Raw genomic sequence first — 57,097 nt, 5'->3', positions numbered from 1 at the left:
CCCAAACCGTTACAAACCCCCAAACCAGGACATACCCGGCCTCATCTCGCCGTCACCCCCCCGCGATCTTGCAGTTGGCGCCCCGGTGATGCCGGATTCGCCCCGTTACGGGAGGACCGTAAGTGCAAGATCGCGTGGGGGTGACGGCGAGATGAGGCCGGGTATGTCCTGGTTTGGGGGTTTGTAACGGTTTGGGGTTAACGGGTCATTGTGGGGGTTGGAGAGTTTTCTACCCACATATCGTGACCAGTTGCGATTCGTGCTCGTTGCCCAAGACGTGGGGGTTGCACTCAGAGACGCAGGGCGGTCGGTGACCAGCTGGTGCCGACGCCACACCATCGGCGGTGACGGAGCGGTGGCAGCCGTCCGTCGCGGACTGCGGCAGGGCGAGCCGGGAACGCTCAGCCGCGAACAGGAACTCGAACTCATCGACGTGCTCCGGGGCGTCCACCCCGACGAGTTCGGCCTCGACGAGGAGCTCTGGACACGGCAGAGCCTGACCGCCCTCATCGAGCGCCGGTTCGGGCTGGCGATGGACGCCGGCACCGTCGGGGCGTACCTCCGGGCCTGGGGTCTCGGGCCGCGCGAGCCGCGCGAGCGGGCCTGCGGCCTGTGCGTCGGCGCGGTCGAGCGCTGGGTACGCAGCGCATACCCGGCGATCACGCGGGCGGCCCAGGAGCACGCCGCGGAGGTCTACTGGATCGGCCGGGTACGCCTGCGCGGCACCATGCCCGCCGCCGACGTGGTCTCGGCGGTCTCCTCGCGAGGGCGGGTGCGGTTCATGGTCACCACGCCGTCGGTGGACCCGCCGCTGCCCCGTGACTTCGTGCTGCGGCTCAGTGGCGCCGAGGAGCGCACCGTGCACCTGATCGTGGACGGCTCCTGGCCGCGCAACGAGTGGCCCCGCCGGCTGCCCCGCCGGGTCGTGCTGCACCCGCTGCCGAGCTGCGGTCGCGCCGTCGCCGCGGCCTGATCCGACGAAGATCGACTGGCGGGGGTACCGATTCGGTGATCCGGGAGGGGGTTTGCTACTCTTCTCGGGTCGCTGAGCCCCCGTAGCTCAGGGGATAGAGCACCGCCCTCCGGAGGCGGGAGCGCAGGTTCGAATCCTGCCGGGGGCACACTTGCTAAGAAAGCTCTGACCAGCACGAAGAGGCCCCTAACCAGGGAAAACCCGGCCAGGGGCCTTCATCATGTGCCCGGCCATGTCCGGCCGTCACCGGCCGGTGGCGGACATCTGTGCCAAATGCGTGCCACGGAACGCCGGCGCCCTCAGCCGTGCCCGAGCGCCCTCTCGATGCGCTGCCGGAGAGCCGCGTCACCGCCGACAGCACCCTCAACCGACACGCTCACCCTGCGGGCGGATGACGATGGAGTGTCCTTCGTGCTGCACAACCGGGCAGCCGGCAACGTAGCCGTGGCTGGGGGAATGCTGCACATCATGCCGGCGGGGGTTTTCCAGCCGTCGAGCGTCCTACCTGCGGCCTTAGCGGCCGACTTCGACCTGTGGCGCAACATGATGCGGGAGTACAGCGAGGAATTTCTCGGCACGGCCGAGCACGGTGGTGACGGTGAGCCGGCGGATTACACCGCCGAGCCGCTGGCAAGCTTCCAACGCGAATACGCGGCGGGTGGGATACGAGTCTTCTGCCTCGGCGTCGCGCTCGACGCGCTCACTCTCTGGGGCGAAATCTTGACCGTAGCGGTGTTCGATGGCCCCACCTATGACCGCTTATTCGCCGACATGGTCAGCGCCAACGACGAGGGAACCGTGGTGAAGACCGGGCGGGTGCGGCCCACATCGGCACTGCCATTCACCCGCCACACCATCGACGAACTGACCGCCAGCGGGCGGCTAGCTCCGGCGGCGGCCGGCTGCATTCAGCTCGCGTGGGAGCACCGCCGCACGATCCTGGGGAGAGGCTGACGTGCACGTACTGGTTACCGGTGGCCTCGGATTTCTCGGCCACGCCGTCGCCCGTGACCTGCTCACCGCTGGACACCGGGTCACCGTCATGAGCCGGGGCCGCAGGGACCGCAACCCACCCGCCGATGTCGCGATCGTGACGGGAGACATCCGAGACCGCGCCCGGGTTGCCCAAATCGTAAAGGAAGGCGGATACGAGGGAGTTGTTCATCTGGCTGCGTTGACCAGCGGCCGGGACTCGTTCGCCGACCCGCTGAGCTACTTCGACGTCAACGAGACCGGCACCCTGAACCTGCTCATGGCTCTCGACACCGCGCGGACGGCCACCGACCCCGTCGCCTTGGTTTTCACCTCCACCAACATCGTCTACGGATCGCAGCGCCAAGGCGCGCTCTCCGAAGACCTGCCCCCGCACCCCGAGAGCCCATACGCGGCTTCGAAGGTCGCCGCCGAGCACATGGTCGCTGCCTATGCAGCGACAGGGGCAATCGGGGCGATCACCGTTCGGCCCTTCAACGTCGCCGGAGCGGCTGACGGGGTCACCGACACCGACCGCGCACGGATTATCCCGAACGTCTTTCGTGCGATCACCGGCCAGCTCGACCACGTCACCCTAAACGGCGACGGATCAGCAGTCCGGGACTTCGTCCATGTCGCCGACGTCGCGGCTGCCATCCGGAAGGGCCTGGCCGCCTGCACCCCCGGCGCCTGTCCGACCATCAACCTCGGCTCTGGCACCGGAACGAGCATGGCCACCGTGGTGGCCACCGCTGCGCAGATCACCGGGCATCCGGTCACCGTCCACCGGCAGCCACCCAAGCCCGAGCCGCCAAGCCTCATCGCCGATATCAGCCGCGCTCACGCCGTCCTTGGTTGGACCCCTACGAGGTCCAGCCTGAGCGACATTCTCATCGATGCCTGGAAAGCATGGCCCAACAGCTAATTCCCTCTCTTATGCAGCATCACGACGATCGGCAATCTTCTACCTGGCGGCGCACCTGCTCGCCGGGCACACCTCGATGGCAGCATGCTAATCCAGATCTTAATGCCGCCGCGCCCGCCACATCGTGTGCTCTCGTGAAATCGCCGCCTCCGCATCACTTACCAACTGAGACATCTGAAGTTCTGAAGTTACCCTTGGGGTCACTGATGCAATGGCAGCAAGCTCCTGACTCGCCAAAGCATAGGCAGTAGCCAGCACGTCGTGTTGCCGGGTTTGCGTCCAGGCCGCGCAGGCTGCAATCGCGGCGGCAGCTATCCCTAGCAAGTCAGCCGTCGTGATCCCGGCAGCCCGAGACACCGCAAAGACAACACCCGCTACTTCCAATACGAGTAGAGCAACGGACCAACGCGTCGCTTGCCTACGGTTCCATTGGGATCGATCAGCGTACCACGACCTCTGCTTTTGGAGGCGGTATTTCGAGTAGGCCTCTAGGCGTGCCGCGAGAGGAGAAGCGCGCAAAGCCAGCATCTCCTCAGTGATTTGTTGGCCAGACGCTGACGGGGCCGCCAGCCCGGCCGAGCCGAGGTCGCTGGACATGCCCAGCAGGCGGCCCGCGAAATCCTCTACACATTCAAGTTCGCCCCGAGATCTGGGGAAAGGCTCTGCCGCAACCGCGAAGCGCCACGATAGAGATTTGATGGATTCGGACATTGCCCTTCCGGCATACCATCGCTGACTCGGGCGGTTCGCGAGCAGAAATGCTTCGATGGTGGAAGCCACGGCGAAAGAGCACGCAGCAATAGCTGCCGACAAAGCCAACTCGCCGAGTTTCCAGCCTACCGCCCCCATCACCGCGGCCACCAATAACAGGGCCAGCCTTAGGGCGACCAATCTGATGAATACGTACTGGCCCCGCTGCGACTCTCGCGAAACTGCACGCTGAAGGGGCGGAAGGTGTTCCGGTTCGAGCATAGTTACCGACCTTCTAGCCAAATTGATAACCTCGTCCCCAATTTGGGGGATTTGACGTGTTCTAGGTGAGCAATTAATCGCTCCCCTCGAACTACTGTTCGAGCTTTCTCCGAACGGACGTTCGAACTATTGCGTCACTAATGTCGGCTCCTTGTCAGTAGGCCCCGTGCAGCTCCTCCGCGCCTGTTGATCAAGGCTGCTCGAAGCTACCATCTGGCAATGACATCGGTCGAGGACGGGGCACTAATTTCTGAAGCCGCAGCCTCCAAGGGTTCAGCGGCTGCTGCAAAAAATTCCGACACCGACAGGCGGAGACGCCGCACGCGACCGATTCCTCCAAACACATTTGACGATGCACTCACCCTCGGATTGGCTATTCAGGAGCATGCCGCTGGGCAGAAGGTTCGCCGTCTCACCCTGTTTGAAAATATGAAGCGAGAGGCCGACAGCACCGCAAGTCGAAATTTGGTTACCGGTTCATTCCAGTATGGAATAACTCTCGGGAGCTATAAGGCAGAGTATCTGGAGTTGACGCCTGACGGGGCGAAGGCCACGTCGCCAGACTCGTCTCCTTCCGAGCGGTTTGAGGCACAGTTCAAATTGGCGATCGAGAAGAACGACACCTTCCGAAAGCTGTACGAGAATTTTTGTGGAAGTCGCCTTCCCACCGTTTCCGTGCTTAGGGACTATGCGCACAGCCAAGGAATTGATCAGGACTTCCTGAATGAATGCGTCGAGACGTTCATCGTCAATGCAAAGTTTTTGGGACTGCTCCGGACGATCGCTGGGGCCGAGCGACTGCTAACGAAAAACCATTTACTTGATGAACTAGCAAGCCAAAGCGCACTCGCCGTACCGAAACGTTCGGCGCTAGTGATCGAGGGGACGATCAGCTCAGAGTCGACCCAAGTAGCTGCGGTGGTAGATGTGCAGGTGCGCGAGTCGATGTCTGACACGTGCTTCTACATTGCACCAATCGGGCAAGCTGATTCAGAGGAGCGACGACACTCCGATCTCTTTATGGGCTCACTTGTTGAGCCGGCTCTTCAGGAGTTCGGGATGCGGCTCGTGCGTGCCGACAAGATCACCGACCCCGGCCTGATTTCTAAGCAGGTCATCGAATACATCGTTCAAGCACCGCTTGTAATCGCGGACCTCTCGTTCCATAACCCCAACGTCTTCTACGAACTCGCACTGCGCCATGCCGTCCGAAAGCCGATTGTTCAGTTGAGCCGCCTCGCGGATCGCCTGCCTTTTGACGTTCGCGAATTCCGCACTGTGCAGATCGATACAACTTCTATTTACACGCTCGTACCTAAGCTAGATACCTACCGCAGCGAAATTGCTTCCCAGATTAGGATGACCATGGAGTCGGACGACCATGCGGAAAACCCCCTTACAATCTTTTACCCCGGGTTCTGGTCGTCGAATGATCAGTGATTCATTCCACTTCGAAATAGTCTTCAACCTGGTCGATGGCACGCTCCCGCCGGATACAGATAGAAATTAACGTAACCCAGGGGATCGGCTACTCGGCTCGCTGGGGCCGTCACAGTGTCAGCTCCCGCCAGCGACAGCGCCACCGTGGTCCGCCGGACGTCGCTGTGCCGAATACGTGCCAAAGTTGACCCGGGGCCCATCGGCTCAGCACGCATTCGCCCAGGCCAACGGCGTGATACAGCCGGATGAGGCGCATCCCTCCGGAGGCGGGAGCGCAGGTTCGAATCCTGCCGGGGGCACCTCACAGAAGACCTTCACGAGCCCGACAGCCACCCTGGCTGCCGGGCTCGTTCCGTTTCCGGGCGAGCCGGCCTCCTTGACCGCCGAGCCACTGCTTTACTACGTTACTAGTAAAGCAGTGAGGAGCACCGTGTTCGTCTTCCGGCTCGACACCCACTCCGGCGTGCCGCCGTACCTGCAACTCGTCCAGCAGGTCCGCCAGGCGGTGCTGCTGGGCTTCCTCCAGCCCGGTGACCGCCTCCCGCTCATCCGCGAGGTGGTCGAGGACCTGGCGATCAATCCGAACACCGTCGCCAAGGCGTACCGGCAGATGGAGCAGGAGAACCTGGTCACCGGCCGGCCCGGCCAGGGCACGTTCGTCAACGAGCAGCAGTCGGCCGCCATGTCGGCGTCGACGTACACGTCGCTGCGCCGCGGGCTCGCGACCTGGTTGCGCCGCGCCTACGCGGCCGGCCTCGACGAGCAGGCGGTCGACGCGCTCTTCACCTCCGTCCACCAGCAGACCAGGAACGAGGACGTGGCGTGACAGCGACCGAGTTGGCGCTGCGCACCGACGGTGTGGGCAAGCGGTACCGGAAGGGCTGGGCGCTGCGCGACTGCACCCTGGCCCTGCCGGCGGGCGGCGTGATCGCCCTGGTCGGGCCGAACGGCGCGGGCAAGACCACGCTGCTGCGCCTGGTCGTCGGGTTGCTGGCACCGAGCACCGGCACGGTGGAGGTCCTCGGCCGCGACGTCACTGCGAGCACCCCGCAGACTCTGTCCCGGGTCGGGTTCCTGGCCCAGGACCACCCGCTGTACAAGCGCTTCACCGTCGCCGAGATGCTCCGCTTCGGCCGGGCCTGCAACCTGCGGTTCGACCAGGGGCTGGCCGAGCGCCGGCTGGCGAAGCTGGGCATCCCGCTCGACCGCAGGGCCGGTTCGCTCTCCGGCGGGCAGCAGGCCCAGGTCGCGTTGGCTCTGGCCCTGGCGAAGCGGCCGGACCTGCTCGTCCTCGACGAGCCGGTGGCCAGCCTCGACCCGCTGGCCCGGCACGAGTTCCTCCAGGTCCTCATGGGCGCGGTGGCCGACGGCGGGGTGACAGTCCTGTTCTCCTCCCACGTCGTGCACGAGCTGGAGCGCGTCTGCGACCACCTGGTCGTGCTCAACCAGGGCCGGGTCACGCTCGCCGGCGACATCGACACCCTCCTCGCCGAGCACCGGCTGCTCGTCGGCCCGCGCACGGCCAACGACCTCGACCGGGCCGCCGCCGTCGTGGAGGCCGTCCACAGCGACCGGCACACGACCCTGCTGGTACGCGACGGCGGGATCCCGGCCGCGCCCGGGTGGCAGGCCCAGCCGGTCGCGTTGGAGGAGCTGGTGCTGGCGTACCTGCGCCGGCCGTCCGAGCCGAGCGCCGGTGATCCCTCGGAGGTGGCGGCGTGACGTGGTTGATCTGGCGCCAGCACCGGACCGAGGTCTGCGTCCTGGGCCTGCTCGTCGGCGCGTTCGGCATCGCCCTGCTCGTGCTCGGGACGCAGGCCCACGACCTGTTTCCCGGCGGTCCCGCCCGCTGTGCGGGAGAGGCCGGTGTCGGCGAGGCCTGCGCGGCCTCCTTCCGCCGCCTCGACGACGAGTACGGGTACGTCGAGAACCTCCTGGCGGCCTTCTATCTGATGCCCGTCGTCATCGGTGCGTTCCTCGGTGCGCCGCTGCTCGCGCGCGAGCTGGAGGAGGGCACCTGGCAGCTCGCCTGGACCCAGGCCGTGCCGCGGATGCGCTGGCTTGCGGCCAAGCTCGTGGCCCTGGCCGGCGTCACGGTCGTGCTCACCGGGATGTTCACCGCGGTGCTCACCTGGTTCCGTCAGCCTTTCGACGCGTGGGAGGGGCGGTTCCAGTACGACGCCTTCGACCTGGAGGGACTTGTTCCGGTGGCGTACGCGCTGTTCGCGTTCGGCGTGGCCACCGCGGCGGGGGCGATTCTGCGGCGCAGCCTGCCCGCGTTCGGCGTCGCGTTCGGGGCGTTCCTCGCCGCCCGGATGTCGGTGGCGCTGCTGGCCCGTCCCGCGTACGCCACGCCGCTCACGGCCATGGAGCCGGTCCCCGCCGGCGGCCCGACGGACCAGGCGGGGCACCGGTTCGTGCCCGGCGTCGCCGACTGGGTGATCGAACGCGGCTACGCGGACGCCACCGGGCACAGGCTGAGCAGCGTCGAGTACTACGAGCTGGAGGACGCCGCCAACCGGGCCGGCGCCAACGTCAACCAGTTCCTGCACGCGCGGGGCATCCAGCAGTTCGGGGTCTACCACCCGGCCGACCGGTTCTGGACGTTCCAGCTCATCGAGGCGGCAGTGTTCGTCGCCGTCGCGGCGATCCTGGTCGGTGTGGTGGTGTGGCGGGTCCGACGCCGGATGCTCTAGATACCGAGCGGGCGAACCGCTTTCACCTTTGTCCCTCGATTCGGGGATGGGCAGGTCGTGAGCTGGCTAACCTCGCGGTGAACGGGTCGAACCTCAGCACCTGCGAAGGTGAGCCAGTTGCCCGAGACGCCGTTGACCAACCGCCCCAAGATGCACACGGGCGTTCCCTCCTCGCTGACGACCACGCAACGGTGGGTCCTGCGCGGCGTCGCCGTCGCCGACGCCCCCTGCGGCCTGTGGTTCCTCGAAGCGGTGGCCACGCGCACCGGCACCACACCGGACGAGCCGGTCGACGCGACGGTGGAGGAGCTGATCTCGCGCGGATTTCTCGTCGACACCGCCGCCGGCCTGCGGCTGGCCTCGATCGCTCTGCGCGACGACGTCCTGCGGGACACCCCGCCGTCGGTACGCCAGGCGCTGCGCGAGGCGGCAGCCGAGGTGCTCGCCGACGCCGGGCGCCCGGCCCAGGCCGCCCGGCAGCTCCTCCGGGTGCTCCCGGCGGTGAGCCGGTCCGCCCGGGCGCTCGCCGCCCGGCTGGCGGCCGACCCGGCGGTCGGTCCGAGCCTCGCCGCGGATCTGCTGCTTGCCACACCCGTGCCCGGCCCGGCCGACGAGCGCCTGGCCTGGCTGGTCGACGTCGCCGACAACCTCTATCTGGCCGGCCGGGTGGACGAGACGCTGCGGATGCTGCATCGGGAGGTCGCGGTCGATCGATACGGGCCACGCCAGCGGGCGATGCTGCTCGGGCGGCTCGGCGCCTACTACGCGACGCAGCGTCCCTCGCTGTCCCTGACGTACCTCGGGCAGGCGCTCAACCAGGAGCTGGACGCCGCCGGGCGGAGCTGGACGCTCACCATGCTGGCGTCGCAGGCGGCCCGGTTCGGGCACCCCGACGCCGCCGGGCTGGTGGCGGCGGCGGAGCGGGCCCACGAGCGCAGCCCCTCCCCCGGCGGCGGTATCCGGCTGGCCCTGGCGCACGCGTCCCGGGCCACCGCCACCGGCGACCTGCCCCGCGCCGCGCGGATCCTGCGGGAGGTGGACGCGGGCGAGCCCGCCGCCCGCACCCAGGCGATCTTCCTGCGCGTCGACCGGGTGGCGAACCAGATCGCGCTCGGCCGGTACGTCGACGCGGCGACCGCGCTCGACAGCGTGACCACGGAGATCGACACGCTCGGTGCGGTGGCGCAGCCGCTGGTGACCGCGCTGGACTGCGTCCTGCGGCTGACCACCGGTGAGCTGGCCGAGGCCGAGGTCCGGGCCCGTCTCGCGCTGACCGAACGTGGTGGCGCCCTGCCGGCGCAGGCCCGGGTGGACCTGCTCGCCACGGTCGTGGAGGTGCTGCTGCGCCGGGGTGAGGTGGCCGCGGCCCGGGATCTGCTGGCAGACGAACGCCCCGCAGTGGGTTGGCCGGACGACATGCAGTGGTTCCGGCTCGGCTGCGCCGCCGCGGGCGATCCGGAGCCGGGCCGGCACGCCGCGCTGCTGGGCGCCGCCTTCGCCATGCCGGACCGCTCGGTGGCTCCGCTGCTGCTGGTGCCGCACCACGGCCCGCGACTGGTACGCGCGGCCCTGGCGCTCGGTGACCGGCAGCGGGCCGAGATCCTCGCCGACCACCTGAAGCGGGCCGCCGGCATGACGAACAACGCGCTCTGGCGCGGGGTGGCGCACCAGGCCGACGGGCTGCTGACCGGCGATCCGGCGGCGCTGCGCGCGGCGGTGCGGCTGCTGCGCACCACCTCCGCCCGGCCGGCCCTGGCCGACGCGCTGCACGACCTGGCGCGGTCGCCCGGGCTGCCGCCGGCCGAGACGTTCGACCTGCTGGCCGAGGCCGACGCGATGTACACCCGGATGGGTGCCGGCGGGACACAGGAGCACGACGGCCCGGCGGGCGACGAGGCCTGCCGTCCGGCCGTGGCCGCGCTGACGCCCGCCGAGATACGGGTGGCCGAACTGCTCGCGGTCGGCATGACGAAGCAGGAGGCGGCCCGGGACCTGTTCGTCTCGTTCCACACCGTCGACACCCACCTGCGCTCGATCTACGCGAAGCTCGGTGTCCACAACCGGGTGGAGCTGGCGCTGGTCTGGGAGTCCCGGGAGGGCAGCTGAGCGCGGACGCCACGACCCTGTGGCGTCCGCGCTCAGCACCGCGTCCTCAGTGCCGTTGCAGCGGGCTCTTCGTCTTCGGAAGCGCCTCGATCAGCTCGCGTGGCGCGTTGATCGTGTCCGCGACCACCTCCGGCGGGACGTTCGCCAACCACTGCGCGAGTGACACGTCCTCGAACTTCGCGGTCCGGAACAGCTCCAGGTAGACGAAGGGCTTGTCGCCGATGTTCTCGATGTAGTGGCCCATCGAGATCGGCACGTAGCCGACGTCTCCGGTCTCCATGTTGAAGGTGCGCGCGGTGCCGTGGTTGGCGAAGACGCCCATGCGTCCCTTGCCCGAGATCACGTACTGCATCTCCGCACCGTTCGGGTGCCAGTGCAGTTCCCGCAACGCGCCGGGCTCGATCTCCACCATGGCGACGGTGGTGGTGATGGCCGCGGCGAAGTTGCTCGAGTCGGCGATGCGTACGCTGCCGCCCTCGAACTTCTCCGGCGTCTGCGCGAGGAGGCTGTGCTTGAACGTCCGGGGCACGTCGCCGGTGGGGCTGAAGACCCGGTCCTCGGCCAGCGGCGGCGGGCTCTGGCCCGGGAAGATGTAGCGTTCCGACTCGGCCGGGAAGTTGGCCATCTGCTGCATCGTCCAGCCGAAGTTCTTGGCGATGACCTCCCTCGGCACGTGCGAGAAGAAGTCGGTCACCTGGAACGTCGCGTCCTCGGAGTAGCAGCCGTCGTCGAAGACGAGCAGGAACTCCACGCCCTCGTCGTGCGCCTGGATGTGGTGCGGGATGCCGGCCGGGAAGTACCAGAGGTCACCGGCCTTGACGTCCTCCAGGAAGTTGCGGCCCTCCTGGTCCACGGCGGCGATCCGGCAGCTGCCGGTGAGGACGAAGGCCCACTCGGACTGGATGTGCCAGTGCAGTTCCCGGTACGCCCCGGGGTTGAGCTTCATGTTCACGATCGCCAGGTCGTGGGCGATCGGCAGGAGACGGTTGGTGACCTCCCGGGTCCAGCCGCCGCTCTCCTGCCGGGTGTGCGCCAGCGAGAACGGGAACACCAGGTTGGGCATGAGCCCGTTGTCTGTCGACGGCGGATTGACCAGGTCGGGGTGTGACTGGTCGATCGCGGGATTCCGCGGGACCGTGCCGACCATCTGGTGGTCCTTGGGCGATGATCCCATTCCGGCACGGTCATTGGATCGGGGCATGACGGATTTCCTTCCGGGTGTGGACCGCCGATTCGGCGGCCCGGGACGGGACGAACAACGCCCGCAGGTGTTCCGGGCTCTGAAAGGCCACCGCGAGCGGAATCGCGACACAGAGGAACAGCGACGCCGCGATGCTCCACACCGGAGCATCCGTGGCGACTCCGGCGACGGCCAGCGCCGCGATCGAATAGAACGTGACGCGGATTCTGGCGACGGGGAGCACGAACATGCGCTCGGCCTCCTTCGGCTTCGAGTCTCGCCGTCGAGACGCAATTGCGATGCTGCCGAAGCGGATCCCCCCGGTGAATAACGCGATCGCGCCATTCACCGGAACGGACGGGAAACCCCTTTCCCGGCACTTCCGCGCATCGCGCGCCGCACCGGTTTCACGGGTGCGACCGGGGGTAGGGAGGGCGATGTCCAACAACACGGAGGATCGCTGGCGGGTGGGGGAATACGACTTCCACGTACCGTTTCTGGCACTTGCGCTCGCCACCGGCCTCGCCGGTGTGGTCGACGCATTCTCGTTCCTCAAGTACAAGGTGTTCGTGGGTATTCAGACCGGCAACGTGGCGTTCGTCGGAATGGGGGCCGCCGATCACTTTCCGCCCTGGCCGGCCGCGGTGGCGTCGCTTGTCGCGTTCGGCCTCGGCGGCCTGCTCGGCGCCGGGATCCGCCGCCTGCGCCCGGCCGGCCCGCTCACCCCGCCGGGCATGGAACTGCTCGCCATGCTGGCGCTGCTCGTGCTCTGGGGCCTGGTGGACCGGTCCCTCGACTCGGGGCGCGACTCGCTGACCGAGCGCACGATCCTGACCGCGCTGCTGGCGTTCCCGGTCGGCATCCTCGGCGGGTTGATCGTCCGCACCTTCGGCGTGCAGACCGCCACGTCGTACCAGACCGGCACCGTGCTGCGCACCACGAAGGGCATCGCCGACTGGGTGTTCGAGCCGGAGGGCCGCAGCGCGGCCGGGCGGCTCGCCGCGACCGGCCTGCTCTGCCTGGTCAGCTACGCGATCGGCGGGTTCGTCGGCGCGGCCACCGAGACCCGCCCGATCTGGACGATGATCGTCACCTGGGCCCTGGCCGTGGTGCTGATCGCGCTCACCTGGGGCAAGCGCCCACCGGCCACCGCGACGCGGCGTCGCTGACAGACCAAATCACCGAAGGCCCCCGACCAGCATGGTCGAGGGCCTTCGGTGATTGGGGCTCACCCGCGTCCCCGATCATCGAGGGCCGGTCCGTCCCCTCGGGCTTACGCCGACTGCCGGGCCACGCCCGGATCCCGGTTCGCTTGTGCCTGTACCAGTTGCCCGCGCTTGTTGTTGGGCAGCCACCGGTGCGAGCCGGGCTTGCGGGCCTCGTTCGTGAGATGGCCGACGCCGAACTTGTAGGTGAGCGCCTTGAGTCTCCCGCCGAGCCGGCCGCCGATGAACAGTCTCATCGCGGTGTCGTCCCGGCCGGCGAGCTGGTAGATGCCGGCCTGCGGCCCGAGGCCGACGCACATCGCGTTGAAGAAGACGCTGGCCGGCTCAGGCCGGAGGCCTGCCATCCGCCGCAGCAACGTGTCGGCGGCGTGCGCGCCGAGGCAGCCCGCGGTGTACGCGCTCATCCGATAGGGCACGCCGGAGGGTGCGGTCGAGTCTCCGGCCGCGACGATGCGGTCGTCGTCGATGCTGGTCAGTGTCTCGTCGGTGAGCAGCCGCCCGATGCTGTCGGTCCGCAGTCCGCTGCGCACGGCCAGATCCGGCACGCCGAAGCCCGCTGCCCAGACGGTGATCGCACTCGGCAGAACGCGATCGTCACGCAGCCGCACGGCATCACGCGTGACAGCGGTGACCTCGGTGCCGGGTCCGTCGAGAACCGTCACACCGAGCCTGGCGAGTGACCTGGCGGCCGCGCGCCGCGCGCGTGGATGCAGGTACGCGCCGAGCGTACCGCCGCAGACCAGACTCACCCGGTGGCCGCGTCCGGCGAGTTCGGCGGCGGTCTCGATGCCGGTCGGCCCCGCTCCGACGACCGTGACCGCGGCCCCCGCCGGGCTTTCGCCGATGATCGAGCGCAGCCGCTGCGCCGCCTCGATGGTGGCCATCGGATAGGCGAACTCGGCCATTCCGGAAACGGGCGGCTCGGCGCTCGCGCTGCCCACCGCGTAGACGAGATAGTCGTAGCCGAGTGCGCCGATCTCCGCGAGAACCACGCGGCGCTCGGTCGCGTCGATCACCGTGACCGCGTCCTGAACCAACTGAACACGCTCGTGCAGGACCTCCCGGTAGTCCACCACCGCCTCGTGCGATCCGGCGACCAGATGGTGCAGCCGCGGCCGGACGACGAAGTCCGGTCGTGGGTTCACCACTGTCACGCTGACGTCGTCGCGCTGCATCAGCCGGTTGGCCGCCATGACACCGGCGAAACCACCGCCGATCACTACCACCCTGGTGTACCCGGTCATGCCTGAACTCCTTCCGCTGACGGTTCGCACCCAAGACACCGGCCGGGCGCACCGTGTGACAGAAGTGGCTCAGGTCACCGGTCAGTCGTGGAAGGAATCGGCGCTGGTCCGCCCAGGGCTCACCCGGCCTCGCGGCGGGCCTTGGCGCGGCGTTTGCCCTCGTGCATCGCCTGGACCCGGGCCACCGGGATGGTCCGCCCCTGCTCGACCAGCTCCACCGGCAGCCGCTGCGGCGCGGGCAGCGCCTCCGCCCAGGGATCCCGGTCGCCCAGCAGCGCGGGCACGGTCCGCACGGTGAAGTCGGCCGGGCTCGCGCTCTCCAGGTCGGCCCAGCCCACCGGGTACGAGACCGGTGCGCCGGGCCGGATCCGAGGGCTGTAGGCGGCCACCACTGTCGCCCCGTACGCCCGGGTGGAGTCGACGAAGACGCGGCCGCCGCGGTCGGCGACGACGAACGCGGTGGTCGCGGCCGCCGGGTCGAGCCGTTCGGTCCGGGCGGCGAGCGCCCGGGTCGCGGCGGCGGCCTCCTGCGCCGTGGTGGCCGGGTCGACCGGCACGATCACGTGCAGCCCCTTCGCCCCGCTCGTCTTCACCGCCCCGGCCAGACCGGCGTCGGAGAGCGCCTGCCGCACCAGCAGCGCGACCCGCACCACGGCGCCGAACGCCTCCCCCTCCGGCGGGTCGAGGTCGAGCACCAGGTGGGACGGGTGCTCGGGCGCGCCGGTACGGGCCAGCGTCGGGTGGTACTCCACCGCCCGCTGGTTGGCGAACCAGAGCAGCGTCCGGCGGTCGTCGCAGAGGGCGTACGAGATCCGCCGGTGCGACGCCTCCGCCCACACCTCGGTGCGGCGCACCCAGTCGGGCGTGTACTTCGGCAGGTTCTTCTGCATGAACGGCTCCTGGCCGGGCCGCACCCGCAGCACCGACAGCGGCCGGTCCCGCAGTTCCGGCAGGATCCGGCCACTCACCGCGTCGAGATAGTCGACCAGGTCGCGTTTGGTCGCCCCGGCGCCGTCGAACAGCGGCTGGTCGAGGTTGGTCAGCGACACTCCGGCACGGGTCTCGTCAGCGGCGCCCATCGGACCACCATCCCGGGCCGGGCCCGGCTCGGCAACCCCGACACGGTGCCCGGCGCACCTCGCCGTCGCGCACCTGGGACGATCGGGGCGTGGGTGAGGCAGAGGCGGACCGGTGCGGTCCCGGCGCGGCGGAGCAGGCCAGCGCGTGCACCGTACGGGAGGCGCTGGACCGGGTCGGCGGCAAGTGGGCCATCGGCATCCTGATCGCCGCCTCGGCCGGTCCGATCCGCTTCACCGAGCTGGAGCGCCGGGTGGAGGGGATCAGCCGCCGGATGCTCACGCTGACGCTGCGCAACCTGGAGCGGGACGGGCTGCTGGACCGGCACGTGCATCCCACGGTGCCGCCGAAGGTGGAGTACACCGCGACGCCGATGGCCCGCGAGCTGTACGAGTCGCTGGTGGCGCTGACGAGCTGGGCGGAGCGGCACCGCGAGGCGATCAGCGAGGCGCGGGCGGCGTACGACAGCGCGCACGGGCGGCCGCCCGCCTGACTCAGCCCGCCACCCGCTCCGCCCAGTCGACGTGGTGGCCGAACAGCCATGCCTGCGCCGCGCCGCCGTTGCGCGCCAGGTACCGGGCGGCGAGCGGCATGCCCAGGTCTCGGACCACGCGCCCGACCGGGCCGGCGACCTTCGTGGTGCTGGTCCGCCGTCCCTGCGCGACCACCCGTTCCACCCGTTCGCGGCGCAACCGCTCGTACGCCCGGAACGCCGCCGGCACGTCGGGCAGGTCGCGCAGGCAGCGGGCGAGCTGGACGGCGTCCTCGAAGGCCATCGCCGCGCCCTGCCCGGAGGAGGGGGCGGCGGTGTGCGCCGCGTCGCCGATCACGATCATGCGGTCGCGGTGCCAGACCGGCACCGACGGCAGGTCGTACGTCGGCCAGCCGTACTCGATCCGCGCGGTGTGGTCGAGGATTCTCGTCGCCGGCCCCGGGTCGTCGGCGAGCAACGCGCGCAGCCGGGAGCGGGCCTCGTCCGGGCCGATCGCGGCGAGTTGCTCCCGGCTCGGCTCGGCCGGCTGCGGCGGGTTGGCGAACCACCAGACGTCGTCCTCCCCCACCACGATCCAGCAGAAGAAGCAGCGGCGGCCGAACATCATCTGCATCACGCCGCGCTCGTCGGGCAGGCGCAGCCCGCGGGCGAAGCCACCGGCGTTCAGCAGCGGCACGTAGCGGGGCTCGGGTGCGGCCGGGTCGATCAGCGTGCGGACCCGGGAGCGCAGCCCGTCGGCGCCGATCAGCAGATCGCCGTGGGCGGTCCGGCCGTCGGCGAAGCGGGCGGTCACGCCGCCGCCCGCGGCCACCGCGTCGGTCAGCCGCGCGCCGTGGACGAACTCGACGCCCCGGCGCAGCGCCTCGTCGCGCAGCGCCCGGTAGAGCTCGGAGCGACCGACCGTACGGCTGCCGGCCGCGTCGAACTCCGCGAGCCTGCGCCCCCTGTGGTTGCGCATGGCCATCCGGGGTGTCGGGTGCCCGAGCCCGGCCACCAGGGTGTCGAGGTCGATCGCGCGCAGCGCGTCCAGCCCGTTCACCGAGAGCGTCAGGAACGCGCCCACCCCGACGGCGTCGCGCGGGTACGCCTCGTACACCGACGCGTCGATGCCGGCGCGCCGCAGCGCCATGGCGGCGACCGGGCCGGCCAGGCCGGCGCCGACGACAACAGCTTTAGTCATTCCATGACTATACATAGAATGACTATGCGTCGACAGGGGCCACCTAGGGTGTGTGCATGACGGTTCGTCGCTCGCCGCTGGCGATGATGGTGCTGGCCCTCCTGGTCGAGGAGCCGATGCACGCGTACCGGATGCAGCAGCTCATCCGGGAGCGGGAGAAGCACGACGTGGTGAACGTGGCGCAGCGCAACAGCATCTACCAGACCATCGAACGCCTGCGCCGCGACGAGCTGATCCGGGTCGCCGAGACCACGCGCGAGGAGGGGCGGCCGGAACGCACCGTCTACGCGCTCACCCCGGCCGGGCGGCGCACGCTCGACGGGTGGCTCGCCGACGCGCTCGCCACTCCGGCCCGGGAGTTCCCGGAGTTCCCCGCCGCCCTGTCGTTCCTGCCCATCCTGCCGCCCGGGGAGGCCGCCCGGCGGCTCGACCAGCGGGCCGGCGTCATCGAGGCGCGGCTGCGCGAGCGGGAGGCGGCGCTGAGCGCGGTGGACCTGCCCCGGCTCTTCCTGGTCGAGGACGAGTACCAACTGGCGGTGCTCCGCGCCGAACTGGACTGGGTGCGCGAGCTCGTCGCCGACCTGCGCTCGGGTGCGCTGACCTGGTCCGGGGAATGGCTGGCCGACTGGACCGGAACACCAGGCTGACCTGGGGAAACAGGCCGTTGTGGCGAAGGCCACGCTGCGGATCTGACCGATCGGTCAGCACCTGACCGATCGGTCAGGCATGCTGGAGGACATGGCGCGACCCACCACCGCCACCCACGACGAGCTGCTGGCCGCGGCCGCTCGCCGGTTCGCCGTCACCGGGTACAAGGGCACCTCTCTGCAGGACATCGCCCGCGACGTCGGCTGCTCCAAGGCGACGGTGCTCTACCACTTCGCCAGCAAGGACGCCCTGCTCTGCGAGCTGATGGCCCCGGCCATCACGATGCTGGAGGAGCTGGACGCCCGCATCGCCGCGCACACCGGCGCCGAGGCCCGGCGCGCCGCCGCGGACGGCTTCGTCGACCTGGCGGTCCGCTTCCGCCGGGAGATCGCGCTGCTCCGGGGAGAGTTCCCCGACCTGCTCCAGCAGCCCGCGTTCGCCCACATCCAGCAGATCTCCGAACGACTCGTCGCCGCGTTCGCCGGCTTCTCCGACCGTCCGGAGGCACGCGTCGCGGCGCTCGTCGTGCTCGCCGGCATCGCCGAGACCTGCGGCGAGTTCCTGGACATCCCCGACGAACAGCTGCGACCCGCGCTGCTCGCCGTGGCGTACCGCGCGCTCGAAGTCACCACCTGATCCGTTCCTGCGAGGACAAGGAAGGTCCATGGCGACCCTGCTGTACCGGCTCGGCCGGGCATCCCTGCGCCGGCGACGACTCGTCGCCGTCGTCTGGCTCGTCGTACTCGTCGGCCTCGGCCTGGCCGCGGCCACGCTGAGAGGCCCGACGGCGAGCAACTTCACCATGCCGGGCACCGAGTCGCAGAAGGCGATCGACCTGCTCGCCGACCGCTTCCCGGCGGCCAGCGGCGCCACCGGCACGATCGCGATCAAGGCGCCGCAGGACGGCGCGCTGACCACGCCCGCCGGTCAGGCGGTGGTCACGCAGGTCACGCAGGAGGCGGCCACGCTGCCCGGCGTGGTCGGCGCGGTCGACCCGTACCAGGCGCAGGCGCTCACCCCGGACGGCCGGTACGCGCTGATCCAGGTGCAGTTCGCCGGCGGTGCGGACGACGTCACCGACGAGCAGCGCGACGCGTACGAGAAGGTCGGCGCGCAGGCCGAGGCGCAGGGCTGGCAGATCGCCCCCGGCGGCGAGGTGCTCAACGCCGAGCCGGAGGTCGGCTCCACCGAGGCGATCGGCGTGCTGGTCGCGGCGATCGTCCTGGTGATCACGTTCGGCTCGCTCGTGGCGGCCGGCATGACCATGCTGAACGCGCTGATCGGCGTCGGTGTCGGCATGGCCGGTCTGTTCGCGCTCAGCGGCGCGGTCGAGCTGACCAGCACCGCGCCGATCCTGGCGCTGATGCTCGGCCTCGCGGTCGGCATCGACTACTCGCTGTTCATCACCTCCCGGCACCGGCAGAACCTGCTCGACGGGCTCTCCCCGGAGGAGGCGGTCGGCCGCGCGGTCGGCACCGCCGGCTCGGCAGTGGTCTTCGCCGGCGCCACGGTGGTGGTGGCGCTCGCCGGCCTGGCCGTGGTGGGCATCCCGTTCCTCACCGTGATGGGCCTGGCCGCCGCCGGCACCGTCACGATCGCCGTGCTGGTGGCGATCACGCTGGCCCCGGCGCTGCTCGGCTTCGCCGGCCACAAGGTGCTGCCGCGCAAGCTGCGTGACCGCAAGGCGGTCGAGGACCCGACCACCGGCTCGGAGGACCGCTCCGGCTTCGGCTTCCGCTGGGCGCGGTGGGTGACCAAGCTGCGCATCCCGGTGATCCTCGTCGGGCTGCTCGGCCTCGGCCTGCTCGCGATCCCGGCCCAGGACATGCGCCTGGCGCTGCCGGACGCCTCCGCCGCCGCCGAGGGCACCCCCGCCCGGGTCAGCAGCGACCTGATCCGCGAGGGCTTCGGCCCCGGCTTCACCGGCCGGCTCGCGGTCGTGGTGACCGCCGACTCGCCGCAGGCCACCCAGGCCGCCATCCCGCAGGTGACCGCGCTGGTCCAGAAGACCGACGGGGTGCTGGCGGTGGCGCCGCCGCAGGTCGACCCGTCGGGGCGTACCGCGCTGATCGGGGTGATCCCGAAGACCGGGCCGACCGACGAGGCCACCGAGACGGTGGTGCACGACATCCGTAAGCAGGTCTCGGGCATCCAGAACGCCGACGTGCTGCTCACCGGCGTCACCGCGGTCGGCATCGACGTGTCGGAGAAGCTGTCCGACGCGCTGCCGGTCTACCTGCTGCTGGTGGTGGGCCTGTCGATCCTGCTGCTGATGCTGGTGTTCCGGTCGATCCTGGTGCCGGTCAAGGCGGCGCTGGGCTTCCTGCTCACCGTGGCGGCCACGTTCGGCATCACCGTCGCGGTGTTCCAGCAGGGCCACCTGGCCGACCTGGTCGGCCTGGACACGCCGGCACCGCTGGTCAGCTTCCTGCCGATCCTGCTCATCGGCATCCTGTTCGGCCTGGCCATGGACTACGAGGTCTTCCTGGTCTCCCGGATGCGCGAGGACTTCGTGCACGGCGACACCGCGCAGCAGGCCACCATCAACGGCATGGGGCACGGCGCCCGGGTGGTCACCGCCGCCGCGCTCATCATGATCTCGGTGTTCGGCGGCTTCGTCTTCCTGGAGGACCCGATCATCAAGTCGATGGGCTTCGCGCTCGCCATCGGTGTCGCCATCGACGCGTTCGTGGTCCGGATGACGATCGTGCCGGCGGTGATGTCGCTGCTGAACAACGCCGCCTGGTGGCTGCCGCGCTGGCTGAACAAGATCCTGCCCAACGTGGACGTCGAGGGCGAGGGCCTGCGCGCCCACCTCGCCGAGAAGCAGCACGCGAACGTGTGATCCGCACGGGTGGGGCCCTACGGGGCCCCACCCGTCACACACCAGCCGGATACGTCTCCATCTCACCGGGTGTGACGCAAGCCGGCAGCGGATGCAGCGCCGTCGTCTCGTCGCACCAGATGAACGCGTCGTAGCGCTCACCCAGCCGGGTCGGCACGTAGTTGCCCCAGGACTCGAAGCTCGGGTAGTACACCACCCCGATGGCCCGGTGGTCCGCCTCGCCGGTCACCCACTCCGGCTGGTCGTCGCCGCCGAAGACCAGCACCGCCCGGTCCGGCATCAGCTCGTGCAGCCGATGCTCCACCGAACCCTCCCGGGCCGGCGGCACCACCATCTTCTCGGCCGGTGAGCCCCAGCGCGGCGCGGCGATCACGCTGCCGTGCCAGCTGCCGAACCCGATCAGCGCCACCGCGTCCGGGCCGTGCCGTTCCCGGCCGAGCTGCCCGATGTTGACCATGCCGTCCGCCGCCATGTCGGTGGCCCGGGCGTCGCCGACGTGCGTGTTGTGCGCCCACACGATGCCCCGCGAGCCCGGCCCGTACCGGTCGAGCAGCCGGTCGAGCGTGTCGGCCATGTGGACGTCGCGGACGTTCCACGACTCGGGGCCGCCGCCGACCATGGCCCGGTAGTACCGTTCCGCGCCGGCCACCACCTCCGCGTTCTGCCAGGCCGAGAAGCGGTCCGGGCCGTCCGCGGTGGCCTGTTCCCGGGTACGCGCCAGCAGCCGGACCACCTCCTCCTCGCACCGGGCGGAGACGAACCGGCTGGCCATCCCGTACTCCTCGGGCCGCTTGCCGTACGGCTCGAAGCAGCGGTACGCCTCCTGGGCCGCCTCCAGCGAGGCCGGGTCCTCCTCACCGAGGTAGTCGAAGATGGCCTGCATCGACTCCCAGAGGGAATACACGTCCAGCCCGTGGAAGCCGGCCCGCTCCCCCTCGGGGCGTTCCAGGTTCCACGCCCGCAGCCAGCGGCAGAAGCGGGCCACCTCGGCGTTCGCCCACATCCAGGTGGGCCAGCGTTCGAACCGTTCCAGCGCGACGAGCGGATCGGCCGGCCCGTCCGGCGCGCCGACCACCGACCGGTGCACCCGGTCGCAGTCCGGCCAGTCCCCCTCCACCGCCACGAAGTCGAACCCCTGTTCGGCGATGAGCCGCCGGGTCAACTGTTCCCGCAGCCGGTAGTAGTCGTAGCTGCCGTGCGTCGCCTCGCCGATCATCACCACCCGGGCGTCCCGCACGCGGTCCAGCAAGGGGTCGAAGTCGCTCGGCGCGCCGAGCCGCTGTACCAGCATGTCCGCGGCTACCCGGGGCCCGCCGGGACAAACCGCCGCCGCGGCCCGGCGACGGGCATGCCGCCGGGCCCAGCGGGTAGCCGGGCGGCATGACCGTCACCGGCGCGCAGTTGCAGGAGTTCCTGGCCGGACTGGACTACCCGGTCTCCCGGGAGGACCTGGTCCGCTGGGGCCAGGAGAACGGCGCCAGCACCGAGACGCTCCAGCGGCTGCGCACGCTGCCGGCCGAGGAGTTCGACACCCCGGCCGAACTGGTCGAGGCGCTCGTCACGCTCGCCGGTTGAGCGGCGCGTGCAGCAGCCGGAACAGCACCAGCCACTGTTCCGGCCAGACCAGCCCGACCGGGGTGTCCGGCGCGATCCGCGCGGCCCGCAACGCGCCGTCGACCCGCGGCCTGGGGTGGCCCGCGCGCAGCGAGGCGGCGAGCGAGCCGCCGACTCCGCCGAAGCCCAGCTCCACCATCCGCCGGTACGCGGGCAGCGCCGCCGGCGCCACGAGTGGCGTCGTCCGGCGCTCCAGCCGCAGGATGCCCCCGTCCACGCCCGGCACCGGCCGGAACGCGGTCCGGGGCACCCGCCCGGCCAGCCGCCAGTGGTACTCGGGCCAGGTGAGCACGGTGAGCCGGCTCCACCGGCCGTGGTCGCCGGCGCGCTTGCGGGCGTAGTCGAGCTGGGTGAGCAGCGTCGCGGTACGCAACCCTGGTGCGGCCAGGCACCAGCGGACCACCGCGGCGGTGAGCGACCAGGGAATGTTGCCCGCCACCGAGAACGGGCCGGCGGGCGGGGACGCGGTCAGGAAGTCGGCCGCCCGTACCTCGACGTTCGGCAGCGGAGCGCAGGCCGCTGTCAGCTCGGGCAGCACGGCCGGGTCGACCTCGTACGCGATCAGCCGCCCGCACCGCGCGGCGAGCGGCCGGGTCAGCCGGCCGCGACCGGCGCCGACCTCCAACAGCAGGTCGTCCGGGCCGGACCGGACCGCGCGGACCATCCGCGCGACGGCGGCCGGGTCGGCGAGGAAGTTCTGGGACAGTACGCGACGGGACCGGTCGCGTGCGGTGTTTCGGCGGGGCGCCACGGGTTCGTCCTGTCTGTCGCCGGACGGCGACGGGTACGGACCGCTGCGCGGGTGTCCCCCGCCGTCGAGGCGGCGTGGGGCGGATCGGGCGGGCGGTCCGAGCGGATCGGGACTCGGACGACCCTGGGGAGTGGCCGGGACGCGGCGCATGCCGGAGACAGCCACCTCGGCGAGGTGGCATGGTCGAACCACGGGTGCCGCCACCTCGGCGAGGTGGCACGACCGGCGCCCCTCGGGGCGGGTCGGGAACCGGCGGTCAGGTCAGACGCGGGCGGCGTACCGGCCGGCCAGGGCCGGGCGCCGGAACCGCGGACGGGCGTCCAGGAGGAGCCCACACGCGGCCGGCGCGACGGCCACACGGATCAGGGCATGCGTGAACATGCCGCCACGCTAACGCCCGGGTCCGGCCCGGGCGACCGGTTTTCTCCCGCTCGGCGGTGCGCCGGCCGACGCCCGTTGATCTATCCTTTGTGGAATGTACAAATATGCCGGGGCCCAGATGGAACCGACCTACGCCGACTTCGGCTCCGAACCGCCGCGTACCGGGAATGTCACGATCACCGGTGTCGAGCGGTCCTCGGCTGCCGGCGACCACCTGGCAATCGGCGCCGGCGGATCGGTCGAGCTGGAGTTCGACGTGCCTGACCCGGTCGTCGTCCAGGAGGCCTGTGTCGCCCTGCGGGCGCTCACGTCGATGTTCTCCCGCGAGCCCGGATACGCCCCGCTCACCGTTCGCCTCAACGGCAGACCGCTGGCCGACCGGATGCGGATCCCGAATGGTGGTGGCCTGCCGCAGCGTCTGGTCTTCGCGGTCCCCGCCGAGGACCTGGTCGCCGGCCGGAACACGTTGCGGATCGACAGCGGCGCCGACGCCCGCAGCATGCTGTGGTTGTACCGGGTGACGATCGATCCGATGCACGCGCACGACCAGGCGGGCCTGGCGCTGGCACGGCAGGCGATCGCCGAGCCCGTGCTGCGGTACGCGACCGCCGCCGGGGAGGTCACCATTCTCATCGACCGCGGTGAACAAGCCCTCCTCGACCAGGTGGCGTGGGCGGACACGTCCGGCGCGGAGTACGCGATCACGTTCGAGCAGCAGCACACCGCCTTCTACGGCTGGCGCCGGCAGCCGGGTCAGCGGCCGAGGGAGTTCCGCGGCCGGCTCGCCGGGCGCGGCTCCAGGGCCGAGCAGGCCCGGCGGTTCACCACGGAGGAGGGCTGGAGCGGTGGGTGGCACCGATCCGGGGACCTGCTCGTCGCGGTGGGTGTGCCCGGGCACGCGGTCACCAGGATGAGCTGGCGCCACGGCAGCGGCAACAACGGCACCGTCGCTTTCGCCGACGACGGATTCCTGGGCACGTACCAGCGCACCGGGGAAGGACCCATCGGCTACCGCGGCCGTCCCGGCTCGTGACCGTCCCTTCCTTACAGGTCGACGGTGCGTCCCTGCGCCCGGGCGGTCTGCGCGGCGTCCAGCACCGCCACCACCTCGCGGCCGAACCGCACGTCGCAGCGGTGGTCGCGGGTGCCCGCGTCGACCTCCTCCAGCAACTGGTCGAGCGCGGCGCCGAACGCCTGGAGCGCGCTGCCGTCGCCGGGCGGCACGGTCTCGGTGCCGTTCTCGCCGAAGAAGACGAAGTCCCGGGTGACCGCCTCGGACGGCGCGTCCAGGGTGAGCGAGAGCGAGCTGGTCGCGCCGCCGTCGTGGGTGAGCAGCAGGTGCACCAGGCCGCTCGGGCCGTCCATCGCGGCGACCCGGGTGACCCGGCCGAGCACGGGCAGGATCAGGGACAAGGCGTGCGGGCCGATGTCCCACAGCGCGCCGCGCTCCCGCCGCCAGGTCGAGTCGCCGTACGGGTTCCCGGGCTGGAAGATCGAGGCGAACATGGTGGCGCGGGCGTGCTGCCAGCCGCCGGCCGCCGCGGTCGAGGCGAGGAAGCCGGTGACGTTCGGGTGGAAGCGCTGGGTGAAGAAGACCACCGAGGCCACCCCGGACGCCTGCGCCGCGGCGACCACCCGGTCGGCGTCGGCCAGGTCGAGCGCCAGCGGCTTGTCCAGCAGGAGGTGCCGCCCGGCGGTGGCGGCCCGGACGGCGATGTCGGCCTGCACGTCCGGCGGGAGCGCCACGGCGACCGCGTCGCAGGCGTCGATGAGCGCGTCGACGTCGGTGAAGGCCGGTACGCCGTGCCGGGTGGCCAGTTCCTCGGCCTTCGCGGGGTTGCGCCCCCACACGCCGGCGAGCTGGGCCCGCGGGTGCGCCTCGATGGCCGCGGCGTGCGTCTGCGCCGCCCAGTAACCCGTGCCGAACAACCCGATCCGCACCCCGACCCCCTGCCGTCGACGTCGCCACCGGCGTACGCCGGGACCGTGATCCACGCTAGTCCCCCGACCCGTCCGGCGCGCCACGACCCGGCGGGCGAGCCGCTACTACACGGATTAGTAGGCTGTGCCGGTGAACGACACCGTGTCGACGACCAGTGCGGCGGCCGCCTCCGCCTCCCCGGTGGACGGGCCGCTCGCCACGGTCGCGATCGTGATCTCGCTGGCGGTCGCCGTCTGGGCCCTGGTGGCGGCGGTACGCCACCGGCCGCCGGACCGGATCCAGTTCGTCGGCCTGGCCGTGCTGGAGGTGGCGCTGCTCGCCCTCACCGTGACGGCGCTCGTCGCGCTCGGCGGCGGGGACCGGCCGGGCGAGCCGGGCGCGTTCTTCGGCTACCTGGCGACGCTGGTCTGCCTGCCGCCGCTGGCCTGGGTGCTGGCCCGGATGGAGCCGACCCGCTGGGGCTCGGGCATCGTGTGCGCGATCTGTTTGGTCACGCCCGTGGTGGCGGTACGGCTCCAGCAGACCTGGGAGGCCCTCGGTGGCTGAGACCACGACCGAGCAGCGCGCCACCAACCGGGGGCCGGGCCGGTTGCTGATCGCCGTCTACATCGTCTTCGCCATCGCCGCGACCTCGCGGGCCGGGCTGCAGATCGCCACGAAGTTCGACGAGGCGCCGGTGGCGTACCTGCTCTCCGCGCTCGCCGCGCTGATCTACATCGTGGCGGCGGTCGGGCTGGCCCGGGCCGGGCACGCCGGCCGCCGGATCGCGCTCGCGTGCTGCACCGTCGAGCTCGTCGGGGTGCTCGGGGTGGGCGTGCTGAGCATCGCCGACAAGGAGCTGTTCCCGGACGAGACGGTCTGGTCCGACTTCGGCAGCGGCTACGGCTACGTACCGCTGGTGCTGCCGGTGCTCGGCCTGTTCTGGCTCTGGCGCACCCGGCGCGACCCCGCCTGAGCGGGCCCGCGCCGGGTGAGGGCCGGTCAGTCCTTCGGACCGCCGGCGACGTAGATGACCTGGCCGGAGACGAAGGACGCGCCCTCGCCGACCAGGAACGAGATGGTGTGCGCGACGTCCTCCGGACGGCCGGGACGGCGTACCGGGATCTCGGCGGCGGCGTGCTTCTGGAGGTCGTCGAAGTCGACCTTCATCCGCGCCGCGGTCGCCGCGGTCATGTCGGTGACGATGAAGCCCGGTGCGACCGCGTTGACCGTCACGCCGAACGGGCCCAGCTCGATCGCCAGCGTCTTGGTGAAGCCCTGGAGGCCGGCCTTGGCGGCCGAGTAGTTCGCCTGGCCCCGGTTGCCGAGCGCGGAGGTGCTGGACAGGTTGACGATCCGGCCCCACTTCGCCTCGACCATGTGCTTCTGCGCGGCCTGGCTGAACAGGAACGCCCCGCGCAGGTGCACGCCCATGACCGTGTCCCAGTCGCCCTCGGTCATCTTGAACAGCAGGTTGTCGCGCAGCACACCGGCGTTGTTGACCAGCACGGTCGGTGCGCCAAGTTCGGCGGCGATCCGTTCGACGGCGGCCTCGACCTGGGCCCGGTCGGACACGTCGGCGCCGACGCCGAGCGCCCGGCCGCCGGCCGAGCCGATGGCGTCCACCGTCTCCTTGGTGGCGGACTCGTCGATGTCGACCACGGCGACGGCCATGCCGTCGGCGGCCAGCCGGCGGGCGGTCGCCGCCCCGATGCCGCGCGCGGCTCCGGTCACGATGGCGACGCGGGGCTCCTCCGACATGCTTACCTCCCGGTAACTTGTGGCTCGATCGAAGGAGCTTAACCCGCCGGTACGCCGCCCCCTACCGCTCGTGGCCCCGGCAGAGCCGGATCCACCGGTAGCCGTACCCGCCGAGCTTGAGCCGGTCGAGCTTGCCCACGTCCTCGTAGTTGCGGTCGCTCAGCACGTCGATCGGCAGGTCCGCCTCCGGGGCCAGCGTGCTCAGGTCGACCTCGACGTCGGAGGTGCCGAGGTTGTGCAGGAACACCATGGTCCCGGTACGCCCGTCGGCGCGGTGCGCGAGCACGCCCGGCGGCATCGGCACGTCGATGTGGGTGGTGCTGCCCGAGCCGGTCTCCGGCGCCTCCCGCAGCGTCCGGATCATCCGCTCGAACCAGCCGAGCAGCGAACGCGGGTCCTTGCGCTGGGCGGTGACGTTGACCTTCTGGTAGCCGTACTCGCCCTTGTCGATCACCGGGCGGACCAGTTTCTCCGGCTCGGCCGTGGAGAAGCCGGCGTTGTCCGCGTACGACCACTGCATCGGGGTACGGATCGCGTCGCGCCCGTCCAGCGACAGGTTCTCCCCCATCCCGATCTCCTCGCCGTAGCGCAGCACCGGCGTGCCGCGCAGCGAGAACTGCAACGAGTACGCCAGCTCCATGTGCCGGCGGTCGTTGCCGAGCATGGGTGCGAGACGACGGCGGATGCCCCGGCCGTAGAGCTGCATGTTCTCGTCCGGACCGAACTCCGCCAGCACGTCGTTGCGCTGGTCGGCGGTGAGCCGGGACAGGTCGATCTCGTCGTGGTTGCGCAGGAACGTCGCCCACTGGCCGCCGGTGGGCAGCTTCGGGGTGTCGCGCAACGCCTCGATGATCACCTCCGGGTCCTCCCGGGCCAGGGCGAGCATCAGCCGGCCGTTGAGCATGAAGTCGAAGAGCATGTGGATCCGGTTGCCCGAGCCGCTGCCGTCGCCGAAGTAGACGGGCAGCTCGTCCGGCTCGACGTTCGCCTCGGCCAGCAGGACCGAGTCGCCGCGCCGCCACTGCACGTGCTGGCGCAGGTCGGTGAGGAAGTCGAAGTCCTTCGGTGAGTTCGGGTTGCCCGGCTCGGTGCGCTCGATGATGAACGGCACCGCGTCCATCCGGAAGCCGGAGACGCCGAGCTGGAGCCAGAACGAGGTGATCTTCTTGATCTCCGCCCGGACCTGCGGGTTCTCGATGTTCAGGTCCGGCTGGAACTTGTAGAAGCGGTGGTAGTACCACGCCTTGGCGGTCCGGTCGTAGGTCCACGTCTCGTGCTGCTCGCCCGGGAAGACCATTCCCTGGTGGCGGTCGGCGGGCTCGTGGTCGGCCCAGACGTACCAGTCCCGGTACGGCGAGTCGGGCGAGGACCGGGCGGACTGGAACCACGGGTGCTGGTCCGAGGTGTGGTTGACCACCAGGTCGATGATCACTCGGATGCCCCGGTTGCTCGCCTGGTGCAGCAGCTCGGCGAAGTCGCCGAGCGTGCCCAGGCGCGGGTCCACGTTGTAGAAGTCGGTCGCGTCGTACCCGTCGTCCTCGTTGGGCGAGGGGTGGATCGGGTTCAGCCACAGGCAGGTGACCCCGAGCCGGGCCAGGTAGTCGAGCCGGCCGATCAGCCCCTGGAAGTCACCCACCCCGTCGCCGTCGGAGTCCGCGTACGTGTCGACGTCGAGGCAGTAGACGACCGCCTCCTGATACCACCTGTCACCCATGCGGCTACTACTTCTCCGAAGGCGCACGGCGGCAAACCCGGTACGGTGCCGGGATGGACGAGGAGGCGTACGACTGGTCCGCGGGCACCTGGCTGAACCCGCCCGAGCGGGCCGAGCCGGCCGGCGGCGGCCTGCTGGTCGAGCCGCGCGGCGGCAGCGACTTCTGGCGGCGCACCAGCTACGGCTTCGTGCACGACGACGGCTCGGCGCTGCTCGCGCCGTTCGGCGTGGACAGCGCCGTCGAGGTGTCGTTCCGGCTCGACTACTCGGTCCAGTTCGACCAGGCCGGCGTGCTGGTGCGGGTGGACGAGCGGCGGTGGACCAAGGCCGGGGTCGAGGTGAGCGACGGTTCGCCGCAGGTGGGTGCCGTGGTCACCGACGAGTTCTCCGACTGGTCGGTGGCGCCGGTGCCGGACTGGTCGGGCCGGGAGGTGACGGTCCGGGTGAGCCGGGCCGGCGACGCGCTCACCGTGCGGGCCCGGTGCGAGGACGAGCCGTGGCGGCTGGTCCGGGTCGCCCCGCTCGATCCGGCGGCGCAGGCCTCGGCCGGGCCGTACTGCTGCTCGCCCAGCCGGGGTGGCCTGGTGGTCCGCTTCACCGGCTGGCGGCGGGGTCCCGCGGACGCCGCGCTGCACCCGGAGGGCTGAGTCACAGGTGTGACGGCCACCGGTCCGGGTAACACCTTCGGATCTCCCGGCTCTCGCGTGGAAGGACCGCCATGGCCCTGGCCCAGGACGTCGACCCGAACCAGTTCACCGGGCTGACCGGCTGGGTGGCGAGCGTGATCGACTCGTTCGGCGCGGTCGGTGTGGCGCTGCTGGTGGCGCTGGAGAGCATCATCCCGCCGATCCCGAGCGAGATCGTGCTGGCGATGGCCGGCTACCTGTCCGCCGAGGGCCGGTTCAACGTGGTGCTGATCGTGGTCGCTGCGACTGTCGGCTCGCTGCTCGGCGCGCTGGTGCTCTACTGGCTCGGCGCGGCGCTCGGCGAGGAGCGGCTCAAGCGCTGGCTGGACCACATCCCGCTGGTCGACCTGGAGGATCTGGAGAAGGCCGACCGCTGGTTCGAGCGGCACGGCCGGTGGGCGGTGCTGATCGGCCGGGTGGTGCCGGTGGTGCGCAGCCTGGTCTCGATCCCGGCCGGCGCCAACCGGATGCCGCTGGGCGAGTTCATCCTGCTCACCACGCTCGGCAGCGGGGTGTGGAACGCCCTGATCGTCGGCGCCGGCTACGTCCTCGGGTCGCGGTGGGAGAACGTCGACAGGTACAGCCAGTGGTTCAACTACGCGATCTTCGCCGTCTTCGGTTTCATGATCGTGAGCTGGGCGGTGAAGAAGGTGCGCCGGCGGCGCGCCCGGCAGTCGGTGACCACCGGGCGCTGACCGCCGCGCGGGCTCAGAAGCCCGCTGTGATGCCGGTGAACTCCCAGGTGTTCTGCGCGATGCCGGAGCAGTTGGCGACCACGCCGCCGCCGGGGCAGGGCCGGTCCCGGTTGACCGACCAGAACGTGAACCGGGCCAGGCCGCGGGCCTTGGCCCAGTCGCGGATCTGCGTCCAGGTGGCCGGCGAGGTCAGTTCCTGCTGGTCGGAGAGGCCGTTCATGCCGGACAGGCCCATGTGCGCGTACGCGGTGGCGTCGGACCAGCCGAACGCGTTCTTCAGCGCGTTCTTCAGGCCCTCGGCCGCGTTCACGGTGCTCTGGTACATGTTCGCGCCGCCGCCGAAGTCGAACGGCATGATCGTGAACACGTCGATCCCGGCGCCCTTGGCCGCGGCCTGGTTGATCAGCCGGGTGCCGTAGTACGACGGCCCGGTGGTCGAGGTGCCGAACGTGATGATCGTCTTGATGCCCGGGTTGTTCTGCTTGACGATCTTCAGGGCGTCCAGGATGCGGTCCTGCACCACCTCGTTCTCGAACTCGTCGCTGTTCTCGATGTCGATGTCGATCGCCTTCAGCCCGTACGCGTTGATGACCTGCTGGTACGCGCCGGCCAGCGCGGCGGCGGTCGAGCAGTTCGGGCCGAGCTTGTTGCCGCTCCAGCCGCCGAAGGACGGGATGACGTCGCCGCCGGCCGCCTTGATCGCGGCGATGGTGGCGGCGTGCGTGCCCCCGGTCAGCGGGCCGTTGCCGTCCCAGGCCGGGGTGCAGCCGCCGCCGGAGAGCACGAACGCGATGGTGAACCACTTGATCCCGGTCGCACCCATCACGGTGGCGGGCGCGGGCGGGTCGCCCCAGCCCGGGTAGAGGTAGGGCGCCGCGGCCATCGCGCCACTGCCGCCACCGGTGCAGCCGCTGGTGGTCGCCGCGACGGCCGCCGACTTCGCCGACTCGCCGGTCCCGTTGTACGCGGCCACGGTGTAGCTGTGCCCGCTGCACGCGGCCAGCCCGGAGACGGTGGCCGAGGTGCCGGTGACGGTGGCCCTCACCGTGCTGCCCTCGTACACCCGGTAGCCGGTGACGGTGCCGGAGACCGCGTTCCAGGCGAGCGAGACCGACGACGCGGTGGTGCCGGTGACCCGCAGCCCGCCCGGCGTGGCCGGTGCGCCCGGGTTGCCGGGGTTGCCGCCGCCGGTGCAGGAGGCGCCGTTGACAGTGCAGTTCACCGGGTCGCCGGTGCCGCTGACGACGAAGCCGAAGCTGGTGCTGGCGCCCGGGGCGAGCGCGCCGTTCCAGGACTGGTTGACGGCGGTGACGTGCTGGCCGGAGGTGGTGAGGCGGGCGTCCCAGAACGAGCCGAGCGTGCTGCCGGACGGAAGGTCGAACTGGACGTTCCACGAGGAGATCGCGGCGGAGCTGTCGTTGGTGACGGTGAACCGTGCCTCGTACCCGCTGCTCCAGCTGGAGGTGCGGACGAAGGCGGCGGTGGCGGCGGAGGCGGGTGGTGCGGCGAGCAGGGCACCGGCGACCACGGCGGTGGTCAGCGCGGCGGCGAGCGTCGCCAGGCGGGGGCGGAGTCTCACGGCGTCCTCCAGGGGACGGGCGGGGTGGAGAGGGATTCACAACCGTCGACGTGCGCCTATTATTAGGAGTGTTAACTGTTTCTGTCCAGCACCGGTTCGGCGCGGCCCGGTACGTCCGGGCCGCGCCCCGGCCGCGCCTCAGCGGCGGAAGGTGAACCAGTTGACGTTGACGAAGTCCGACGGCTGGCCACTGCTGAACGTCAGGTAGACGGTGTGCCGCCCGGTCACCGCGCTGACGTTGCCCGGCACCGAGCGCCACGTCTGCCAGCCGCCGGTGTTGCCGACCGCGAAACTGCCGATCGGCGGCGCGGTCGGGCTGTCCACCCGGACCTCCACCAGCCCGCTCACCCCGGACGCCGCGCCGGACGCGACCCGGGCCACGAAGTCGCGCGGCGGCGTGGCGCCGAAGTCGACGTTGTCGTAGCGGGCCCAGTCGCCGTTGGCGAGCCAGCCGATGTCCTGCCCGCCCTCGGAACACGTCTCCACCTGCACGCCGTTCTGCGCGTTGAACGACTCGGCCTGGATCGTCGCGTACGCGTCCCGCACCCCGCCCGGCGGGGGCGTGGTCGGCGTGGGCGACGGGTTGCTCCCGCCACCCCGGGTGTAGACGGCCACGTAGTCGACGAGCATCGACCGGCCGGACACGGTCGAGGCGGTGGGCGTCGCCGAGCCGGCCACGCCGTCCGGGAAGCCGCCGCCCATCGCCACGTTGAGCAGCAGGAAGTAGCCGGCGTGGTTGGTCATCTGACTCCAGTACGGCTCACCGATCTGGTTCTGCCCGACGGTGTGGAAGAGCTGGCCGTCGACGTACCAGCGCAGCTGCTGCGGGCTCACCGAGGCGTCCCACTCGAACCGGTAGGTGTGGAACGCCGACTGGCAGGTGCTGCCCGGGCAGGCCCGGGACGCGCCGATGCCGTTGAACTCCCCGCACGGGCCGCCCGGCGCGACACCGCAGTGCAGCACGCCCCAGACCGAGTTGATCCCGTTGACGTTCTCCATCACGTCGAACTCGCCGATGCCCGGCCAGTTCTGGTAGTTGCCCCGGTACGGCGAGCCGAGCGCCCAGAACGCCGGCCAGTACCCGGACGCCGCCGCGCCTGTCACGTTCGGCATCTGGATCCGGCCCTCCAGGGCCAGCACGCCACCCGACGGCGCCTTGAAGTTCGAACGCACCGTCTCGATCCGGGCCGAGGTCCAGCGGCCGGCCGAGTCCCGCAGCGGCGTGATGCGCAGGTTGCCCGAGCCGTCGTGGGCCAGGTTGGCGGTGCTGGAGGTGTAGGTCTGGATCTCGCCGGTGCCCCAGTTGGCCGGGCCGCCCGGGTAGCTGGTGCCGGTGTCGATGATCCAGTTGGCGGACGAGGGCAGGGTGCCGGCGGAGCCGGTGAAGTCGTCGCTCCACACCAGGCTCCAGCCGGACGGCGTCGGGGGCACCGCCGCCTGGGCGGTCATCGAGACGCCCGCGAGGGCTGTGGTGAGCGCGAGGACGCCGGCGGCCAGGGCGAGCCGGCGGCGCGGTCGGGGCACGGTGGCGGAGGCGGCCGGAGCCGCCGGGATCGGGTTCATGCGGGGTGCCTCTCTGCGGGGACGGGACCGGGAGAGCGCTCTCTGAGAGCGATTTCTACGCGCCCGCCCCCGCACTTGTCAACGCTTGTCGATGGCCGCCGCCGGCTGCGGCCGCCGCAGCACCACCTGCTCCAGCGCCGTCCACGCCGTCGTGGTGACCAGATAGAGCACCGCCGCCAGCGGCACCACGAGCGCGACGAGCACGGTGCCGTACGGCAGCAGCGGCAGCAGCCGCCCGAGCACCGCCGCGCCCGGCCCCTCGGTCGGGGCACCGGCCACGGTGCCGGTGGCGGCCGCCGCCCGGCGCATCCGCCGCGAGGACCACCAGGCAAGCGCGAGCAGCACGGCCAGCAGCACCCCGAACACCAGCGGCACCGGGCCGGCCAGCCCGTCGCCGAGGTGCCACCCCAGCGGTACGCCGGCGAGCCGCTCCCCCAGCAACTCCGGCGCCCCGTCCCCGGTCGCGAACACGCGGTACATGACCAGGAAGAACGGCGCCTGCAACAGGGCCGGCAGGCAGCCCGCGACCGGGCTGGCCCCGGCGTTGCGGTAGAGCGCGAACACCTCACTCTGGAGGCGGGCCGGATCGTCGGCGTACCGACGCTGGAGTTCCCGTACCTCGGGGGCGAGCGCCGTGCGACGCCGCTCCCCGCGTACCTGGGCCACCGTCAGCGGCGAGATCAGGAGCCGGACGGCGACTGTGAACAGGACGATGGCGGCGGCCGTCGCGGCGCCGCCGGTGAGCGGGGCGAGCACGTCGGCGAGCCAGGTGACGACGGTGGCCGCGGCCGAGGCCGCGGAGTGCAGCGGTGCGAAGGCGAGCATGGGTGGACCCCTCGATGGCGATTCCGGGTGTCCCGGGCGGCGACGTGCCGCGCGGCGGGACGGATGACGACGGAATCGGCCGCGAAAGCCGGGGATGGAGGCCCGCCGACGCGGGCCGGGAGGTGGCTACGCGGCCGAGGGGTGCAGGCCGGGTGCGCGGGGGCGCGGACGTCCCGGCGCGTCCGGGTCGACCTGCCGGGGCACCCCGCGACGGCGGGCGCGGGCCCGTAGTGCGGCGGCGAACCGGGTGCCGGGCGGCGTGGGCAGCGCGCGGACCCGCAGCGCGAGCAGGGTGGCGAGCAGCAGCGCGGCGACCACCGCCGCACCGGCGAGCAGCCCGGCCGGCCGGTCGGCGAACAGGGCGAGGGCGTAGGCCCACGCCCCCGTCAGCACCGCCAGCATCCCCGCCACGGGACCACCCTAGCCCGCGTTGTCACGCCCTACCGGCCCATGCGCGAACGCATCCGGCCGACCCGAACGGGCGAACCGGCGCCGACACGCCCACCGGCACGTTTCCCGAAACGGACACGGTGGGTAACAGGCCCTCGACCACGCGGCACGGTGCCGTGAGCGGTCCGGAGAGACGGTGGTGACGATGAGTGGCTCAGTGGCGGAGCGGGAGCGGAGCGCCGAACCGGGCGGAACCGACCTGCTGACAGTCGGCGTCGAGGAGGAGTTCCTGCTCGCCGACCCGCACACCGGCACCGCCGTACCCGCCGTCGACCTGGTGATGGAGCAGGTGCCGGCCGAGCTGCGAGGTCAGGTGGAACGCGAGTTCCAGACCAGCCAGATCGAGATCGGCAGCCCGCCCGGGCTGGACCTGTCCTCGATCCGGCACTCGCTGTCGATGCTGCGGACCGAGCTGGCCGACGCGGCCGAGCGGGCGGGCGTACGGCTGCTGGCGATCGGCACCGGTCCGGTCGACGGTCCGGTGCCGCCGGTGGTGGACAAGCCGCGCTTCGACCGGATGATCGAGCGGTTCCGGCTGCTGGTGCCCGGTCCCGGCAACAACGGCATGCACGTGCACGTCGGCATCCCCGACCCGGACACCGGCGTGCAGGTACTCAACCACGTCCGGCCGTGGCTGCCGATCCTGCAGGCGGTCACCGCGAACTCCCCGTTCGCCCGGGGCGAGGACACCGGGTACGCGAGCTGGCGCTCGGTGGAGTGGGAACGCTGGCCGTCGGTCGCGCCCACGCCGTTCCTGGAGTCGCACGAGCACTACGAGCGGCTGATCCGGCAGCTCATCGCCAGCGGGGTGATGCTGGACGAGGGGATGCTCTACTGGTACGCCCGGCTCTCCGCCAAGTACCCCACCGTGGAGATCCGCATCGGCGACGTCTGCCCGTCCGTGGACGACGCGGTGCTGGTGGCGGCGCTGGTCCGCGCGCTCGTCGCCACCGCGCTCACCGAAATCGCCGCCGGCCGTCCGGCGGTCAACACCGACCACCACCTGCTGGTGGCTGCGCACTGGCGTGCGGCCCACGACGGGCTCGAGGGCGAGGGCGTCGACCTCACCGACGGTGAGCTGCGGCCGGCCTGGGAGCTGCTGGACCGGCTGGTCGACCGGCTGCGCCCGGAACTGGAACGGCACGGCGACCTGGACCGGGTGACCGATCTGCTCGGCGGGCTGCGCCGGCACGGCAGCGGCGCGGCGCGGCAGCGGGCGGTGTTCGCGCGTACCGGGAGCCTCGTCGACGTGGTCGCGGACGTGGCGCGGCAGACCCGTGGCTGAGCGGCCGCACGGCCGCGGCCCGGCGTGACAGGATGGGCGACGTGGCCGAGCGCATGATCGTCATCGGCGGCGACGCCGCCGGCATGTCGGCGGCGTCGCAGGCGCGGCGCCGCCGCGACCGGTCCGAGCTGGAGATCGTCGCGTTCGAGCGTGGGCACTTCACCTCCTACTCGGCCTGCGGTATCCCCTACTGGGTCAGCGGCGTGGTGCAGGAGCGGGACGAGTTGATCGCCCGCGATCCGAAGACCTTCCGCGACGAGTTCGGCATCGAGGTCCGCACCCGGCACGAGGTCACCGCCATCGACCTGGACCGCCGCGAGGTGGTCGCGCGGGACCTGGACGGCGGTGGCGAGGTCCGCGCCGGTTTCGACACCCTGGTGTACGCCACCGGCGCGTCCCCGGTGCAGCCGGACTGGGCGCGCGACGACGTGTCGGGCGTGTTCGGCGTGCAGACGCTGGACGACGGGGCGGCCCTGATCGACTGGCTCGAACGCGAGCCCCGGCCCCGGCACGCGGTGGTGGTCGGCGGCGGCTACGTCGGCGTCGAGATGGCCGAGGCGCTCGTGCAGCGCGGGCTGACGGTCCAGCTGGTGGAGCAGGCCGACCAGCCGATGTCCACTGTGGATCCGGACATGGGCGAGCTGGTGGCCGAGGCGATGCGGGCCACCGGGATCGGCGTCCGCACCGGCCTCGAGGTCACCGGCCTCCAGGAGCGCGACGGCCGGATCTCCGCGGTGGTCACCGACGAGGGGCCGATCCCGGCCGACGTCGTGGTGCTGGGCCTCGGGGTACGCCCCAACACCGCGCTCGCCGAGGCCGCCGGCCTGTCGATCGGTCCCTCCGGCGCGGTCCGTACCGACCGCCGCATGCGGGTGCCGGGCGTGTCCGGCGTCTGGGCGGCGGGCGACTGCGTGGAGTCCCTGCACCGGGTCAGCGGCATGCCCGTGCACATTCCGCTCGGCACGCACGCCAACAAGCAGGGCCGGGTCGCGGGCATCAACATCGGCGGCGGGTACGCCACCTTCCCCGGCGTCATCGGCACCGCCGTCACCAAGGTCTGCGAGCTGGAGGTGGGCCGTACCGGGCTGCGCGAGCGGGACGCGCGGGAGGCCGGCTTCGAGTTCGTCACCGTGCTGGCCCAGTCGACGAACCGGGCCGGCTACTACCCGGGCTCGCGGCCGATGACCGTCAAGCTGATCGCCGAGCGGCCCAGCGGGCGGCTGCTCGGGGCGCAGATCGTCGGTTGGTCCGAGGCGGCCAAGCGGATCGACGCGCTGGCCGTGGCGCTGTGGAACGGCATGACGGTGGACGAGATGACAGCGCTCGACCTGGGCTACGCGCCGCCGTACGCCCCGGTCTGGGATCCGATGCTGATCGCGGCCCGCAAGGCCGTCGACGCGCTCGCCGCCGGCGGCAGATGAGAAGTGTCGGTGGCCGGCGTTAGCGTGTGCGCGCCCTCGCGTTGCCGGTCCGGCACTTCCCCTCGGAGGTAACCCCCATGTCGCAGGAGACGACCTACCTCGAACTGTCCGAAGTGGACGGTGGAGCACACAAGTTCTACGAGGTGGTGGTCGACGACACCGCGATGACAGTGCGCTACGGGCGGATCGGCGACCAGGGCCAGGTGAAGACGAGCACCTACCCGGACAACACCCGCGCCCGCGCCGCCGCCGCGAAGAAGATCGGCGAGAAGGTCCGCAAGGGGTACGCCCCCGCGGTGCCCGGCGTACGCCAGAAGCGGACGGTGTCGCGCCGCCAGATCGTCAGCACCCGCTCGACCGCCCGCACCGCCCCGGTCCTGTGGCGGTACGCCTCGGGCGCGCCCGCCTTCGGCATCTTCGTCGACGACAGGCACTGCATGGTCGGCAACGAGCACGGCGTGATCACCACGCTCGACCACCACGCCCGGCTGGTCAACCAGGTCCGGCTCCCCGACGGGGTGAAGTGCATCGTCGCCGACGACGCCTGGGTCTACGCCGGTTGCGACGACGGCAACGTCTACGACCTGTCCGGCAAGGTGCCGCGCGCTGCGTACGCGATCGCGCCCGAGATCGACATCTACTGGCTGGACATCCACGACGGCGTGCTGGGCGTGTCCGACCGCGACGGCGGCATCTCGGCGATCGACCACGAGGACGAGTTCCTCTGGCGCCGGCCGGGGCGGGGCCGGTCGGCGTGGATGGTGCGTTGCGACGCCGACGCGCTCTACCACGGCCACTCGCAGGGGGTCACCGGCTACGACTGGCGCACCGGGCGCGAGCTGTGGCACACCGGCACCGGCGCGGTGCTGTTCGGCTGGCAGGAGCGGGACGCCGTCTTCGCCGGCACGGGCACCCGCGAGGTGGTGCGCCTGCGCAAGGACGGCCGGGCCGAGCAGGTCTACCGCTGCGACTCGGCGGTCTTCTCCTGCGCCACCGCCGAGGGCGGCCGGTACGTGTTCGCCGGCGACAGCGCCTCCTCGATCTACTGCTTCGACCAGGCCGGCAACCGGCTGTGGAAGCTCGGCACCGGCTGCGGCTCGGCGTACTCGATGCAGTACCACGACAACCGGCTCTACGTGGTCACCACGAGCGGCTACCTGGCCTGCATCGACGCGAGCGAGGCGGCGATCCGGGCGGCCGAGGCGGGCAGCGTGCCCGAAGTCGTCGACGTCAAGGCGCCGGCCCGGATGCCCGAGACGGCCGCCTGGACCTCGGTCGAGGTGACCACCGACGATCGCGACGGCGTGCTGGTGCAGTGCGTCGAGCAGGGCGGCCGGCTGCGCGTCCACGTCCTCGCCGACGGCTACCGGCGCGACTGGTCGGTGCAGTTCCCCAAGGGCATCCGCGAGCCGGGCGCGCGCTACCTGGTCACCGAGGTCCGCGAGTCCGGCCGGGGCGGCTTCTACCGCGCGTACGGGGACATCCGCCGGCTGCGCTGACGAGACACCGGCCGGGCCGGGCCTGCGGATCGTCGTCGCACCGGTCAGGATGTCCCGATGCGGTGCGACATTCCCGAAGGGCTGCGCTGGGTCGAGCGGACCGAGGCCGGCCGGGCGTGGCTCGCGGAGCTGCCCGGCCGGCTGGCCCACTGCGTCGCGCGGTGGGAGCTGACACCGGGTCCACCGTTCGCGTACGCGTTCGCCTCGCTGGCGCTGCCCGCGACGCTTCCGGACGGCACCCGTGCGGTGCTGAAGCTCCAGTACCCGGACGACGACAGCGTCCACGAGGCCACCGCGCTGGCGCACTGGGACGGGCGGGGCGCGATCCGGCTGCTCGCCCACGACGCCGACCGGCGCGCGCTGCTCGTCGAGCGGTGCGACCCCGGTACGCCGCTGCACTCGCTGGCGGCCAACGCGGCGCTCGACGTCGCGATCGGCCTGCTACCGGGGCTCGCGGTGCCGGCCGGTGCGCCGTTCACGCCGCTGGCCGAGGAGGCGGCCGGCTGGGCGGAGCGGATGCCTGGTAACTGGCGACGGGCCGGCCGCCCGTACGAGCGGCGCCTGCTCGACGCCGCGCTCGGGCTCCTCACCGACCTGGTGCCGAGCCAGGGCGAGCAGGTGCTCGTGAACCAGGACCTGCACGCCGGCAACATCCTGGCCGCCGGGCGCGAGCCGTGGCTGGTGATCGACCCGAAGCCGCTGGTCGGCGAGCGGGAGTTCGCGGTGGTGCCGCTCGTGCGCGGCGCGGAGCTGGGCCACTCCCCGGCGGCGGTGCGGCACCGGCTCGACCGGCTCAGCACCGAGCTGGGCCTGGACCGGGAACGGGTACGCGGCTGGGCGATCGGGCAGACGGTGGCCTGGAGCATCGGCGGCGACCAGGTCTTCCCCGGCAACGTCGAGGCGGCCCGCTGGCTGCTCGACGAGATGTGACTCAGCCCGCCTGGCAGGTCGGGCACCAGTAGAGGTTGCGCCCCGCGAGCACGCCCCGGCCGACCGCCGTGCCGCAGACGTGGCAGGGCGCGCCGGGGCGGCGGTAGACGTACACCTCGCCGCCGTGCCGGTCCACGCGCGGCGCGCGGCCGGTCACCTCCGGCAGGTCGGCGTCGCGCACGGTGTCGATCCGGCCCCGCTCGACCGCGCGGGTCATCAGCGTCACCAGGTCCGCCCAGAGTTCGGCCCAGCCGGCCGGCGTCAGCTCCCGCCCCGGCAGCAGCGGTGGCAGGCCGGCCCGGAACAGCGCCTCGGTCACGAAGATCAGGCCGGTGCCGGCCACCACCGACTGGTCGAGCAGCAGCGCGGCCAGCGGGGTGGGGCTGCGGCGGATCCGCGCGTACGCCCGGTCCGGGTCGGCGTCGGCGCGCAGCGGGTCCGGCCCGAGCCGGTCCCGCAGCGCCCCCACCTCGGGCGGGGTCAGCAGCTCGCAGGCGGTCGGGCCGCGCAGTTCCAGCCAGTGCCGGTCGCTGTGCAGCCGCAGCCGCACCTGCCCGACCGGGGCCGGCGGCTCCCCCGGCCCGTCGGCGAACTTGCCGTACAGGCCGAGGTGTACGTGCAACGTCAGCTCGCCCGCGTAGTGGTGCAGCAGGTGCTTGCCGTACGCCTCGGTGCCGTCCAGGACGGTGCCGCTCAGGCGGGCCGCGCCCTCGGCGAAGCGCCCCTGCGGGCTGTCGGCGTGCACCTTGTCGCCCGCGAACAGCTCGGCGTGCCGGGCGGCGAGGCGGTGGATGGAGTGTCCCTCTGGCACGACCGCCAAGCGTAGTCAGCAGAGCGCGCCACCGGCGACTGCGGGCCGTGGGACGACGTTGAATCGATGTTCGTCGACTGAAAGACTGGCGGCCGTAGTGCTCGGGAGCCAGCGCGAGCCGCTCGATCTCGCCGGAGGGACAAGCGCGGGGTGATGCGCCACCCCGGTGCCGGGCAGTCCTCTCCGGCACTCCGCCGTGCCGCCGCGGCGGCGACATCGCGGTCCACCACCACTCCGGCGCCGACCGCCCCCCGGCGCCCCCAGCTCGGGAGAGACAGATGCTCCGTACGCTCGGCGCGGCACTGGCCGCCGCCCTCGCCCTGACCGGCCTGGCCGCCTCGGCCGGTGCCGACCGGTCGCCCGCCACCACCACGATGACGCCCGCCACCGCGGCGACGCCCACCCCGACACCCACGTTCGCGTGCCCCCCGGCGCTGCCGGTCACCGGCCAGGTGACGGGCGCCACCACCACCAGCGTCACCATCACCTACTGGATGGTGCTCAGCCCGCCCTGCGGCTACGACCCGCCGCTCCTCGTCAGCCTCTTCACCAGCCGCGAGGACGCCACCGGGTGGCGCGACCCGGTGGCCGAGGCCGTCACCGGGCCGCAACGATCCGGGACGGTGACCATCGGCGGCCTGACCCCGGGCACCGAGTACTGGTTCCGGTTCGGCGACACCAAGGGCACGCGGGATCCGTACGTGATCGGCGGACCGGCACGCACGCTGTCGCTCTGCTCCGCGACGGCCACGATCGACAGCAGGTGGGGCGGCGGCTTCGTCGCCACCGTGACAGTGCGCAACGACGGCACCGAGCCGGTCCCGGGCTGGCTCGTCTCGTGGCGGTGGTCCGGTGACGAGCGCATCCAGTCGGTCTGGGGCGGCGTGGCCGAGGGCGCCGGCCAGGACGTCGCGGTCCGCAACGCCTCCTGGAACGGGTCGCTGGCGCCGGGCGCTTCGACGACGTTCGGCCTGCTCGTGGCGGCAAGCGCGACGCCCGCCGCCATCACGCCGGTCTGCGGGCGGTGACCGGCATGCGATGGACGGCGCGGCACGACCGGACGCCAGGAGGTGGCCGCCTCCTGGCGGCGGCGCTGGCGCTCGCGGTGGCGCTGGCGGCACCCGTGGTGGGACCGGCAGCGGGCGCGCTCGCGGCGCCGGTGACGGTCACCAACGGCACCCAGTTCACCGACACCAACGGCGCCGTGGTGCACGCCCACGGCGGCGGCGTGCTCAAGGTCGGCGACTACTACTACTGGTTCGGCGAGAACCGCAACCCGGACAACACGTTCCGGGCGGTGTCGGTCTACCGCTCCACTGATCTGCGCACCTGGGAGTTCCGCAACAACGTGCTCACCCAGTCGTCGGCCGCCGAGCTGCGGGTCGCCAACATCGAGCGGCCGAAGGTCGTCTACAACGCCGGCACCGGCCGGTTCGTGATGTGGATGCACAAGGAGAACGGGTCGGACTACAACGAGGCGCGGGCCGCCGTCGCCTCGTCGGCCACTGTGGACGGCGACTACACCTACCACGGCAGCTTCCGCCCGCTCGGACAGCACATGTCCCGCGACATCACGCTCTACAACGACAACGGCACCGCGTACATGATCTCGGCCGCCGACGACAACTACGACCTGCACATCTACCGGCTCACCTCGGACTACCTGAACGTCGCCGCTCTGGTGGGCAACTTCTGGGACGGTGCGCACCGCGAGGCGCCGGCGATGTTCAAGCGGGGCGGCACCTACTTCCTGCTGACCTCGGGGGCCACGGGCTGGAGCCCGAACCAGGCCCGGTACGCCACCGCGCCGAGCATCTCGGGACCGTGGAGCGGCTGGACCGACGTGGGCAGCGGCACCACGTTCAACTCCCAGCCCGCCTTCGTGCTGCCGGTCCAGGGCACGTCCGGCACCAGCTACCTCTACCTGGGTGACCGGTGGGCGGGCGCCTGGGGCGGCCCGGCCAACGACTCCCAGTACGTGTGGCTGCCGATCAGCTTCCCGACCGCCACCAGCATGAGCCTGACCTGGTACCCGTCCGTCACCGTCGACACGGCGGCGGGCACGGTCACCGGCAACTCGCCCGCGTACTACCGCGTCACCGCCCGGCACAGCGGCCGGGTGCTCGACGTGATCAACGGCTCCACGGCGAACAACGCCGAGGTCAAGCAGTGGGGGTGGAACGGCGGCGGAAACCAGAGGTGGGAGTTCCAGGACGCCGGCGGCGGCTGGTTCCGCCTCGTCAACGCCGCGAGCGGCAAGTGCCTCGACGTCGCGAACGCGTCCACCGCCGACGGCGCCAACATCATCCAGTACACCTGCGGCAGCGGCGCCAACCAGCAGTGGCAGTGGGCCGCGCTCGGCGACTGGTTCCAGCTGCGGGCCCGGCACAGCGGGAAGTGCCTGGACGTGGTGAACGCCGGCACCGGCGACGGCGCGGACGTCCAGCAGTACACCTGCGGTGCGGGCACCAACCAGCAGTGGTCACGCACCGTGTCCTGACCGGCGGCGATCTCCGCACGCTCCGATGCCGACCGCCGGAGCGTGCGGAGCGGGCCACGGGTGTCGATTTCGGCACACCTGGGTACTTCCTGCATGTCATGCGCGGCCTCCGCGCCTGGATCAGGAGGTGCCATCGTGAAGATCTTGTCCCGCCGGAACTCTTCGGCGACCAGTACCGATACCAACGGCGACGGCGTGGTCGACGAGCGCGACCGGACCGCCGAGCAGCCGGCCGACCGCCCCGTGGTCACCGACCGCGACGAGGAGCGGACCACGTACCGCAGCGCGGCTGCCGCGACCGACGACGAGCGCGCCCGGGACGCGGCGGCCGGCCGGGACGCGCGCGACCTCGACGCGACCACGACCACCGACGGCCGGAGGACGGCCGCGGCGACCGACGCCCCGAACACGGCGGCCGACGACGAGCGGGACGCGGAGGCGCGGCGACGGGCGGCGGACCGGGCTGCGGCGGCGCGTGCGGTCACCGGCCGCCGGGCCGACACCGACACGCGGACCGCTCCGGTGACCGACGCCCGGACGGTCGGCGCGACGCCCGCCGCCGAGCGCACCGCCGACCTGGACCGCGACGGCCGTCCGGACCACACCGACCTGGACCGGGACGGCCGTACCGACCTCGACCGGGACGGCCGGCCCGACGGTACGGACGCCGACCGCGACGGCCGGGTGGACCGGCCGGAGCCGTACACCACCAAGCGTCCCCGGGCCAGCCTGCTCGCCACGCTCGGCCTGATCGTCTCCGTGGTCGGGGCGCTGTTCGTGCTCTCCGGCACGCTCGCCGGGTACGGCATCGGCGTCGGTGCGGTCGGTGCCGTGCTGGCGGTGCTGGGCCTGATCGCCACCCGTCGTCGGCACGTGGCGGGCAAGACCGACGCGCTGATCGGCGTCACGGTCGGCCTGGCCGCCGTGGTGCTCGGCATCGTGGCGATGACCGGCCAGTTCGACTGGCCGACCACCGACGGCGACTGGGTGGGCCGCTTCCGCGAGTGGCTCGACTCACAGTTTGGCAACTGGTTCTGACGGGCACTGTCCCGATCGCCGACGCAGGGCGTCGGCAGCCTGATCAGCTCCGGTGGTTCACCGGCCGGGCAACACCTCTTTCGGGGGCGGCGGTTCGCCGCCCCCGAAGTGTGTCCGGCGTCGACGCAATGATCGCTCGCAGCTGACCGATTCAACGCAACGATTCGCTGCTCAACGCAACTTCTCGCGGTGGATGTCGTCTACCCGGGCCGCATAACGTTGGACCACGGCGCCAGCCCGTGGGCCGACCGTGGCCGGGCGCGCCCGACACTGGGAGCACGACATGACGATGGACGCCATCCGCCAGCGCTTTTTGATGTGCCGGCCGACGTACTTCGCCGTCGACTACGCGATCAACCCGTGGATGGACCCCACCGCCCCGGTCGACGCCGACCTGGCGATCCGGCAGTGGGAGCAGCTTCGGCGCACGTACCTGGACCTGGGCCACGAGGTCGACCTGATCGAGCCGGTCGCCGGCCTGCCGGACATGGTCTTCGCCGCGAACGGCGGCACCGTGATCGACGGCAGGGCCATGGCGGTGCAGTTCCGCGACCCGCAGCGCGCCGACGAGGCGCCCGCGTACCGGGCCTGGTTCGAGGGCGCCGGCTTCGAGATGTACGACCCGAAGCACGTGAACGAGGGCGAGGGCGACGTCCTGCTGGCCGGCGACCACCTGCTCGCCGGCACCGGGTTCCGCACCGCGCACGCGTCGCACGCGCAGCTCCAGGAGATCTTCGGCTACCCGGTGATCACCATGCAGCTGGTGGACCCCCGCTTCTACCACCTGGACACCGCGCTGACGGTGCTCGACGAGCGCACCGTGGCGTACCTGCCGGAGGCGTTCTCCCCCGGCAGCCGGGCGGTGCTGCGCCGGCTGTTCCCGGACGCGATCCACGCCACCATGGCCGACGCCGAGGTGCTGGGCCTGAACGCGGTGAGCGACGGGCGGCACGTGGTGCTGCCCGCGCAGGCCACCGACCTGGCCGCGAAGCTGCGCGACCGGGGCTACGAGACCATCGGGATCGACCTGTCCGAGCTGCGCAAGGCCGGCGGCGGACCGAAGTGCTGCACGTTGCGACTCCGTCAGGGAAAGGCGAGCAAGTGATCATCGACGACATGCTGCGGACTCCGTCCGCGGTCCGGGACGCGGAGCGTCACACGGCGCACAACTACCACCCGCTGCCCGTGGTGATCTCGTCGGCCGAGGGCGCCTGGCTGACCGACGTGGACGGCCGCCGCTACCTGGACTGCCTGGCGGGATACTCGGCGCTGAACTTCGGCCACCGGCACCCAAAGCTGATCGAGGCCGCGCACGCGCAGCTCGACCGGCTCACGCTGACCAGCCGCGCGTTCGTCCACGACCAGTTCGCCGACTTCTGCCGCGAGCTGGCCGCGCTCTGCGGCAAGGACCTGGTGCTGCCGATGAACACCGGCGCCGAGGCGGTGGAGACCGGCATCAAGGTCGCCCGCAAGTGGGGTTACCAGGTCAAGGGCGTCACGCCGGGCCAGGCCAACATCGTGGTGGCGGAGGGCAACTTCCACGGCCGTACGACCACCATCGTCAGCTTCTCCACCGACGAGGACGCGCGCGCCGACTTCGGGCCGTACACCCCGGGTTTCACTGTGGTCCCCTACGGCGACCTGGCCGCGCTGACCGAGGCGATCGACGAGAACACGGTGGCCGCGCTGCTGGAACCGATCCAGGGTGAGCAGGGCGTCGTGGTGCCGCCGGAGGGCTACCTGCCGGGTGTGCGCCGCGTCTGCACCGAGCGCAACGTGCTTTTCGTCGCCGACGAGATCCAGTCGGGCCTGGGGCGTACCGGCGCGACGTTCGCGTGCGAGCACGAGGGCGTCGAGCCGGACATGTACCTGCTGGGCAAGGCGCTCGGCGGCGGCATCGTGCCGGTGTCGGCGGTGGCCGCGAACCGCGACGTGCTGGGTGTGCTCCAGCCGGGCCAGCACGGCTCGACGTTCGGCGGCAACCCGCTGGCCTGCGCGGTCGCGACCGAGGTGGTCCGGCTGCTCGCCACCGGCGAGTTCCAGCGCCGCTCGGCCGAGCTGGGCGAGCGGCTGCACGCCGGGCTGCGCGGCCTGATCGGCAAGGGCCTGGTGGCGGTACGCGGTCGCGGACTGTGGGCCGGGCTGGACATCGACCCGGCGCTGATGACCGGCCGGCAGGCGTGCGAGCTGCTGATGGAGCGGGGTGTGCTGGCGAAGGACACCCACGGCTCGACCATCCGGCTCGCCCCGCCGCTGGTGATCACCGAAGAGGAGATCGACCACGCGGTGGCGCAGCTCGCCGCCGTCCTGGCCGGCTGAGGCCGTACGCGACGAGGCTCACTCCGTACGCGAGAAGGCGCCGGGACCGCGACGGTCCCGGCGCCTTCGCACGTGCCCGTCACTGACGCGGCAGCCGCATCGCCATGGTCGGCGCCTCGGCCATCACCGAGTTCGGGGTGTACTTCGCGTCGCTGCTCATGTCGTCGGCGCGGCCCACCTGCACGCCCGGGTACAGCTCGATCAGGTCGCCCTCGGCGAGCACCCGGGACTGCTGCGGCGCCAGCGCGAGCCGCTCGTGCTCCGCCATCGAGCCACCGGGGCGTACGCCGGAGCCGTTGGTGCTGGTGTCGGTGACCACCACCTCGCCCACCCGCAACTCCAGCCGGATGTGGCTGCGGCTGATCCAGCGCCGGGCCTCGTCGTTGAGCCACTGGCCGAGCGTCACCCCGCCCGGCCCGTCCGGTGCCCGGCCGACCGCCACCGGCTCGGTCTCGGTGAGCGCGAACCTCTTGCGGACCAGACCGCCGATGCGCACGGCGAGCACAGCGGTACGCGGGCGCGGGCCGGCGTCGGAGAGCCGCGCGCCGTGCCGGGGGCAGGTCGGCGCGCCGGTACGCAGGGTGGGCGGCGGCTGCTCGGCCGGCACCCGGTCCACGGCGGCCAGGTCGGCGAAGGCGCCACCGCCCCCGCCGCCGCCGAACAGCGCGCAGCCCGGCTCGGGGCACCGCCACTTCCGGGAGAGCACCTTGACCCCGGCCGGCGATCGGCTGCCGGTGGCCGGGTCCTGGCCGCCGCCGACGTGCGCGATGAAGACCGGCCCGCCGGCGCCGGGCACCGGGGCGAGCACCCGGCCCGCCTGCCCGATCCACGGGTACCGCCCGACGAGCCCGTCCAGCCGCGCCCGGGTGAGCACCGGCAGGCCGAGCAGGTCGGCCACCTCCAGCATCCGGTCACCGGGCTGGTCGAGCACCTCCACCAGGCCGTCGTCGGCCCACCGGCGCACCACCATCCGCTCGTTGGAGGTCAGGTCGGCGTCGGACAGCAGCGCCCGGTGCACGATCGCGTAGACCGGGACGCTGTCCTCGCCGATCTGCCGGGACAGCGCGTCGATCACCATGCCGAGCCGCAGCAGGCTGGCCGGACGGCCGCCGTCCAGGTTCTGCCAGCGGATGACCTCGGCCAGGTCGACCACTGCCCGGGCCAGCGACGGGTCGGTGCAGACCCGACCCTCGATGGCGTCGAGCACCTTGCTGATCTCGAATCTCATGCCGCAGCTCCGCACGATGTCGTCCCGTGACGCGGCCGGGGCCGGTCGGCCCGCCGCGCCGCGCGCCACCACCGTGACGCGCCCTCCACCAAGCGACGACCCTACCGGCCACCCCCGCCGGCAGCCTCGCGGCGCACTCCCGAAAAGGGGCGCACGCCACCCGGCGGGCGCCGTTACATTGATCGTCCGGCCCCGGTGGGGGCCCTTTTTGCGGAGGAACATCACTGATGACGAAACGACGGCTGGCGACCACGGGGGTCGCGCTCGTCGCGGTGCTCGGCCTCGGTCTGACCGGGTGCGGCGACCGGACCGGAGCGGACGCGCCAGCCGAACGGGCCGCCGCGCCGGGCTCCGCGAGCCCGGCGACGACGCCGCGTGACGAACTGACCGCCGCCATCGAGAAGCTCAACGAGCAGACGCTGCGGGTCAAGCTGGACTCGGCCATGCTCAGCGCGCACGGTGTGACCGATCCGCGGGCCCGCACCATGCAGACCACCCTGACGATGGCCGCGTTCGGTGAGGTGCGCATGCTGGTCATCGGCGCCGACACCTGGGTCAAGTTCGACGGCGAGCTGGGCGAGCAGTTCGGCGGTTCCCGGAAGTGGCTGCGCATGGACACCGGCAACGGCGTGATGCCGGTGGACGACCCGGGCGGGGTGAAGAAGCTGCTCGCGGCAGTGGTCGACGTCCGCCGCTCAGGTGACCGCTCGTACGCCGGGACGCTCGACTACACGCGCAGCGGCGCCAACGGGAAGGCCCTCGCGGCGGCGGGCGACAAGGCGAAGGCCCTGCCGTTCACCGCGACGGTGGACGAACAGGGGCGCCTCAGCACTTTCACGATGGACATGACGCCCATCGACGCGTCGCTCGGCCAGATGTCGGTCACCTACTCCGAGTTCGGCACGCCGGTGCGGTTGAGCCCGCCCGCGGCCGGTGCGGCGGAGGAGGCGCCGGCGGAGATCGCCGCGGCCTTCTCGGGCACCCGGTCCTGACCTGACGCCGGGCGGAGGCGCCCCCACTCGCCCCCGCCCGGCTCGTGCCGCTCAGGCCGTGCGCAGCGGCCGGCCCACGTCGTGCAGGTGCGCCAGCGCCTGCCGGTACGACTCGAACAGCCCGGTCTCGGCGTACGGGACGCCCTGCTCGGCGCAGTACGCCATGACCAGCGGCCGGGCGCGGCGCAGGTTGCCGCGCGGCATGTTCGGGAACAGGTGGTGCTCGATCTGGTAGTTGAGCCCGCCCAGCGCCAGGTCGACGAACCGGCCGCCGCGGACGTTGCGCGAGGTCAGCACCTGCTTGCGCAGGTAGTCCAGCTCGTCGTCGGCGGTGGGCATCGGCATGCCCTTGTGGTTCGGGGCGAACGAGCAGCCCATGTAGAGCCCCCAGAGTCCCTGGTGCACGGCGACGAACAGCAGCGCCTTGGCCGGGGACATGACCGCGAACAGCAGACCGAGGTAACCGGCGGCGTGCGCGGCGAGCAGCAGCGCCTCCACGGCCCGGTGCCGCATCGGCACCCGCCACCGGCCGTCCGGCTCCCGGCCGACCAGCGCCTGCACGCTCGCCACGTGCAGCGCCAGCCCTTCCAGCAGGAGCAGCGGGAAGAACAGCCACGCCTGGCGCCGGGCCATCCACCGGCTCAGGCCGCGCGTCGCCGTCGCCTGCTCGTACGTCCAGACCAGCGCGCCCGCGCCGACGTCCGGGTCCTCGTCGGTGTGGTTCGGGTTGGCGTGGTGCCGGTTGTGCTTGTCCACCCACCAGCCGTAGCTGAGCCCGACCGCCAGGTTGCCGGCGACCAGTCCGGCCGCCTCGCTCGGCCCGCGCCGACGGAACATCTGCCGGTGCCCGGCGTCGTGGCCGAGGAACGCCACCTGCGTGGTCGCCACCGCCATCACCACCGCCAGCGGCACCTGCCACCACGAGTCACCGACGAGCGCCACCACTACCCAGCCGGCCACGAACGCGCCGAGCGTGAGCGCGATCCGCAGCGCGTACCGGCCGGGCCGCCGCTCGAGCAGTCCCGCCTCGGCGATCCGGCGGGACAACCGCGCGTAGTCGCTGCCCCGCCGTGCCGCGGGTTCCGTCGACGTGGAAGAAGTCATGTCGCCCCCGATGCCGCGAGCCACGCTCTCGTACGCGACTCTCCGTCACCAATTCTGGCGACAGTCGTCGCCCTAGGTAATCCCGCAGGCCCCCGGCTGCGGGGTGGTGCTGTCCCTACCTCTCCAGGCCGGAGCGACGCAAACATCCTCATCACACCGCAGCGGACGCTCGCGCCAGTGGGCGCACCCCATCTGACCAGCTAATATGTACGTAAAGACGAGGGTCATTCATCCGAACGGACAGGGTGTCGGCCACACGGTATCGACAGACGGGAGACAGCGCGATGCGTGGATTGACGGACAAGGTGGTGTTGGTGACGGGTGGCGGCTTCAGCCCGGACCAGGTCGGCTCCGGACTCGGCATGTCCATGTGCGTCGAGCTGGCCGCCGAGGGCGCGAAGGTCGTCGTGTCCGACCTCTCCCTGGAGCGCGCCGAGGCGACCGTCACGCGCGTCAAGGAAGCCGGCGGCGACGCGGTCGCGGTGGCGGCCGACGTCACCGACGAGGACTCGGTACGCGCCATGGTGAGTGCCGCCCTCGACGCGTACGGCCGCATCGACGTGCTGGTGAACAACGCGGGCGTGTTCGGCGCGTACGTGCCGCTGCTGGAGATCGAGAACAGCCAGTGGGACCGCGTCATGGAGGTCGACCTGAAGGGCGTCTTCCTCGCGACCAAGGCCACGCTGCCGCACATGCTGGAGCGCGGCAAGGGTGTCGTGATCAACGTGTCGTCGGCGTCCGGCGTGGTCGCCAGCGAGGTCGGCGCGGAGTACACCACCGCCAAGCACGGCGTCATCGGGCTCACCAAGCAGATCGCCTACGACTACGGCCACCAGGGCATCCGCGCGGTCGGCATCGGCCCCGGCGTGATCAAGACCGCCGCCTTCGAGGGCGCGGAGATCACCAGCGACTTCCCGTTCTACGACCTGACCATGCAGGCGCCCGCCGGCCGGTACGGCGAGCCGCACGAGATCGCCCGCGCGGTCTGCTTCCTCGCCAGCGACGACGCGTCCTTCATCCACGGCCACACCATCCCGGTCGACGGTGGTTCGCCGATCAGGTGAGGCGCACCGGTTCATCCGGGCCGGGAATCCAACAACCTTCGATTCCCTGCGGGCAATAATTGCCGTCGATCAATTTTGGCGCGGCGAAGCCCTCTCACCACTGTGGGTGAGAGGGCTTCGCCGCGTGGGTCAGCCGAGCCGGGCGACGGCGTCGCGCAGCCGGACCAGGTCGCGCCGGCGCCGCTCGTAGGTGGCGGCCAGCCCGATCAGCAGCAGCCCGCCGAGGGCCAGGAAGATCCAGCGGGGCAGCAGGTCCCAGCCTCGGCCCAGCTCGTGCAGCGCCAGTGGCACCAGCGTGGCCGCGCCCAGCACCACCGGCGCCTGCCAGCGCCGGGCCGACCCGGCGAACACCACTGCCACTGCCGCCGCGCCGAGCGCCAGCCGCCGCCACGGCTGCGGCTCACCGAGGACCAGCACCGACACGAGGCTCGGCAGCAACGCCGCGCCGAGCCCGGGGCCGAGCGCCAGCCAGCTGGTCAGCCCGGGCCGGCGCCGCAGCGCCAGCACCCCGGCGCCCAGGGCGAGCGCCGCCGCCGGCAGCGTGTACGCCTCCAGCACGACCACCCCGCGCGCTGCGAGCACCAGCCAGCCGCCGATCAGCTCGCTGCCCGCCGCGACCGCGGCCAGCACCCGGCGCCCGTCCGGCGACTCGCCCCGGCGCAGCACCCGGACCGCGACGGCCACGCCCCACAGCACGCAGACCGCCGCCGCGTGCCGCAACGAGCCGCCCGCGAGCAGCAGCGCGAGCAGCGCCACGGCCTGCGCCGCAGCCTCCAGCGCCCACGCGCCGGCCCGCCCTGCGCCGACGCCGCCCGGGCCGCCCGATCGGACCACGCGCAGCAGTGGCGCCGCGTGCAGCGTCACGGCCGCGACGGCGAGGACCGCGAAGGCTCCGGTACGCAGCGGCTGCCCGGCCGTGAGCGACGCGACGACAGCGAACCCGGTGGCCGCCGCGACGGCGCCCAGCCACCCCACGATCCGGACCACCGCCGGCCGTCCGGCCACCCCGGTCACCGCACCGGCCACCACCAGCACACCGAGCGCGGCGAGCGTCCCGGCGCGGGTGGCGAGCAGGCCGCCGAACCCGGGAACGGCCAGCACCACGCCCAGCGGCACGAGCACCGCCCGGTGCGCACCGGTGAGCGCGGCGGCCAGCAGCGCGGCCAGCCCGATCCCGAACGCCGTCGCCGGCACCACCGGCCAGGGCGCGCCGGCCGCCTCCGCCAGCACGGGCAGCGCCACCGCGCCGAACGGCGACGCGGCGAGCCACCACGCGACGCGGCGATCCGTCGCGGCGTACGCCCCGGCGGCGGCACCCAGGAGCAGCAGCACCAGCCCGGCGCGGGCGGTCCCGGCAGACGCCGTCGCGGCGGCGGGCACCCCGGACCCGGGCCGCACCGGCAGGTTCGCGAGCACCAGCAGCACGGTCCGCGCGCCGGCCAGCAGAGCCAGCCCGGCAAGCGCGGCACCCACCGCACGCGGGGCGACCGCCGGCCGGGAGCCGCCCCCGGCGGCGAGCGCCAGCAGGACCCCCGCCGCGGCGTACGGCGCCACCGGTTCCCCGCCCGGCGCGACGAGCGGCACGAGGCCGACCCCGGCGAGCGCCACGGCGAGCCCCGTCGAGGCGTACCCGCTCAGATCGGTCCACAGGCGACGGACCCCGAGCACGACGACGACCGGCACCACGACGGCGGCGGTGGCGCCCCGCAGTTGCCACCAGAGTGGCGCGCCCAGGCCGAGCAGCGCGACGGCCACCGCCGCCGGTACGGCGACCAGCGCCACCGCGAGGGCGACACCGCCCACAACCGGCTGCGCGTCCAGCCCGCGCCGGCCCAGCCCGGCCGCCGTCACGCCGAGCAGCGTCGTCACGGCGAGCACCGCCACCGCCCCGGCGGGCGCGGCGAAGCCGACCAGCAGCGCGTGCCCGAGCAGCACCGCACCGGCCGAGGCGGCGACCGGGACGGCCACCCGGCCCGGGCGCGGCCGGGCCACCGCCGCCAGCAGCAGCGCGGTGGCCGTCGCGAGGTCCACGACCAGCACCAGCGGCCACGGCGTCGCCGTCACGGCCGGCGCGGCGAGGGCAACCAGCCCGGCGGCGGCCACGCCGACGATCGGCCGGACGGCCCGGGGCGTCAGCAGCGCGACCGCCCCGGCGGTCAGCAGCAGGGCCACCGGAAGCTGCCAGCCCCAGGACGGGACCGGCACGTCCCGACCGCCCTGCCAGGCCGGGAAGCCGGCACTCGCGGTGGCCGCGCCGACCAGGCCGGTGAGCACGACCGCGACCTGGCCCAGCGCGGCGGCCACCGCGAGCGCGCCCACGAGCGGGCCGGTCCGGACCGACGCCGGCAGCACCCGGGCCGCACCGGCGAGCGCCGCCACCACCAGGCCGGCGGCGAGCAGCAGCAGACCGGCACGCAGCTCGCCGACCGGCCGGACCAGCGCGACCGCGAGCACCGGCACCAGCAGCCCGGTGGTCGTCGCGCGACAGAGGCGGCCACCGGCGGCGAGCGCGCCGGCGACCAGGGCCAGCGCCACCACCAGCAGCGGGCCGCCGGCCAGCAGCGGGGTACCCGCCGCGCGGCCGAGCGCCAGCGGCACCAGCGCGCAGCCGGCCGCCAGGACCAGCGCCACGCCGTGCCCGGTCCAGCCCAGCACCCGCCCGGCCACCAGCGCCGCGCGCGTGCCGGAGGTACGGCGGCGCAACGCGACCACCACCGCGAGATCGCCGAGCGCCACGGCGGTCAGCACCAGCGCCCAGCCGGCAGCAGTCGGCCGGAACGCCGCAGCGGCCAGCGGCAGCACCGGCTGCGCGAGCAGCCACGCCGCGAACCAGGGTGCGGTGAGGCGGCTGACCAGGGCGTACCCGGCCGCAACCGCCGCACCGATCGCCGTCACCAGCGCCGCGTACCGGCTGCCGGGCAGGCCGGTCACCCCGAACAGGTCCACCGACCAGGCGGCGTACCCGTCGAGGACCACCAGGAGCAGCGCCACCGAGGCGAGCGTCTCGGCGGTGCCGCGCAGCCCGCGAGCCCGGGCGACGAGCGGCGCGACCAGGGCGAGCGCGGTGACGGCGAGCAGGATCAGCGCCCGGCCGGCCACCCCGAACGTGGCCCACGCGACGGCGGTGAACACCACGGCGGCGGTGCCGAGCAGCAGTCCACCGAGGACGAACAGCAGGCCCTGGACCGCACGGGTGGAGGTTTCCGCGCCGCCGGGGCGTACCGCGGGGGTGGGTGGAACCGGCCGCGGCGGCGTCGGCGCCGGGGGCGGCGCGGGACCGGCGGCGCGCGGCGCGGGAATCTCCTGCCGGATCCGGGCGGCCACCGCCGCCCGCCGCTGCCGGGCCGTGACCAGCCGGCCGGACAGATCCTGGTACGCGAGCCGGGCCGCCTCGACGCGCGGCGTCAGCTCGGTGATCTCCCGGTCCAGCCGGACCACCTCGGCGGCGGGCGGGTAGGGCGGACGGCCGCAGGCGCGGCATCCGGCGACGAGGTCGGCCGGGGCGCCGCAACCGGGGCAGGGGTAGCCGGTGTTCTCCACCTCGCCAGCTTCGTCAACGGCGGGGCGGACGGACAGAGTAGGAGTACCTAGGGTCGGGTCTGCTCGTGTACCCAGGCGGTGTAGCCGGGATTGCCGCTGTCCTCCCGGCTGACCAGGATCTCCGGCACCTCGTACGGGTGGTTGGCGCGGAGCTGGTGGACCAGGGCGTCCACCCGGTCGGGCGCGGTCTTGAACCGCACCTGCCACTCGGCGGTGGTCTGGATCGCCGACTGCCACCAGTAGGTGCTGTCCACCGGGCCGCCGACCTGGGCGCAGGCCGCCAGCCGGCCGGCGACGGCCGCGGCCGCCAGCACGTCCGCGACCCCGCGGGCGTCCACCACAGTCGTCACCACGCAGATCTGCTCCACCAGCGCACCCTACGCGGCCTACCTGCCAGCGTGCTGAACACGCGGCGGCGATTCCGCTCAGGCGTCGGCCGCGCCGTTGCGGTTGGCGGCGATCCAGGTGTCGATGCGGGCCCACCAGTCGAACAGCCAGTCGATGCGCGCCTGCTCGCCGGCCGGGATCTCCTCCGGCGGCACCGACCAGAACCGCATCACGATCCGCTTGTCCATCGGCAACTCGCGCCACACGTCCGCGACGGTGAGCATCTGGTCCAGGCCGGTGTGCGCCACGAAGATCACCCCGGCGTCCGGCGCGGCGTCGAGCGCGGCGAGCAGCCCGCCCGGCTGCGGGGCGAGCACGTGCCGCATCCGCTCGGCCCGCCGCGCCATCCGTTCCAGCCCGAGCGACCGCAGGCGGTCGATCGCGCGCAGCCGCCGCGACGGGGTGAAGTTGCCGCCCTCCGGGAAGATCACGAACGCGTCGTCGTCGTCCAGGCCGGTGGCCAGGTGCCCGATCTGCCGCACCACCGACTCCCGCCCGTCCGGCCCGGCCGCGATGAACCGGTTGGGCAACCGGTTGAGCAGCACGTCGATGGCCGGATCCCACTGGAGCGTCTCCTTGAGCACGATCCGGGGTTCCCGCTTGAACCAGTTCACCAGCGCGTGGATCAGGATGAACGAGTCGCCGGGCCCGGCGTGCCGGCAGACCACCAGTTCGGGGCGGCCCGGCAGGGCGGTGTCCGGGTCGGTGCCGACCACGTCGATGCTCAGCCGCAGCGTCCACCGGGCCTGCCAGAACATCATCCGCAGGAACCAGCCGGCCAGGACGTAGTGGGCCCGCTGGAAGGCCGGCGCGCGCTTGTACGCGCCGAAGCCCGAGGCGAGCCAGAGCAGGAAGAGGGCGAGCAGCGCGGCGGCGTCCCAGACCAGGTAGACGGTGCCGATCCAGAGCAGCCGCAGCGGGCGCAGCCGTCCCGGCACCAGCGGGGACGCGGCGAGCGCCAGCAGCGCCCAGCCGGGCAGCGTGGTCACCACGAAGAAGGCCAGCAGCACCACTCCAGGTGCGAGCACCAGCCGGCGTAGCCAGCGGGGTGGCAGCGGCATTCAGCGCTCCAGCGCGGTGTCCAGGTATCGGCGGGAGGCAGTGTACGCCCGGCTGATCCGCCGGCCCACCGCTGCCGTGTCCCGGTACGCCCACGGGCTGTCGTCGCGCGGCTCCAGCCCGCCGGTGGGCAGCACGTGCACCTCGACGTCCTCGGGCAGTGCCGCCATCTCCCGCGCGAACCGGTGCCGGCGGGCGATCTCGAACGCCACCTGGGCGATCTCCCAGGGACGGCGCGGCGGGCTCAGCTCGCGTTCTATCCGGCCCACCTGGAGCACGAAGATCTGCTTGGCGCCGAGCAGTACCGCCTCGCCGACCGGGATCGAGTTGACCACCCCGCCGTCGATGTAGTGCTGGCCGTCGATCTGGGTCGGGGGCAGCAGCCCGGGCACCGAGGCGGACGCGAGCACCGCCGGCACCAGCGGTCCGGTGTGGAACCAGTGCTCGGCGGCGCGCTCGATGTTCGCGGCGCAGCAGCGGAACGGCACGGCCAGGTCGGCGAAGGTGGTCTCCTCGCCCAGCGTGCTCTCCAGCAGGCGGTACAGGGGCCGGGGCGAGTGCAGGTGGGTACGGGCGGCGAACCGGCGCAACTGCCGGGCTACCGAGTCGCCGTACACCTCGCTGGCCTCGGGCGACGCCCAGAGCCGGACCAGCCGGTCGGTGACCGCCTCGGTCGGGTCGGCGGCGACCAGGGCGCCGTTGACCGCGCCGATCGACGTGCCCAGCACCAGGTCGGGTTTGATCCGGGCGCGGAACAGGGCACGCAGCATGCCCACCTCGACCGCGCCGAGCACTCCCCCGCCGCCGAGCACGAACGCCACCGGACCCGCTGCCATGCGTTCATCCTGGCACGCGGCCCACAACCGGCCGGTCGGGCCGTCCCCGCTGGTCCCGGCCGTCACCGCGAGCCATCGCCGATGCGCGCCGCGCAATCGGCTCCGCGGGGACTGTTGACAGGTAAGACACATTCACGCAACCTGATAGCGCTCCCGAGCCCAGGCAGGTGCGAGCTGATGGCGACACTCCAGGCCGGCCGTCTGCTGGCCCGTCGGTACCGGCTCATCGACCGGATCGGCGCTGGTGGCATGTCGGTGATCTGGCGCGCCCGCGACGAGGTGCTCGACCGGGTGGTGGCGGTCAAGGTGCTCGCGCCCTCACTCGCCGCCGACGCCCGGTTCCGCGACATGGTGCGCGAGGAGGCCCGCTCGGCCGCCCAGCTCGACCACCCGCACGTCACAGCCGTGCACGACTACGGCGAGACGGTCGCCCCGGACGGCTCGATCACCTCGTTCGTGGTGATGGAGCTGCTCAGCGGCGAGGAGCTGGAACACCTGCTGACCCAGGGGCCGCTGCCCTGGCCGGCGGCGGTGGAGACGGGCGCGCAGGTCGCCGAGGCGCTCGCCGCGGCACACCGGCTCGGCATCGTGCACCGCGACGTGACTCCGGCCAACGTGATGATGACCGGCACCGGCGCGAAGGTGCTCGACTTCGGCATCGCCACCCGGATCGGCACGCCGGACGACGACGAGGACGGCGGCACGTTCGGCACCCCGGCGTACGTGGCCCCGGAACGGCTCGACGGCGCGCCCGCCCAGCCGGCCACCGACGTGTACTCGCTCGGCGTGCTGCTGTTCGAGACGCTGACCGGGCAGCCGCCGTACCCGGCGGAGACCTGGGAGCAACTGAGCGCGGCGCTGGCGGACAGCCCGGAGCCCACACTGGACGACGTACCGGGACTGCCCGGTCCGGTCGCGGACATCTGCCTGCGCTGCCTGGCCCGCGACCCGCGTCGCCGGCCCACCGCGCGCCGGGTCGCCGCCGTGCTGCGCGACCAGATGCTGCCCGCGGACCCGCAGGCGGCCACCATGCTGGCGCCGACCGTGACGCTGCCCGCGCTGACCTCCCCGCCGCCGGCCAGGGCAGCGGCCCCTGGGTCAGCAGGTGTTCCAGCTCCTCGCCGCTGAGCAGCTCCATCACCACGAACGAGGTGATCGAGCCGTCCG

At 72.3% G+C, this 57,097-nt stretch carries 53 protein-coding genes and 1 tRNA gene; 32 read left to right on the top strand and 22 right to left on the bottom strand.

Annotated features, from left to right (window positions below; translation table 11 throughout):
- Positions 1-277 precede the first annotated feature (277 nt).
- The 4 genes from F8279_RS08795 to F8279_RS08780 all read left to right on the top strand — a co-directional run bounded on the left by F8279_RS08795 (position 278) and on the right by F8279_RS08780 (position 2,870).
- Positions 278-973 (top strand): winged helix-turn-helix domain-containing protein, encoded by a 696-nt coding sequence (locus F8279_RS08795; protein WP_151499619.1) that lies wholly within the window; start codon positions 278-280, stop codon positions 971-973.
- Between the two features lie 76 nt (positions 974-1,049).
- Positions 1,050-1,121 (top strand) — tRNA-Arg (locus F8279_RS08790).
- Between the two features lie 254 nt (positions 1,122-1,375).
- Positions 1,376-1,927, top strand: coding sequence for a hypothetical protein (locus F8279_RS08785; RefSeq protein ID WP_151499618.1), 552 nt, complete (start codon positions 1,376-1,378; stop codon positions 1,925-1,927).
- 1 nt (position 1,928) lies between these two features.
- Entirely contained in the window at positions 1,929-2,870 is a 942-nt protein-coding gene (locus F8279_RS08780; RefSeq protein ID WP_151499617.1) for an SDR family NAD(P)-dependent oxidoreductase, read from the top strand.
- Between the two features lie 99 nt (positions 2,871-2,969).
- On the opposite strand, the gene F8279_RS30950 is transcribed toward F8279_RS08780, so the two are convergent.
- A complete protein-coding gene (locus F8279_RS30950) occupies positions 2,970-3,842 on the bottom strand; it encodes a DUF4231 domain-containing protein (protein ID WP_151499616.1) in 873 nt (290 codons plus the stop codon).
- A 219-nt stretch (positions 3,843-4,061) separates the two neighbouring features.
- Here F8279_RS30950 and F8279_RS08770 point away from each other — a divergent pair, with 219 nt between their 5' ends.
- The 5 genes from F8279_RS08770 (at position 4,062) to F8279_RS08750 (ending at position 10,084) form a co-directional block, all read left to right on the top strand.
- Positions 4,062-5,282, top strand: coding sequence for a hypothetical protein (locus tag F8279_RS08770; RefSeq protein ID WP_225853198.1), 1,221 nt, complete (start codon positions 4,062-4,064; stop codon positions 5,280-5,282).
- A gap of 430 nt (positions 5,283-5,712) precedes the next feature.
- Entirely contained in the window at positions 5,713-6,108 is a 396-nt protein-coding gene (locus F8279_RS08765) for a GntR family transcriptional regulator (RefSeq protein ID WP_046568276.1), read from the top strand.
- Complete coding sequence (locus F8279_RS08760; RefSeq protein WP_151499615.1) at positions 6,105-7,004, top strand: ABC transporter ATP-binding protein; 900 nt, start codon at positions 6,105-6,107, stop codon at positions 7,002-7,004. Before F8279_RS08765 ends, F8279_RS08760 begins: the two co-directional genes overlap by 4 nt.
- Positions 7,001-7,978, top strand: coding sequence for an ABC transporter permease subunit (locus F8279_RS08755; protein ID WP_151499614.1), 978 nt, complete (start codon positions 7,001-7,003; stop codon positions 7,976-7,978). The genes F8279_RS08760 and F8279_RS08755 overlap by 4 nt, the downstream gene beginning before the upstream one ends.
- 108 nt (positions 7,979-8,086) lie before the next feature.
- A complete protein-coding gene (locus F8279_RS08750) occupies positions 8,087-10,084 on the top strand; it encodes a LuxR family transcriptional regulator (RefSeq protein WP_151499613.1) in 1,998 nt (665 codons plus the stop codon).
- Between the two features lie 46 nt (positions 10,085-10,130).
- Here F8279_RS08750 and F8279_RS08745 read toward each other — a convergent pair whose 3' ends face one another.
- Positions 10,131-11,258: a cupin domain-containing protein gene (locus F8279_RS08745; protein ID WP_225853197.1), complete on the bottom strand. Its 1,128-nt coding sequence runs from the start codon at positions 11,256-11,258 to the stop codon at positions 10,131-10,133.
- A 10-nt stretch (positions 11,259-11,268) separates the two neighbouring features.
- Positions 11,269-11,715, bottom strand: a complete 447-nt coding sequence (locus F8279_RS30535) for a hypothetical protein (protein ID WP_225853196.1) — start codon at positions 11,713-11,715, stop codon at positions 11,269-11,271.
- Here F8279_RS30535 and F8279_RS08735 point away from each other — a divergent pair.
- Positions 11,702-12,433: a DUF1275 family protein gene (locus F8279_RS08735; RefSeq protein ID WP_151499612.1), complete on the top strand. Its 732-nt coding sequence runs from the start codon at positions 11,702-11,704 to the stop codon at positions 12,431-12,433. The genes F8279_RS30535 and F8279_RS08735 overlap by 14 nt on opposite strands.
- A gap of 104 nt (positions 12,434-12,537) precedes the next feature.
- On the opposite strand, the gene F8279_RS08730 is transcribed toward F8279_RS08735, so the two are convergent.
- Entirely contained in the window at positions 12,538-13,734 is a 1,197-nt protein-coding gene (locus F8279_RS08730; protein WP_091422505.1) for an NAD(P)/FAD-dependent oxidoreductase, read from the bottom strand.
- Between the two features lie 119 nt (positions 13,735-13,853).
- Complete coding sequence (gene ligD, locus F8279_RS08725) at positions 13,854-14,813, bottom strand: non-homologous end-joining DNA ligase (protein WP_151499611.1); 960 nt, start codon at positions 14,811-14,813, stop codon at positions 13,854-13,856.
- A gap of 89 nt (positions 14,814-14,902) precedes the next feature.
- On the opposite strand from ligD, the gene F8279_RS08720 reads away from it, so the two are divergent.
- Entirely contained in the window at positions 14,903-15,304 is a 402-nt protein-coding gene (locus F8279_RS08720) for a helix-turn-helix domain-containing protein (RefSeq protein ID WP_091422498.1), read from the top strand.
- Between the two features lies 1 nt (position 15,305).
- On the opposite strand, the gene F8279_RS08715 is transcribed toward F8279_RS08720, so the two are convergent.
- Positions 15,306-16,484, bottom strand: a complete 1,179-nt coding sequence (locus F8279_RS08715; RefSeq protein WP_151499610.1) for an NAD(P)/FAD-dependent oxidoreductase — start codon at positions 16,482-16,484, stop codon at positions 15,306-15,308.
- Between the two features lie 56 nt (positions 16,485-16,540).
- On the opposite strand from F8279_RS08715, the gene F8279_RS08710 reads away from it, so the two are divergent.
- The 3 genes from F8279_RS08710 (at position 16,541) to F8279_RS08700 (ending at position 19,977) form a co-directional block, all read left to right on the top strand.
- Positions 16,541-17,131 carry a PadR family transcriptional regulator gene (locus F8279_RS08710; RefSeq protein WP_217493431.1) on the top strand — a complete coding sequence of 197 codons (591 nt, stop codon included), beginning with the start codon at positions 16,541-16,543 and terminating at the stop codon, positions 17,129-17,131.
- A gap of 91 nt (positions 17,132-17,222) precedes the next feature.
- The gene (locus tag F8279_RS08705; RefSeq protein WP_091423291.1) at positions 17,223-17,768 is read left to right on the top strand and encodes a TetR/AcrR family transcriptional regulator; all 546 of its coding nucleotides are present in this window, start codon (positions 17,223-17,225) and stop codon (positions 17,766-17,768) included.
- Between the two features lie 28 nt (positions 17,769-17,796).
- A complete protein-coding gene (locus tag F8279_RS08700) occupies positions 17,797-19,977 on the top strand; it encodes an MMPL family transporter (protein ID WP_091422489.1) in 2,181 nt (726 codons plus the stop codon).
- Between the two features lie 34 nt (positions 19,978-20,011).
- On the opposite strand, the gene F8279_RS08695 is transcribed toward F8279_RS08700, so the two are convergent.
- Positions 20,012-21,268, bottom strand: a complete 1,257-nt coding sequence (locus F8279_RS08695; protein ID WP_151499609.1) for an erythromycin esterase family protein — start codon at positions 21,266-21,268, stop codon at positions 20,012-20,014.
- Positions 21,269-21,357: 89 nt separating this feature from the next.
- On the opposite strand from F8279_RS08695, the gene F8279_RS08690 reads away from it, so the two are divergent.
- Complete coding sequence (locus F8279_RS08690; protein WP_091422483.1) at positions 21,358-21,552, top strand: DUF2795 domain-containing protein; 195 nt, start codon at positions 21,358-21,360, stop codon at positions 21,550-21,552.
- On the opposite strand, the gene erm is transcribed toward F8279_RS08690, so the two are convergent.
- Positions 21,536-22,342 (bottom strand): ErmE/ErmH/ErmO/ErmR family 23S rRNA (adenine(2058)-N(6))-methyltransferase, encoded by an 807-nt coding sequence (erm, locus tag F8279_RS08685; RefSeq protein ID WP_151499608.1) that lies wholly within the window; start codon positions 22,340-22,342, stop codon positions 21,536-21,538. The genes F8279_RS08690 and erm overlap by 17 nt on opposite strands.
- Positions 22,343-22,817: 475 nt before the next feature.
- On the opposite strand from erm, the gene F8279_RS08680 reads away from it, so the two are divergent.
- The gene (locus tag F8279_RS08680) at positions 22,818-23,756 is read left to right on the top strand and encodes a hypothetical protein (protein ID WP_139135466.1); all 939 of its coding nucleotides are present in this window, start codon (positions 22,818-22,820) and stop codon (positions 23,754-23,756) included.
- Positions 23,757-23,767: 11 nt separating this feature from the next.
- Here the strand turns inward: F8279_RS08680 and F8279_RS08675 are convergent, their stop codons facing one another.
- Positions 23,768-24,664 (bottom strand): Gfo/Idh/MocA family protein, encoded by an 897-nt coding sequence (locus F8279_RS08675; protein ID WP_091422476.1) that lies wholly within the window; start codon positions 24,662-24,664, stop codon positions 23,768-23,770.
- Between the two features lie 124 nt (positions 24,665-24,788).
- Between F8279_RS08675 and F8279_RS08670 the strand changes: the two genes are divergently transcribed.
- Together F8279_RS08670 and F8279_RS08665 are read left to right on the top strand one after the other, a co-directional pair.
- Complete coding sequence (locus F8279_RS08670) at positions 24,789-25,211, top strand: hypothetical protein (protein ID WP_175438769.1); 423 nt, start codon at positions 24,789-24,791, stop codon at positions 25,209-25,211.
- Positions 25,204-25,620, top strand: a complete 417-nt coding sequence (locus F8279_RS08665) for a hypothetical protein (RefSeq protein WP_091422474.1) — start codon at positions 25,204-25,206, stop codon at positions 25,618-25,620. The genes F8279_RS08670 and F8279_RS08665 overlap by 8 nt, the downstream gene beginning before the upstream one ends.
- Positions 25,621-25,646: 26 nt before the next feature.
- Here the strand turns inward: F8279_RS08665 and fabG are convergent, their stop codons facing one another.
- Both fabG and F8279_RS08655 read right to left on the bottom strand, forming a co-directional pair.
- Positions 25,647-26,405 (bottom strand): 3-oxoacyl-ACP reductase FabG, encoded by a 759-nt coding sequence (gene fabG / locus F8279_RS08660; RefSeq protein ID WP_091422471.1) that lies wholly within the window; start codon positions 26,403-26,405, stop codon positions 25,647-25,649.
- A 61-nt stretch (positions 26,406-26,466) separates the two neighbouring features.
- The gene (locus F8279_RS08655; RefSeq protein ID WP_091422467.1) at positions 26,467-28,119 is read right to left on the bottom strand and encodes an alpha-amylase family protein; all 1,653 of its coding nucleotides are present in this window, start codon (positions 28,117-28,119) and stop codon (positions 26,467-26,469) included.
- Positions 28,120-28,172: 53 nt separating this feature from the next.
- Between F8279_RS08655 and F8279_RS08650 the strand changes: the two genes are divergently transcribed.
- Both F8279_RS08650 and F8279_RS08645 read left to right on the top strand, forming a co-directional pair.
- Positions 28,173-28,766: a DUF1349 domain-containing protein gene (locus F8279_RS08650; protein ID WP_091422465.1), complete on the top strand. Its 594-nt coding sequence runs from the start codon at positions 28,173-28,175 to the stop codon at positions 28,764-28,766.
- Positions 28,767-28,837: 71 nt separating this feature from the next.
- Complete coding sequence (locus F8279_RS08645) at positions 28,838-29,500, top strand: DedA family protein (RefSeq protein WP_091422459.1); 663 nt, start codon at positions 28,838-28,840, stop codon at positions 29,498-29,500.
- 13 nt (positions 29,501-29,513) lie between these two features.
- Here F8279_RS08645 and F8279_RS08640 read toward each other — a convergent pair whose 3' ends face one another.
- The 4 genes from F8279_RS08640 to F8279_RS08625 form a co-directional block, all read right to left on the bottom strand.
- On the bottom strand, positions 29,514-31,079 hold the full coding sequence (locus F8279_RS08640; protein ID WP_151499607.1) for a cellulose binding domain-containing protein: 1,566 nt from the start codon (positions 31,077-31,079) through the stop codon (positions 29,514-29,516).
- Between the two features lie 138 nt (positions 31,080-31,217).
- Positions 31,218-32,642 (bottom strand): carbohydrate-binding protein, encoded by a 1,425-nt coding sequence (locus F8279_RS08635; protein ID WP_091422454.1) that lies wholly within the window; start codon positions 32,640-32,642, stop codon positions 31,218-31,220.
- A gap of 78 nt (positions 32,643-32,720) precedes the next feature.
- Complete coding sequence (locus tag F8279_RS08630) at positions 32,721-33,467, bottom strand: YidC/Oxa1 family membrane protein insertase (protein ID WP_151499606.1); 747 nt, start codon at positions 33,465-33,467, stop codon at positions 32,721-32,723.
- Between the two features lie 126 nt (positions 33,468-33,593).
- Positions 33,594-33,869 carry a DUF6412 domain-containing protein gene (locus tag F8279_RS08625; protein ID WP_091422448.1) on the bottom strand — a complete coding sequence of 92 codons (276 nt, stop codon included), beginning with the start codon at positions 33,867-33,869 and terminating at the stop codon, positions 33,594-33,596.
- A 184-nt stretch (positions 33,870-34,053) separates the two neighbouring features.
- Here F8279_RS08625 and F8279_RS08620 point away from each other — a divergent pair, with 184 nt between their 5' ends.
- The 4 genes from F8279_RS08620 (at position 34,054) to F8279_RS08605 (ending at position 39,052) form a co-directional block, all read left to right on the top strand.
- Complete coding sequence (locus tag F8279_RS08620) at positions 34,054-35,202, top strand: glutamate--cysteine ligase (protein WP_091422445.1); 1,149 nt, start codon at positions 34,054-34,056, stop codon at positions 35,200-35,202.
- A gap of 41 nt (positions 35,203-35,243) precedes the next feature.
- Positions 35,244-36,623 carry an FAD-dependent oxidoreductase gene (locus F8279_RS08615; RefSeq protein ID WP_151499605.1) on the top strand — a complete coding sequence of 460 codons (1,380 nt, stop codon included), beginning with the start codon at positions 35,244-35,246 and terminating at the stop codon, positions 36,621-36,623.
- A gap of 77 nt (positions 36,624-36,700) precedes the next feature.
- On the top strand, positions 36,701-38,122 hold the full coding sequence (locus F8279_RS08610) for a WGR domain-containing protein (protein WP_151499604.1): 1,422 nt from the start codon (positions 36,701-36,703) through the stop codon (positions 38,120-38,122).
- 57 nt (positions 38,123-38,179) lie between these two features.
- Entirely contained in the window at positions 38,180-39,052 is an 873-nt protein-coding gene (locus F8279_RS08605) for an aminoglycoside phosphotransferase family protein (protein ID WP_151499603.1), read from the top strand.
- Position 39,053: 1 nt separating this feature from the next.
- Here the strand turns inward: F8279_RS08605 and F8279_RS08600 are convergent, their stop codons facing one another.
- On the bottom strand, positions 39,054-39,863 hold the full coding sequence (locus F8279_RS08600) for an Fpg/Nei family DNA glycosylase (RefSeq protein WP_151499602.1): 810 nt from the start codon (positions 39,861-39,863) through the stop codon (positions 39,054-39,056).
- Between the two features lie 278 nt (positions 39,864-40,141).
- Between F8279_RS08600 and F8279_RS08595 the strand changes: the two genes are divergently transcribed.
- From F8279_RS08595 to rocD, 5 genes are all read left to right on the top strand, one after another.
- Positions 40,142-40,891, top strand: coding sequence for a cellulose binding domain-containing protein (locus F8279_RS08595; protein ID WP_151499601.1), 750 nt, complete (start codon positions 40,142-40,144; stop codon positions 40,889-40,891).
- Positions 40,892-40,896: 5 nt separating this feature from the next.
- Positions 40,897-42,363 (top strand): RICIN domain-containing protein, encoded by a 1,467-nt coding sequence (locus tag F8279_RS08590; protein ID WP_151499600.1) that lies wholly within the window; start codon positions 40,897-40,899, stop codon positions 42,361-42,363.
- 135 nt (positions 42,364-42,498) lie between these two features.
- Positions 42,499-43,401 (top strand): DMT family transporter, encoded by a 903-nt coding sequence (locus tag F8279_RS08585; protein WP_151499599.1) that lies wholly within the window; start codon positions 42,499-42,501, stop codon positions 43,399-43,401.
- Between the two features lie 289 nt (positions 43,402-43,690).
- On the top strand, positions 43,691-44,506 hold the full coding sequence (gene ddaH, locus F8279_RS08580) for a dimethylargininase (RefSeq protein WP_175438788.1): 816 nt from the start codon (positions 43,691-43,693) through the stop codon (positions 44,504-44,506).
- Positions 44,506-45,720 carry an ornithine--oxo-acid transaminase gene (gene rocD, locus F8279_RS08575; protein WP_192580656.1) on the top strand — a complete coding sequence of 405 codons (1,215 nt, stop codon included), beginning with the start codon at positions 44,506-44,508 and terminating at the stop codon, positions 45,718-45,720. Before ddaH ends, rocD begins: the two co-directional genes overlap by 1 nt.
- Positions 45,721-45,799: 79 nt before the next feature.
- On the opposite strand, the gene F8279_RS08570 is transcribed toward rocD, so the two are convergent.
- Positions 45,800-46,948, bottom strand: a complete 1,149-nt coding sequence (locus F8279_RS08570; protein ID WP_091423270.1) for an FHA domain-containing protein — start codon at positions 46,946-46,948, stop codon at positions 45,800-45,802.
- A gap of 227 nt (positions 46,949-47,175) precedes the next feature.
- On the opposite strand from F8279_RS08570, the gene F8279_RS08565 reads away from it, so the two are divergent.
- Positions 47,176-47,940 carry a hypothetical protein gene (locus tag F8279_RS08565; protein ID WP_091422425.1) on the top strand — a complete coding sequence of 255 codons (765 nt, stop codon included), beginning with the start codon at positions 47,176-47,178 and terminating at the stop codon, positions 47,938-47,940.
- 51 nt (positions 47,941-47,991) lie between these two features.
- Here F8279_RS08565 and F8279_RS08560 read toward each other — a convergent pair whose 3' ends face one another.
- Positions 47,992-49,044, bottom strand: a complete 1,053-nt coding sequence (locus F8279_RS08560) for an acyl-CoA desaturase (RefSeq protein WP_091422422.1) — start codon at positions 49,042-49,044, stop codon at positions 47,992-47,994.
- A 284-nt stretch (positions 49,045-49,328) separates the two neighbouring features.
- On the opposite strand from F8279_RS08560, the gene F8279_RS08555 reads away from it, so the two are divergent.
- On the top strand, positions 49,329-50,108 hold the full coding sequence (locus F8279_RS08555; protein WP_013475298.1) for an SDR family NAD(P)-dependent oxidoreductase: 780 nt from the start codon (positions 49,329-49,331) through the stop codon (positions 50,106-50,108).
- A 129-nt stretch (positions 50,109-50,237) separates the two neighbouring features.
- On the opposite strand, the gene F8279_RS08550 is transcribed toward F8279_RS08555, so the two are convergent.
- From F8279_RS08550 to F8279_RS08535, 4 genes are read right to left on the bottom strand one after another with little or no spacing between them, the layout of a single operon-like run.
- The gene (locus tag F8279_RS08550; RefSeq protein ID WP_151499598.1) at positions 50,238-53,648 is read right to left on the bottom strand and encodes an SCO7613 C-terminal domain-containing membrane protein; all 3,411 of its coding nucleotides are present in this window, start codon (positions 53,646-53,648) and stop codon (positions 50,238-50,240) included.
- Positions 53,649-53,695: 47 nt separating this feature from the next.
- Positions 53,696-54,016, bottom strand: a complete 321-nt coding sequence (cutA, locus tag F8279_RS08545; protein ID WP_091422416.1) for a divalent-cation tolerance protein CutA — start codon at positions 54,014-54,016, stop codon at positions 53,696-53,698.
- 57 nt (positions 54,017-54,073) lie between these two features.
- Positions 54,074-55,096: a 1-acyl-sn-glycerol-3-phosphate acyltransferase gene (locus tag F8279_RS08540; protein ID WP_091422413.1), complete on the bottom strand. Its 1,023-nt coding sequence runs from the start codon at positions 55,094-55,096 to the stop codon at positions 54,074-54,076.
- Positions 55,097-55,930, bottom strand: a complete 834-nt coding sequence (locus F8279_RS08535) for a patatin-like phospholipase family protein (protein WP_091422409.1) — start codon at positions 55,928-55,930, stop codon at positions 55,097-55,099.
- A 177-nt stretch (positions 55,931-56,107) separates the two neighbouring features.
- Here F8279_RS08535 and F8279_RS08530 point away from each other — a divergent pair, with 177 nt between their 5' ends.
- On the top strand, positions 56,108-57,058 hold the full coding sequence (locus F8279_RS08530; RefSeq protein WP_225853195.1) for a serine/threonine-protein kinase: 951 nt from the start codon (positions 56,108-56,110) through the stop codon (positions 57,056-57,058).
- Positions 57,059-57,097: the final 39 nt, after the last annotated feature.

It is taken from the genome of Micromonospora sp. AMSO1212t, assembly GCF_008868145.1.
Lineage (GTDB): Bacteria > Actinomycetota > Actinomycetes > Mycobacteriales > Micromonosporaceae > Micromonospora > Micromonospora tulbaghiae.
Note: the sequence above shows the minus strand (reverse complement) of the source record. Positions and strands in the feature narration are given on the sequence as shown.

Coding starts and splice junctions, on each gene's coding strand:
- F8279_RS08630 (WP_151499606.1), bottom strand. CDS start 33,467: ATGCTCGCCTTCGCACCGCTGCACTCCGCGGCCTCGGCCGCGGCCACC.
- fabG (WP_091422471.1), bottom strand. CDS start 26,405: ATGTCGGAGGAGCCCCGCGTCGCCATCGTGACCGGAGCCGCGCGCGGC.
- F8279_RS08680 (WP_139135466.1), top strand. CDS start 22,818: ATGTACAAATATGCCGGGGCCCAGATGGAACCGACCTACGCCGACTTC.
- F8279_RS08635 (WP_091422454.1), bottom strand. CDS start 32,642: ATGAACCCGATCCCGGCGGCTCCGGCCGCCTCCGCCACCGTGCCCCGA.
- F8279_RS08770 (WP_225853198.1), top strand. CDS start 4,062: ATGACATCGGTCGAGGACGGGGCACTAATTTCTGAAGCCGCAGCCTCC.
- F8279_RS08705 (WP_091423291.1), top strand. CDS start 17,223: ATGGCGCGACCCACCACCGCCACCCACGACGAGCTGCTGGCCGCGGCC.
- F8279_RS08625 (WP_091422448.1), bottom strand. CDS start 33,869: ATGCTGGCGGTGCTGACGGGGGCGTGGGCCTACGCCCTCGCCCTGTTC.
- F8279_RS08655 (WP_091422467.1), bottom strand. CDS start 28,119: ATGGGTGACAGGTGGTATCAGGAGGCGGTCGTCTACTGCCTCGACGTC.
- ddaH (WP_175438788.1), top strand. CDS start 43,691: ATGGACGCCATCCGCCAGCGCTTTTTGATGTGCCGGCCGACGTACTTC.
- F8279_RS08555 (WP_013475298.1), top strand. CDS start 49,329: ATGCGTGGATTGACGGACAAGGTGGTGTTGGTGACGGGTGGCGGCTTC.
- F8279_RS08540 (WP_091422413.1), bottom strand. CDS start 55,096: ATGCCGCTGCCACCCCGCTGGCTACGCCGGCTGGTGCTCGCACCTGGA.
- ligD (WP_151499611.1), bottom strand. CDS start 14,813: ATGGGCGCCGCTGACGAGACCCGTGCCGGAGTGTCGCTGACCAACCTC.
- F8279_RS08530 (WP_225853195.1), top strand. CDS start 56,108: ATGGCGACACTCCAGGCCGGCCGTCTGCTGGCCCGTCGGTACCGGCTC.
- F8279_RS08605 (WP_151499603.1), top strand. CDS start 38,180: ATGCGGTGCGACATTCCCGAAGGGCTGCGCTGGGTCGAGCGGACCGAG.
- F8279_RS08595 (WP_151499601.1), top strand. CDS start 40,142: ATGCTCCGTACGCTCGGCGCGGCACTGGCCGCCGCCCTCGCCCTGACC.
- F8279_RS08565 (WP_091422425.1), top strand. CDS start 47,176: ATGACGAAACGACGGCTGGCGACCACGGGGGTCGCGCTCGTCGCGGTG.
- F8279_RS08610 (WP_151499604.1), top strand. CDS start 36,701: ATGTCGCAGGAGACGACCTACCTCGAACTGTCCGAAGTGGACGGTGGA.
- F8279_RS08700 (WP_091422489.1), top strand. CDS start 17,797: ATGGCGACCCTGCTGTACCGGCTCGGCCGGGCATCCCTGCGCCGGCGA.
- F8279_RS30950 (WP_151499616.1), bottom strand. CDS start 3,842: ATGCTCGAACCGGAACACCTTCCGCCCCTTCAGCGTGCAGTTTCGCGA.
- F8279_RS08730 (WP_091422505.1), bottom strand. CDS start 13,734: ATGACCGGGTACACCAGGGTGGTAGTGATCGGCGGTGGTTTCGCCGGT.
- F8279_RS08650 (WP_091422465.1), top strand. CDS start 28,173: ATGGACGAGGAGGCGTACGACTGGTCCGCGGGCACCTGGCTGAACCCG.
- F8279_RS08715 (WP_151499610.1), bottom strand. CDS start 16,484: ATGACTAAAGCTGTTGTCGTCGGCGCCGGCCTGGCCGGCCCGGTCGCC.
- F8279_RS08695 (WP_151499609.1), bottom strand. CDS start 21,268: ATGCTGGTACAGCGGCTCGGCGCGCCGAGCGACTTCGACCCCTTGCTG.
- F8279_RS08710 (WP_217493431.1), top strand. CDS start 16,541: ATGACGGTTCGTCGCTCGCCGCTGGCGATGATGGTGCTGGCCCTCCTG.
- F8279_RS08535 (WP_091422409.1), bottom strand. CDS start 55,930: ATGGCAGCGGGTCCGGTGGCGTTCGTGCTCGGCGGCGGGGGAGTGCTC.
- F8279_RS08560 (WP_091422422.1), bottom strand. CDS start 49,044: ATGACTTCTTCCACGTCGACGGAACCCGCGGCACGGCGGGGCAGCGAC.
- F8279_RS08690 (WP_091422483.1), top strand. CDS start 21,358: ATGACCGTCACCGGCGCGCAGTTGCAGGAGTTCCTGGCCGGACTGGAC.
- F8279_RS08590 (WP_151499600.1), top strand. CDS start 40,897: ATGCGATGGACGGCGCGGCACGACCGGACGCCAGGAGGTGGCCGCCTC.
- F8279_RS08570 (WP_091423270.1), bottom strand. CDS start 46,948: ATGAGATTCGAGATCAGCAAGGTGCTCGACGCCATCGAGGGTCGGGTC.
- F8279_RS08645 (WP_091422459.1), top strand. CDS start 28,838: ATGGCCCTGGCCCAGGACGTCGACCCGAACCAGTTCACCGGGCTGACC.
- F8279_RS08735 (WP_151499612.1), top strand. CDS start 11,702: ATGTCCAACAACACGGAGGATCGCTGGCGGGTGGGGGAATACGACTTC.
- F8279_RS08745 (WP_225853197.1), bottom strand. CDS start 11,258: ATGGGATCATCGCCCAAGGACCACCAGATGGTCGGCACGGTCCCGCGG.